This is a genomic window from Pseudomonas sp. CFII64, assembly GCF_000416235.1.
Classification (GTDB): domain Bacteria; phylum Pseudomonadota; class Gammaproteobacteria; order Pseudomonadales; family Pseudomonadaceae; genus Aquipseudomonas.
The window spans coordinates 1-57,671 of sequence record NZ_ATLO01000054.1 but is presented as its reverse complement, the minus strand read 5'-3'; the positions used below and the strand labels follow the sequence as shown (position 1 = coordinate 57,671).

Genomic DNA, 57,671 nt, shown 5'->3' with positions numbered 1-57,671 from the left:
CGTCTGGACGGCCTGACCTATAGCGAAATCGCCACGGTGTTAGGTGTCTCCAGCAGCATGGTCAAGCAGTACATGGCCAGCGTGCTGGTGCATTGCTACAAAGCACTGCACGGTTCGGGCCACCTGGCATGAGCACCGAGTACGAACCGACCGAAGCAATGATCGGCCAGGCCGCGAGCTGGTTGGCGTTGCTGCACGACGACGGGGTCACGGCGGCTGATCGTCAGGCCTTCAATAGCTGGCGACAGGAAGATCCACGTCACTTCTTGGCCGTGGCGCGCATGCAATCCTTGTGGGGCAGTTTCGAGCAGTTGCCGACTGCTCCGGCGCGGATGGCGCTGGACCAGGCTTTCGCGCGGTCGCCGGGCAAGTCGTCACGGCGTTATCTCCAGACCATCGCTTTATGCGGCAGCCTGGCGCTGGCCTGGTTCAGTCTCGATCAAGCGCCCGTCTGGATGGCCGATCAGCGGACCCATGTCGGCGAACGACGCGAAGTCGTCCTCGCCGACGGCAGCCATTTGCAGCTCAACAGTGACTCGGCGGTCGACATTGAATTCGACGAGCGGCGGCGGGTAATCGATTTGCATCGCGGTGAGGTGTGGGTCGAGGTCGCCAAGGACCCGCAACGACCGTTCGTGGTGCGCACTGAGCAAGGCACCATTACGGCGCTGGGCACACGGTTTCTGGTGCGTAGTGGGGCGGACGGCGCGGTTCAGGTCAGCGTGCTGGAATCGGCCATCGCCGCCAACGCCAACAGTTCCGTGGCGGTCCGGGTAAGCGCCGGCCAACAGGCGACGCTCAAGGATGGTCTGGTGCAGACACCGCAATCGATCGGCAATGAAGATCCTGCGGCCTGGACGCGCGGTTTGCTCAAGGTCGATGACCGACCGCTTGCCGAGGTGCTGGAGGCGCTGGGGAGCTATCGACATGGGCTGTTGCAATTCGACGCGGCGGCACTGGAAGGGATGCGGGTTTCCGGCGTATTTCAGCTCAATGATACCGACGCTGCACTGGCGACTTTGGCTGACAACCTGCCGATCAAGGTCGAGCACTTCACCGATCTGCTGGTCTGGGTCAAGCCGGCCGAGTAAGCGGGGCTTGAGGAGAGAAGGCATAACGAAAGAGGGCGGGGTCGTTTTGGCGACCCCGCCCTTCTTCATAGTGTTGCTGAATGCTCAGCTAACGGTTGGGATCATCCCAGCAGGGCGGTGTCTTTGGCCTGCTCTTTTTCCAGAAATTCTTCTTGCAGCAGGGCGTCCGGGTTCACCGACTCCTGTTCTGCGTCATTGATCACGGGAGCGCCCGGACGTTTGGTACGCAGTTTGCCAAAAAGATGTTCAAGGGCGTGGTCGAGTTTTACAGCTGCGCCATCTACGGCCTGATCCAGCGTATCGGCCTTGTGGGTAACGGAAATAGGTTGATGACCTTTTGGTCGGGCTTCCATCTGGCAGCGCATGTCGTGCGGGCCGGGCTTGTCACCGTTTTCATCGCGGATGTGAACTTCGATCCGGGTTAGATCTTCGTCATAGCGTTCGAGCGTGCTTTCAACGGTGGTACGTACCCACTCCTCCAGTCGAATACTGCTTTCGATGTGGTTATCGCAATTGACCTGGATTTGCATAGTTCTTCCCTTATAAGGCTTGCTCGTATGAGATCGGACGACACGACCGGTTAACAGGTTCATTTCGTCTGCGCTCATTCACAGTGTTGGCGCCTATGCAGGAACAATTCAACCCCATTGAGAAAGAAATATTTCGCGGCAAAAAAATAATCCTCAGGTTTTGAATGTAAATCGCTCTCATTCACTGTCTGTTTTTCCCGCACGTCCGTCATGGCTATGGAAAACCTAATTTCACAGTGAAGGATCGTTCATGTCACGCCCTGTTAATTCGTTGCATCCTCTGGCGCTTGCCGTGTTGATGGCGTGTGCCATAGCGCCTTTGCACGCGGCTGATTCCGCCGCTGGCCAGCCCGCCAGTGCGGCGCGCAGCTTCGCTATCCCGGCCGGCGATTTAAGCCAGGCGCTCAATGCCTTGGCCGAGCAGGCCAATCTGGTCCTGGCATTCGATCCGGCCCTGACTCGCGGCAAGCGCAGCAATGGGTTGCAAGGTGCGTTCGGCACTGACGAGGCAATCGCGAAACTGCTCGCCGGCAGCGGTTTGCGCGCAACGACGCTTTCGGCCAATCGCTATCGAATCGAAGCGGCACCCGCTGCCGCCGACGGCACCCTGGAGTTGCAGGCTACTGCCATCAGCGGCGCCTATCAGAACGAAAGCCCGACCGGACCGGTTGCCGGTTACGTCGCCACGCGCAGCCGGGTCGGGACCAAGACCGATTCGGCGTTGATCGAAACGCCGCAGTCGATTTCCGTGGTCACCAAGGACCAGATGCGCGCCCAGGGTGCCCAGAGTCTCAATCAGATCCTGCGCTATACCGCTGCAGTGGTTCCGGAAACCCGTGGTTCCACCGCGTCGCGACTCGATCAGCTGACCATTCGCGGCTTTTCCCCGGCGACTTACCTCGATGGCCTGCGCATGCCGGGCAGCCGTGATGCGTCGCCGCAGAAGGATTCCTTCGATCTGGAGCGCGTTGAAGTGCTGCGCGGCCCCTCGTCGGTGCTGTATGGCCAGGCCAGCCCCAGCGGCGTGGTGAACATGGTCAGCAAGCTGCCGACGGAAACGCCTTTCCATGAAATCGGCATGACCTACGGCACGTTCGACAAGAAGCGTACGACCTTTGACTTTGGCGGGCCGATTGACGACCAAGGCGTGTACTCCTATCGCCTTTCGGGTTTGTACGACGATGCCGATGGACAACTCGAACACACCGAAACCCGTCGCCAGTCCATCGCCTCGGCCTTCACCTGGCGTCCGAGCGAAGATACGTCGCTGACGTTACTGGCCAATTATCAGGCCGATCCAAAGGGCGCGTCATACGGTTCGATCCCGGCTTATGGTTCTGTGTTGCACAGCCCGACCGGCCGTGACATCGACGTGGATTTTTATGATGGTGAAAAAGATTTCGAGAAGAGCGACCGCAAGTATTACGCGGTCGGTTACTTGTTCGAACATCATCTGAACGACGTCTGGACCTTGCGCCAGAATGCCCGTTATCTGCGCAGCGAAGGCATCTATCAAAGTATCTACAACGGCAGCGACGCGTTGCAGCCGGACTACCGCACCATGGGTCGCTACACCATCGGCAGCGATGTGAATCTGGATTCCTACACGCTCGATAACCAGGCCCAGGCCAAGTTCGACACCGGTCCGTTGCAGCACACTGTGTTGTTCGGCGCCGATTACCAGAACACCAGCACCGACACCAAATCCGGCAACGGCAGTGGTCCGTCGCTGGACCTGTTCGATCCGGTTTATGGCCGTCCGGTCGCACCCATCACTTACAGCACCGACGCTACGGCGCGCAGTCAGCAGAAAGGCCTGTATTTGCAGGAGCAGTTGAAGTGGGACAAATGGGTGTTGCTGGCGGGCGGTCGTTATGATTGGGCCGACAGCACCAACAGTTCGCAGCGCCTGACCACGGGCGTGAAAAGCAAAAGCTCGACGGACAGCGAGGCGTTCACCGGCCGCCTGGGCCTGGTCTATCTGTTCGATAACGGTCTGGCGCCATACATCAGCTATTCCGAATCCTTCGAGCCGCAATCGGGCACGGGCTTTGGCAATACGCCGTTTGATCCAACTGAAGGCAAGCAATACGAACTGGGGATCAAATACCAACCGCCGGGCAGCAATAGTTTCATCACGGCGGCGATCTTCGATTTACGACGCAGCAACGTGCTGACCCAAGACCCGATCCCGACCAATCTGTGCAATGGCGCCCGTTGCCAGGTGCAGACTGGCGAAGTGCAATCTCGTGGTTTTGAACTCGAAGGCAAGGCGAGCCTGAGCGATAACCTGGATATCACGGCGGCTTATGCGTATCTGGACAATCAGGTGAGCAAATCCAACAGCACGGTTCGCGTTTCACCCGGCATTGTCGGTGTGGCCAATGGCCCGGCGCTGACCGCCGAAGGCACTACGCCGCCAGGCATTCCGAAACACACGGCTTCGGCCTGGGTCGACTACACCTTCCGTGACGGCCAACTCAAAGGCATTGGGGTGGGCGGCGGTGCGCGTTATGTGGGTTCGAGCTGGGGCGATGAGGCCAATTCGTTGAAAGTGCCGGGCTACACGCTGTTCGATGCAGCGGCGCATTACGACATCCCGAATATCAACAGCCCGATGGATAACCTGCGCCTGGCACTGAACGTCACCAACCTGGCAAACAAGGAATACGTCGCGTCCTGCTATTACTATTCCTGGTGCTGGTATGGCTCGCAACGCACTGTGCAGGCGAGTGCTACGTATCGGTGGTGATCAAGCAGGAAGAAGGACCCATTGCAGGAGGGGACTTGTCCCCGATGGCGGCGGATTGGTCAGCATCTTCAGCCTGATCCAGTCCGGTGTCTGCGCCTACGCTTCCCGGATAAGTCCGGTCCTACCTTGGATTTGGTTGGACCGGGCTTCCCCCAATGGCCACCGCTGCCCCGGGAGGAGGGGATTTATCCCCGATGACGGCGGGACATTCGATGCACATCTGGCGCATCGAATACCGCCTTCCCGATTGATTCGGGTCAGAACGCCACAGACGTTTGCACATACACCGTGCGCGGTTCGCCGACGTATTTGCCTTTGTTGTTATCGTCGAACGAGCGGGTGAAGTATTCGTGGTTGAGCAGGTTCTTCACCCCGACGGCGACGTTCAGGTCATTGAGTTGTGGACCGAAATCGTAGCCGGCGCGGGTGCTGAACAGCATGTAGCCGGGAATCTTGCCGGTACTGCCATCGGCGCTTTCCGCTGAAGTGTTGGCGTTGTCGGCGAACTGATCGCTCTGATACGAACTGTCGAGATTCAGCTTCCACGGCCCTTCGGTATACGCCACGCCCAAGGTGCCTTTGTGTTTGGACGAGAAGGGCACGCGGTTGCCCTTGTTAGGGCCATCTTCGCGAATGCTGGCGTCGACATACGCATACGTGGCGTACACATCGAAACCGGCCAGCGCCGGGCTCAAACCATTCAATGCATAGTTGATGCTGGTCTCGATGCCCTGATGCCGGGTTTCACCGCGGGCAATCACCGTGTCGTTGGTCTGGTTACTTTCATACTGATTGTCGAAGTTGATCAGGAACGCCCCGATTTCGGCGCGCAAGTTGCCGTTGTCATAACGTGTGCCGAGTTCCCAGGTGCGGGCTTTTTCCGGTTTTACTTCGCCGCCAGCCACCCGATTTGGCATCTGGCTGTACTGCACGCTGCCGAACGAACCTTCGGTATTGGCGTATAGATTCCACGTGTCAGTGAGGTGATACAGCACGTTCAGTGCAGGCAGCGCCGTGTTGTAATCGCCCTGGTATTTGACGTTGGTCAGGTTGTTGGTCTGCGCCGAATCGATCATCTCGTAGCGAATGCCAGGGGTGAATGTCCATTTTCCGATGTCGATACGGTCATCGATGTAGATCGCGTGGGCTTCGGTCGCGCCGCGAGTGTCCCGGTCGTTGCGGCTGGCGGTGCTGGGCAGCTCGTTGGAAGTGGTCGGCGTGCGATAGCGCAGTTCGTGACCGGCCTCGTTGATGTAGCGATAGCCAACGCCGATTTCGTTCCAGCTTTCGCCCAGCGCGAAGCCTTGGGAGAAACGCGTTTCCAGACCGCGCACCCAGTATTCGCGGGGCGACAGGGAAACGAAGCTGCCTTGATCCAGATAACCGCTGCGCAAGGTCTTGGTGAAGAACGTATTGGCGGTGAATACCCGCGCGTCCTGCTCGTAGCGGTAGCCGAAATTGACCAGCGTGCGGCGTCCCCAGAACTTGTCTTTGGGGCGCGTCGATTGATACGGATCAGCCTTGTAATCAGCGACGTTCAGACCGCCGGGCATGTCCGCTTCACCTTCGTAATACTGCGCCATGGCATTAAGGCTGTTGGCCTCGTCGATCTGGTATTTGCCCTTGAGAATCAGGTCGTCGATTTGCGTGTCGCTGTGTTCACGCCAGTCGCCGCCGCGCACCCCGGAATACAGGATCGCGCCGCCCAGGCCGTTGTCGGCGGTGCCGCCGGCCAGCAGGTTGCCGGTGGTCTTGAAGCCGTCATGGCTGGACGACGGGCTGGTTTCGGTCTGGAAACCGCCTTTGACGGTCGGCGCATCGGGGATGGCGCGGGTCACGAAGTTGACGATCCCGCCGACGTTTTGCGGGCCATACCTGACGGCGCCGCCGCCACGCACCACGTCCACAGCGTCCATGTTGCCCATGCTGATCGGCGCGAACGACAACTGCGGCTGGCCATAAGGTGCGAAGGGCACCGGAATGCCATCCATCAATACCGTGGAGCGCGACGCCAGGCGCGGATTGAGGCCGCGAATGCCGAAGTTCAGCGCCATGTCATGGCTGCCGGTGCCATTGTTTTCCGGGGCGTTGACGCCGGGAATCCGATTGAGCACCTCACGCGCAGTGCTGGCCCCGGAGCGTTCGATTTCTTCGCGACGGATCACATCCCGCGCGCCGGGGTGCTCGAAAACGTTGATCTGCTGCGCTTCGCCGAGCCAGTCGCCGACCACGGTCGACGCTTCCAGCTCAACCGGACCGTCACCTTGCGCAGCGCTGACCGGTTGTAAGGTGTAGCCATCCTGCCCATCAGCCCGCGCCTGCAAGCCGGTGCCTTTAAGCAATGCGGCCAGGCCTTGTTCCGGCGTGTATTGGCCTTCCAGGCCGCGACTCTGCAAGCCGTTGGTGATCTGCGATCCAAAGGAAATCAGCACGCCTGCTTCACGCCCAAACTGGTTCAGTGCGGTTTCCAGCGCGCTCGGCGCGATGTGGTAAGGCTTGCTGGCGACTTCCGCCGCCTGCACCAGCGGCAGGGCGCTCAACGACAAACCGGCGCCAAACAGGATATGGCGCAACGAGCGGGCGAGGGGAGAAACAAGGCTGGGGCGGGCTGACATGCAGGAGTCCTTTGGCGAGACGATTAAGGTGCTTTTCCTGTCTGTCACGCGAGATGAGCAAAACGGCTCACTGGGTTTGCAAATATTTTCGCCGGGCGCGACTCAACCTTATAGAACCGGATTTATCCGGGAAGAGGCCGGTACATCCTATGAGTTTCTTTGATTCGAATGGCGCTTTCCCGGCTGAAGCCGGTCCTACGGGTCTGATTCGCGGATTAAATTCAAACGTCACGTTGTGGGACCGGATTTATCCGGGAAGAGGCCGGTACATCCTATGAGTTTCTTTGATTCGAATGGCGCTTTCCCGGCTGAAGCCGGTCCCACGTGGCCGTGATTGTCAATGGTCAGATTCAAACCCGCGCCTCCACGGTTACCCAATACCGGGTGAAGCGTTTGACCCGAACCGGCAGCGCGACTTCCAGCAGATCCAGAATGCGTTCGCTGTCGGCCAGCGGATAACTGCCGGAAATCAGCAGGTCGGCGACCTTCGCGTCGCACTCCAGATGGCCGCGTCGATAGCGGCTGAGTTCGGCGAGAAAATCCTGCAAACGCATGTGCGCGGCCACCAGCATGCCGTCGGCCCAGGCGCCGCTGCTGGCGTCCAGCGGGCGGATTGCGTCCCACGAGTTGTGCCCGAAGCTGACTTGCTGTGACGCCTGCAACTGCAAGCCCGGTCCCGGAAAATTGTCGGGCCGAAGCTGCACGGCACCACTGAATACCGCGATCTGGCTGCGGCCATTCAGTTGCCGCACATCGAAACGGCTGCCTGCCATGCTCGGGCGAATGCTGCCCTCGGCGGTGGTCAGCAGCAGCGGGCGCGGGTCGTCGGCGGCGGTCAGCAGGATCTCGCCTTGCAGCAGTTTGATCAGGCGTTGCTGGCCATCGAAACGCACATCCACGGCGCTGGCGCTGTTCAGGTGCAACTGGCTGCCGTCGCTGAGGGCGATCTTGCGGCGCTGGCCAACGCCATTGTGGAAATCCGCCAGCAATGGTTGCAGCACCGCCTGTTCGCGCAAACCCCAGCCAGCGGCTGATCCGGCACCCAGCAACAGCAATAGCTTCAAGGCCTGACGTCGGCCGCTGGATTTCGGCGCGTTGATCGCGGCGTGAGCCAGGGGCGAAGACAAACCGCTCAGGCGCTGATTGACCCGCTGGATATGCGCCCACGCGCGCTGATGTTCTGGATTGCTGTTGAGCCACGCTTGCCAGGCTTGCTGACGGCGCGGTTCAAGGCTGCCGCTCTGCATTTCAATCAGCCAGCTCACCGCCTGCTCGGCAATTGCTGGAGGAATATCGGATTTATTCAGGGATTCAGTGTTCGGGTTCATAGCGCGAAATAGCAGCGCAGGGCGGCCTTGTGCAGATGGCGTTTGACCGTGGCGATGGAAATTCCCAGTTGCCCGGCGATTTCCCCGTGGCTCAGGCCGTCGATCTGCGCCAACAGAAATGCACGTTTGACCAATGTCGGCAAACCATCGAGCAGCTGGTCCAGCTCCAGCAGGGTTTCCAGAATGATCGCCCGATCTTCTTCGGAAGGCGCGACACAGTCCGGCATTTCCAGCAGCGTCTGGTAATAGGCGCGTTCCAGATCCTGGCGTCGGTAGTGATTGCACAGCACGCGTTTGGCAATCGTGGTCAGGAAGGCGCGTGGCTCGATGATCTGCGCTGTATCCCGGGCCGTCAGCACCTTGACGAAGGTGTCCTGAGCCAGATCCGCCGCGCTGTGCGGGCAGCCGAGGCGGCGTCGCAGCCAGGTCGTCAGCCAGTTGTGATGGGCGTGATACAGGCCTTCGACGGTGTGATTGGGCGCGTAATGGGCGATGGGCATGAGCGACGGCAGTCCGCGATGGATCAATAATTGCGCAGATTCTGTCAGACTCTTTTGCATATGAGAATATTTATCATTAATATTGCGATCTTCTCGTACACCTGTAGTTCTCTATTCCTACACTTGGCTGCGAACAGTCGCACTCGATGATCCCGAATCAGGAACCCGCCATGCCGCTCCATGACCGCAGAAACCTTGTGTCGTGCCTGTCCCGGGCTGAGTTTTGTTAATGGACGGCGCAGCCATGGGTGATCAGCAGACCCGCCCGCAAAGCACTGCGCGAGCCAAGAGCAAAGCCCGCCCCGGCAAAGGCGCGGCGTTGTCGCTGGCGTATCGTCTGGCGGTGACTTCGCGGATCCTGGCGGCGCTGTTCGGCGGCTATCTGGTCGCGGCCCTGACCAGCGTATGCGTCAGCCAGTGGATGCCCATGGCCCGGGCTGACGCGGTGATCACCGGCATGTTGCTGTCGTTTCTGGCTTATCTGGTCGTCGTGCTCTGGTGTTTTGCCTGCCGTACCGCGTGGCAGGCCTGGATCGGCGTGCTGTTGCCCGGTGCGCTTTTGGGCGCCGCGTTTGCCTGTGGACGGTGGCTGATATGAGGGAAGGTTTTCGGCAGACCATGGCCTGGCTGCACACCTGGATTGGTCTGGTATTCGGCTGGTTGCTGTTCGCGATTTTCCTGACTGGGACCATGTCCTATTTCAAAACGGAAATCACCCGCTGGACCCAGCCGGAAATCCCCGTGCGCGCGCTCAATTCCCAGGCCAGTGCCGAGCTTGCCCAGGCGTATCTGCAGCAAAATGCCATGGGCGCATCGCGTTGGTTCATCAACTTGCCGGACGAGCGCGATCCCAAGCTTGGGGTAATGTGGCAGGTGCCGAGCCAGCCGGGACAGCGCGGGACGTTCGTACAGAAAAACCTCGATGCGCAAACCGGTACCGAAGTGCAGGCGCGGGACAGTCGCGGCGGCGAGTTTTTCTACCGTTTCCATTTCCAGTTGCAGATGCCGCACCCGTGGGGCCGCTGGCTGGCGACTGCTGCGGCGATGTTGATGTTCATCACGCTGATCAGCGGGATCATCACCCACAAGAAAATCTTCAAGGAATTCTTCACCTTTCGCCCGCGCAAAGGCCAGCGTTCCTGGCTCGACGGGCATAACGCAATCGGCGTGCTGGCCTTGCCGTTTCACCTGATGATCACTTACAGCAGCCTGGTGATTTTCATGTCGATGGTCATGCCGGCGAGTATCGTCGCCAGTTATGGCAACGATACCCAAGCGTTTTTTGCCGATCTGTTCCCAGCCAATGCCAACGTCAAGCCTGCGGGCACTCCCGCGCCGCTGGCGTCGTTACCAGACATACTCAAGCTGGCTGACCAGCAAGCGCCGGGCGGGCATATCGGTCGGTTGACGGTGAACAATCCCGGCGATGCCAATGCCACGGTGGTGTTGTTTCCCAGTGGCGTGGACAGCATCGTTCACGATCCAGGCGCTGGCCTGACGTTCAACGGCGTCACGGGTGCGTTGCAATCGGCTGCGGTCGAGCGTTCTGTGCCGTTGCTGATTTCCGGTGGTTTCTACGGCTTGCACCTGGGCCATTTCGCCGGACCGCTGTTGCGCTGGATGTACTTTATTTTCGGCATCGCCAGTACCGCCATGATCGGGACCGGGCTGGTGATGTGGCTGAAGAAACGTCGGGTCAAACACGAGAAAACCGGCGTATTGCCGTTCGAACTGCGGCTGGTGGAAGTGCTGAATATCGCCGGCATGGGCGGCTTGATGATCGCTGTGGCGAGCTTCTTCTGGACCAATCGGCTGTTGCCGGTGAGTTTCCCCGGACGTGGCGGTTGGGAGATCAACATGTTCTTCATCGCCTGGGGTCTGACGCTGCTGCACGCTGCGCTGCGCAGCGGGCGCAACGCCTGGCGCGAGCAACTGGCGCTGGGAGCGTTGCTGTATGCCGGTTTGCCGCTGCTGGACATCGTGACCAGCGGCCGATATCTGCTGGACTCTCTGGCGCACGGCGATTGGGTGCTGCTCGGCTTCGATCTGACGGCGTTGGCGACGGGTCTGTTCCTGGCCTGGGCCGCGCGCAAGTTTCGCCCGGTTGCGCCGCTGCTCGTCGCCGATGAAACTGCGCCACCGCTCAAACACCGCGAGCGGCAAAGCGTTGATGCAACGCAACTTGAAGGCGAGGCGCGCTGATGCTACTGGCAAGCCTGTTGTGTTTCCTGGGGTTTACCGGCTTGTGCCTGTCGATGACCAAGCATTACGGCGAGTTGCTGCACAGCAAACTCAGCATCACGCGTGGACGCTGGTTGCGTGTGGCGGGTTGGTTGGCTTTGGTGCTCTCGTTATGGCCGGCAATCAGCACGGCGGGTTGGGGCTTTGGCCTGGTGCAGTGGTGCACGGCGTTGATGACCAGCGCCCTGATTCTGTTATTCCTTATTCCGTATCGACCGAAACTGGTGTTGCTGCTGGCAGCGGTGGGGCTGTTGCTCACGCCGTTTGTGGCGTTCAGTCAATTGGGGAATTGAGTCAGTCGCGTTTCAAAACGCGCCGCGATATTCGCCCGGCGTAGCACCGACAACTTGCCGGAAACGGTTGTTGAAATGACTGGCGCTGGCAAATCCGCAATCCAGGGCGATGTCGCCGAATGCCATGCGCGTGGAGCGCAGCAGGTGGCGGGCATGGGCGATGCGGCGGGCCAGCAGGTATTGATGGGGTGGCAAGCCGAAGCTTTCGCGGAACATCCGGGCGAAGTGGTATTCGGACAATGCACAGATCCCGGCCAGTTGCCCCAGGCTCAGCGGATCAGCAAGGTGCGCGTCAATGAACGCCACCAGTTGCCGGCGCAGATGCGGCGCCAATCCACCCTTGAGGCGCAAGCCTTCGCGTAGCCCGACCTGACCGAGAATCGCGTGGCTGAGCATGTCGTGGGCCAGACTGCTGGTGCGCAAGCGCTCGCCGGGTTCGCTCCAGTCCAGCTGGATCAACTGGCGAAAGCGCCGGGCCTGTTCGGCGTCCTCGATAAAAGTGCTTTCCCGCAGCTGCAACTCGCGGGGTTCACGGTCCAGCAGGGTAATGCAGCTCAACGCGAACTGCTCCGGGCTTATATAAAGGTGCGCCAGACGAATCTCGCCATTGATCACCCAGGCCGATTCGTGCCCGGCAGGCAGCGTGCAGAGTTTGTCCGGGCTGCCTTTCTGATCCGGTCGGTCGCGACGAAACGTGCCGGTGCCGCCGTCGATATAGCACGACAGCGTGTGATGACTGGGCGCGTGATATTCCTGGGCGTCGTGCCGGTTGTTCCACAGCGCCGCGACCAAACCGTCGCCCAGCGCGGCGCTCTGCTCAAGTCGGGCATTGGGTGAGCTGTTCAGGGCCTGGAAGACCTGGATGGATTCAATGGCTGGCATGACGCGTCCTCTACGCCTCGCATCCTACTCCGTGGTTCGCCTGCTGCCAGCCACCCACATCGCAAATCGGCATCAAATGCGCAAGTTTATGCAAGTGGCGACACAGGCCGCGCCGCAGACTGACGGCTCAAACAGGAGTCGCGTCATGAACATTTCGCTGTATCTGCTTACCGTGCTGATCTGGGGCACCACCTGGATCGCCTTGAAACTGCAACTGGGCGACGTGGCGATTCCGGTGTCGATCGTCTATCGCTTCGGTCTGGCGGCCTTGGTGTTGTTTGCGATGTTGCTGCTCAGCGGCCGCCTGCAACCGGTCAATCGGCGCGGCCAGTTGATTTGCCTGGCCCAAGGGCTGTGCCTGTTCTGCATCAACTTCATGTGTTTCTACACTGCCAGCCAATGGATCCCCAGTGGTTTGATCGCCGTGGTGTTTTCCACTTCGACGCTGTGGAACGCGCTCAATGCGCGGATCTTCTTCAAGCAGAAAGTCGCGCGTAACGTGCTGGCCGGTGGCGCGCTGGGCTTGATCGGTCTGGCGTGCCTGTTCTGGCCGGAATTGTCCGGGCACAGCGCCAGCCGCGAAACCCTGATCGGTCTCGGTCTGGCTCTACTCGGTACGCTGTGTTTTTCCGCCGGGAACATGCTCTCCAGCCTGCAACAGAAAGCTGGCCTGCGCCCGCTGACCACCAATGCCTGGGGCATGTTGTACGGCGCGGCAATGCTCAGCCTGTATTGCCTGCTCAGCGGCACGCCGTTCAGCTTCGAGTGGAATACGCGCTATATCGGCTCGTTGCTGTACCTGGTGATTCCCGGTTCAGTCGTCGGCTTTACCGCTTATCTGACCCTGGTCGGCCGCATGGGCCCGGAACGCGCGGCGTATTGCACGGTGCTGTTCCCGATTGTGGCACTGAACATCTCGGCCTTCGCCGAAGGCTACCAATGGACCACCTCCGCGCTGATGGGGCTGGTGTTGGTGATGCTGGGGAATGTGTTGGTGTTCAGGAAGCCGAAGGTAGTTGCTGAAGATGAAGCCTCCCGGCTGAAGCCGGTCCTACGGTGAGTATTAGACGCACGCTGCAGGACCGGCTTCAGCCGGGAGGACAATGTTCGAAACGCTGAAGATCAACCCTTCCAGACCTGCGGATTGACCAGGTTTTGCGGCTTCTCGCCGAGCAGGGCGCTGCGCAGGTTGGTGTAGGCCAGATCGGCCATGGCCTGGCGGGTTTCGGTGGTGGCCGAGCCGATGTGCGGCAGGGTCACGGCGTTGCTCAGTTTGAACAGCGGCGAATCGCTCAGCGGCTCTTTTTCGTAGACGTCCAGGCCAGCGCCGCGAATCGTGCCGCTTTGCAAGGCCTCGATCAGCGCCGCTTCGTCGACGATGGGACCGCGCGCGATGTTGATCAGGATCGCGCTGGATTTCATCAGGCCCAGTTCGCGGGTGCTGATCAGGTGTCTGGTTTTTTCGCTCAACGGCACGACGAGGCAGACGAAGTCCGCTTCGGCCAGCAGCTGATCAAGGCTGCGAAATTGTGCGCCCAGTTGCTGTTCCAGTTCGGTCTTGCGGCTGTTGCCGCTGTACAGGATCGGCATGTTGAAGCCCAGACGACCACGCCGCGCTACGGCCGCGCCGATATTACCCATGCCGACGATGCCCAGCGTCTTGCCGTACACATCAGTGCCAAACTGCGCGGCTTCGACGCTGCGCTTCCACTGGCCGGCCTTGGTCCAGGCGTCCAGTTCGGCGACGCGGCGGGCGCTGCTCATGATCAACGAGAAACCCAGGTCGGCGGTACTTTCGGTCAGCACGTCCGGGGTGTTGGTCAGCATGATGCCGCGTTCGTTGAAGTAGCTGACGTCGTAGTTGTCGTAACCCACGGAAATACTCGACACCACTTCCAGCTGGGTCGCCGTGGCGAGTTGCTCGCGGCCCAGGGCGCGACCGGCGCCGATCATGCCGTGGCATTTGGGCAGCGCTTCGTTGAACTGGGCATTCATGTCGCCCAGTTTCGGGTCGGGCACGATCACGTTGAAGTCTTGTTCGAGCCTTTCGGCCATTTCAGGAGATACGCGGCTGAAGGCAAGTACGGTCTTTTTCATCGGGGCAGTCACTCTCGCACGGTTCGAATGGATAGCACGCTAACATTCCTTTCGACCGCTGCCCATCCTTCAGGTCAGCGGTTTACCGACGATCATCGCGCGCTCCCGGCTCAAGCCGCTCCTACGAGGGGCTGCGGTGTCAGCCATTCAAGCGATGGTCTTCAGCGCGTGCTTCTGCAGGTCGGCTTCGTGGGCGGCGAGGATTTCCGGCAATGAGCCGCGCAGGTATTCGACCCAGGTTTTGATCTTCGCATCCAGGTACTGCCGCGAAGGATAGATCGCGTACAGGTTCAGCTCTTGGGAGCGGTAGTCGGACAGGACGCGCACCAGCGTGCCGTTGCGCAGGCCTTCGATGGCGGAATAGATCGGCAGGATGCCCACGCCCATGCCGCTGGATATCGCGGCTTTCATGGCGTCGGCCGAATTGACCAGGAACGGCGAGGAATTGATCGTGACCATTTCCTGGCCTTCGGGGCCGTCGAACAGCCATTTCTCCAGTGGGAACACCGGGCTGACCAGACGCAGACACGCGTGATTGAGCAAATCGGTGGGCTTGACCGGCACGCCAAAGCTTTTGACGTAGGCCGGGGAGGCGCAAACGATGCTGTAAGTGATCCCCAGGCGCTGGGACACGAAGCCCGAATCCGGCAGTTCGCTGGCGAGCACGATGGACACGTCGTAGCCTTCTTCGAGCAGGTCCGGCACGCGGTTGCTCATGGTCAGGTCGAACGCGACGTCCGGATGGTTGCGCCGGTAACGGGCAATGGCATCGATCACGTAATGCTGGCCGACACCCGACATCGAGTGCACCTTGAGTTGACCCGAGGGCCGCGCATGGGCGTCGCTGGCTTCGGCTTCGGCTTCCTCGACATAACCCAGGATCTGCTCGCAGCGCAACAGGTAACGTTTGCCGGCCTCGGTCAGCGCGATGCGTCGAGTTGTGCGGTTAAGCAGCCGGGTTTGCAAATGAGCTTCAAGATTTGAAACGGCGCGCGACACATTGGCGGTGGTGGTGTCCAGCTGCACGGCGGCGGCGGTGAAGCTTCCCGCTTGCGCGACGCAACTGAAAGCGCGCATGTTTTGCAGGGTATCCATGGGCAGTTCTCTGATGAGATAGCAAATTGTGACAGAAAGTTACTGACCCATGTCACCTATACCAAAGGATTATGCCCCGTTCGGTAATAAAGAATCGCAGTAATCCCGACTTATCGAGTGGCAGCGCGCCGCCTAGAATCACGGTCTTAGCGCTATTTCATTAAAGTCGGGATTTGCAGCAGTGCCGCGTCGCATCATCAGAGGGCTCAAGCCCCTCAGTGTCTGGGTTTTATCGTTGGTCATCAGCGGCTGCATTGGAACCGGTGGAATCGCGCCTCAAGGCAGCTCGCTGCCGCCTGACAGTCTGGCCACCGACGCGGCGATTCAGAGCGCCGCGCAAGACGCCCATTGGCCCGTGGCCCAATGGTGGCGGGCTTATGGCGATGGGCAACTCAATCGCTGGATCGAACTCGCGGGCCAGGGCAATCCAAGCCTGGCCCTGGCCGCCGCACGGGTTCGTGAAGCGCGGGCCATGGCCGGGATCGCCGAGTCGGCCGAGTCCCTGCACATCACCGGCGATTCTTCCCTGAAACGGCATAATTGGGGCGACGATCAGTTCTACGGACCTGGCGCGCTGGGCGGTACGACGACCTGGGACAACAGCGCCGCGCTGGGCCTGAGTTATTCCCTTGATCTGTGGGGTCGCGAAAGCAACGCCAGCGAACGTGCGCTGGACATGGCGCACATGAGCGCCGCCCAGGAACGTCAGGCGCAGCTGGAGTTGCAGGACAACATCGTGCGCGCCTACATCCAGCTGTCGCTGAATTACGCAAAACGCGACATCGTCGAAGCGACGCTCGCCCAGCAAAAACAGCTTCTGGACCTTGCCCAGCGTCGCTTGCAGGGCGGCATCGGCACGCACTTCGAAGTCAGCCAGGCCGAAACGCCGCTGCCGGAAACCCATCGCCAGATCGACTCCCTCGACGAGGCCATCGCCCTGAGCCGCAATCAACTGGCGGCGCTGGCCGGGAAAGGCCCCGGCGCCGGCGCACAATTGCAGCGCCCGACCTTGTCCTTGCAAACCGTCTTGAAACTGCCGTCGGCGCTGCCTGCGCAATTGCTCGGCCAGCGGCCCGATGTGGTCGCCAGTCGCTGGCGGGTCGCGGCCCAGGCGCGGGGCATTGATATCGCCCACGCCGGTTTCTATCCCAATGTGGATCTGGTCGGCAGCCTCGGCTATGTGGCCACCGGTGGCGGCATGCTGGAATTCCTCGCTGGCAAGAAATTCAATTACAACGTCGGGCCGGCGGTGAGTCTGCCGATCTTCGATGGCGGGCGTTTGCGCTCGGAACTGGGGGAAGCCGCCGCAGGCTACGACGCCGCCGTGGCGCAGTACAACCAGACGCTGGTGATGGCCCTCAAGAGTATTTCCGACCAGCTGATTCGTCGGGAGTCCATGGACAAGCAGCAAGTGTTCGCCAGCGAGTCGGTGGCCTCGGCGCAGAAGACTTACGACATCGCGATGATCGCCTACCAGCGTGGCCTCACCGATTACCTCAACGTACTCAACGCCCAGACCTTGTTGTTCCATCAGCAACAGATCCAGCAACAAGTCCAGGCCGCCCGCCTGAGCGCCCATGCCGAACTGGTGGTGGCGCTGGGCGGCGGCTTGTCGGCTGGCAACGATTCCCCCACTGAAGAAAAAACCCGCGCGCCGAAGACGCCAGCGGTGTTGGCGGTGTTTGGACGATGAATATGACTGACAGAGTTCTCCGGACACTGGACTGTCTGCCGGAAAACGGAGGTCTCTGTGGGAGCGGACTTGTCCGCGAAAGCAATGGGTCGGACACCGCATCTGCTCCGCTGGTCATGGGACGTCCTGACTGGCCCCTTCGCGGACAAGTCCGCTCCCACCGAGCTTCACCTTACCCAGTTCAGGTGTTCACATGAACGCCTGTCTAAACCGCATCACTTCCCTCCCATGGCGTCGTGAATTTTTCAGCTGGGCGCGCAGCGATGGGGTGACCTGGATCTACATCTTCAAGGTGCTGATTGGTGCCTTCCTGACCTATTGGCTGGCCCTGCGCCTGGAACTGCCGCAACCGCGCACGGCGATGATCACGGTGTTCATTGTCATGCAGCCGCAAAGCGGGCATGTGTTCGCCAAGAGTTTTTATCGCCTGCTCGGCACCCTGGCCGGGTCCACCATGATGGTGGTGCTGATGGCCTTGTTCGCGCAGAACTCCGAGCTGTTCCTCGGCAGCCTGGCGATCTGGGTCGGCATCTGTTCGGCGGGCGCGGCGCGTTATCGCAACTTTCGCGCTTATGGTTTCGTACTCGCCGGGTATACCGCTGCGATGGTCGGCCTGCCCGCGCTGGCGCACCCGGAAAGCTCGTTCATGGCCGCCGTGTGGCGGGTGCTGGAAATTTCCCTGGGCATCGTCTGCTCGACAGCGGTCACTGCTGCAATCCTGCCGCAGAGTTCTGCCGCCGCGATGCGCAACGCGCTGTATCAGCGTTTTGGGGTCTTCGCCCGTTTTGTCGCCGACGGCCTGCGCGGCAGTCAGCAGCGAGAGGCTTTCGAGACCGGTAACGTGCGCTTCATTGCCGAAGCCATCGGGCTGGAAGGCCTGCGCAGCGTCACGGTATTCGAAGACCCGCACATGCGCCGACGCAACGGTCGGCTCAATCGCCTGAACAGCGAATTCATGACCATCACCACGCGCTTCAACGCCTTGCATCAGTTACTGGAGCGCTTGCGTGCGGAGGGCGTGACGCAAGTGGCGATTGCCACCGAGCCGGGACTGAACGCGTTGGCCGAACTGCTGGAACGTTTCGCCGACCGCGCCCTGACCACCGACGATGCGGCGCAGTTGGTCGGCCAGCTTGAGCAATTCAAGGCCGATCTGCCTGCTCAGGTACGCAGCCAGCGCGCGGCTCTGGAACAGACCGAACCCAGCGAAGCCGACCTGCTGGATTTTCATACCGCTTACGAGTTGCTGTATCGGCTGGTCAACGACATGCATGACTACGCCCAGACCCATGCGTCGCTGGCTGATCACAACCATGCGCGGGAACAGTGGCAGGAGTCGTTCCTGCCCAAGACCAATTGGATGACAGCCTTGGCGGCGGGGCTGCGGGCGACATTCATTCTGTCGATCATGAGCGCGTATTGGGTGGCGACCGCCTGGCCCAGCGGCGCGACCATGACCCTGGTTTCAGCCGCAACCGTCGCGCTGTCGGCGACCACCAACAATCCCCGGCGCATGTCGTTCCAGATGGCCTGCGGCACCTTGCTCGGCGCGCTGCTGGGTTTCACTGAAACCTTCTTTATCTTCCCGTTTATCGACGGTTTCCCGCTGCTGTGCGTGTTCCTGGCGCCGGTGTTCATGCTTGGTGCGTTTCTCGGTTCGCGCCCGCAATGGTCCGGTTACGGTTTGGGTTTGCTGATTTTCTTCAGCATCGGTTCGGTGCCGGACAACCTGACGCTCTACAACCCGTATGCATACGTCAATGATTACATCGCCATGGTCATCGGCATGCTGCTGTGCGCGGCGGCGGGGGCGATCATTCTGCCGCCCAACAGCCGCTGGATGTGGCGCCGCCTGGAAGACGATTTGCGTCAGCAAGTGGTGTTCGCCATCAGCGCGCCATTGATTCGTTTGGGTTCGAGCTTTGAAAGCCAGACCCGCGACCTGATGCATCAGGCCTACGGCCTCGCTGCGGGCAAGCCGCAGGTGCAGCGCGAACTGCTGCGCTGGATGTTCGTGGTCCTCGAAGTCGGTCACGCGATCATCGAGCTGCGCCGCGAGCAGGAGATTCTGCCGATTCATCCGGCCTATGCGCCGTGGCAATCGTGGCGGGTGGCGATTCGCGTGATGGGACGGGCGTTGATTCGCCTGTTCATCCAGCCGGACCAGAGCAATCTGCAGCGAGCATTGGCGGCTGTCGATCATGCGATTGGTCGCGTCCAGGCCAGTGATGAGCCCTTCGCGCCACACTTCGATACTTCAGCGCTGCGCCGGGTGAAAAGCTACCTGCATTTCATCCGTTCCTCGTTGCTCGATCCGCAATCACCGCTGGCCGCTTATGCCGATGGCGGCCGGCCGCAAGGACTCCTCAATGCCGCGTGAAATCGCCTTTCATGGCTTGTACATGCCCATCGTCACCGTGATGTTCCTGATCGCCGTGGTGTTGGCCTGGGCGCTGGATCGGGTGTTGTCCGGGTTCGATCTGTACCGTTTTTTCTGGCATCCGGCGTTGCTGCGCATGAGCCTGTTCGTTTGCATTTTCGGCGCGCTGGCGCTGACTGTTTATCGTTGAGAACCCTTGATGAAAAAGCTCTTCAGTCTGATTGCCACGTTACTGGTCCTGGCCCTGGCCATCTGGATCGGCCGCACCTTGTGGGTCAATTACATGGACACGCCGTGGACCCGCGATGGCCGGGTTCGCGCCGACATCATCAACGTCGCGGCAGATGTCAGCGGCACCGTGGTCGATGTGCCGGTGCGCGATAACCAGCAGGTCAAGAAGGGTGATGTGCTGATGCAGATCGATCCCGAGCATTATCAGGTTGCGGTCAAAGAAGCGCAGGCGCTGGTGGCTTCACGCAAGGCCACCTGGGAGATGCGCAAGGTCAACGCCAAGCGCCGCGCCGACATGGATAACCTGGTGATCTCCACCGAAAGCCGTGACGACGCCAGCAACATCGCCACTTCAGCCCAGGCCGACTACCAACTGGCCCAGGCGCAACTGGAAGCGGCCGAGCTGAACCTGCGGCGCACCCGTGTGCTGGCGGCGGTGGATGGCTATGTCACCAACCTCAACGTGCATCGCGGCGATTACGCACGCATGGGCGAGGCGAAGATGGCCGTGGTGGATATGAACTCGTTCTGGGTCTACGGTTTTTTCGAGGAAACCAAGCTGCCGCACATACGCGTCAGTGATCCGGCAGACATGCAATTGATGAGCGGCCAGTTGCTCAAGGGCCACGTCGAAAGCATCGCGCGGGGCATCTACGACCGCGACAACCCGCAAAGCCGCGAGCTGATCGCTGACGTCAACCCGACCTTCAACTGGGTGCGCCTGGCCCAGCGCGTACCGGTGCGCATCCATCTGGATCAGGTGCCGGAAGGCGTGATTCTGTCGGCGGGGACAACCTGTACGGTGATCGTGAATCCTGAGGTGCATTAATCCGCGGTATCCAACGACCGGTACAGTCTGGGTAGGAGGGGACTTGTCCCCGAATGCGCTGGCCCTGACAACGAAAACCGGAAGGTTAACGCTGCCTGAGCTACCGCCTTTCGGGGACAAGTCCCCTCCTACAATGTTCTCTGTTTGCTGCACATAAGTGTGCTCACAACTTGCGATTCAACCCAAACCGCTGCTTGAGCTCGTTATCCAGAAATCCTTTGGGCAGCAGCCAGGCCATCAGCGGCATGGCCCGCGAGCCGTTGCCCAGGCGCAGCAAGCGAGGTGGGTTGGGTTGTTGCGCGGCGCGCAGCAGGTCTCGGGCGAAGTCGGTGGCTGGGGTCGGGTTGCCTTGTGACGCCTTGGCCCGGGCGCGGATCGCATCGCGCAGCGGCCACCATGGCGATTGCTCGCTGATCAGCTGTTCGGCTTCATGACTGGCATTTTTCGCGAAGCTCGACGCAATGGCGCCGGGCTGGACTTCCATCAGCTGAATGTCGAAAGGCGCCAATTCCAGTCGCAACGCCTCGCTCAAGGCATGCACCGCCGCTTTGGATGCGCAATAAGCCCCGGCGAACGGCGTGACGAGAACCCCGGAAACGCTGCCGATATTCACCACCAGCCCTTTATTGCGACGCAGCGCCGGGAACAAGGCGCGGGTGACGCCGACGACGGCAAACACATTGGTCTCGAACTGGCGCTGCATGGCCTCGACGCCGCCATCGAGCAACGGCCCCATGGCGCCATAACCGGCGTTGTTGATCAGCACATCCAGGCCGCCTTGCTGGTCGATTTCACCCGCCAGACGCTCAAGCGCGGCGCTATCGTTGACGTCCAGTTGCACGCCGGTGAAGCCCGCAGCATTCAGCGTTGCTACATCCTCAGATTTGCGTGCAGTAGCCCAGACTTGATACCCGGCAGTTTTGAAAGCATCGGCCAGCGCGCGGCCGATGCCGCTGGAGCAACCGGTAATGAGAACGGAGGGCATGCTGTTTTCCTTTAGTTCGAGAAACTGCCTTGTAGATGTTCCGCGCGAAATTCCAGGGTTTGCGGGCGATAACCAGCGCGCAATGGCGGCAGCGGCAAGCAATCCTGCCATTGGCTGTCGGCAAGCAGTTCGCCCGGGCCACGGTAGCGCGGCGAGCTGTAGTTTTCTTCGGCGAGGTTGATGTTTTCGCCGGGCGCGTAGGCCGCTATACGCCAGCGCAGCTCGGTCAGCGGGACTTTATTGCCGTTGTTGATCAACACCAGCAGCGGCTTGCCGACCGGGCATTGCTCCGGGGCGTAATTAAGGCGTACTTCCAGACGCTCCAGCCTGCGGGTATCGCGACTGTCCTCCCAGACCACCCACGCGGCAACCAATCCCAGGCCAACTGCCGCCGCCAGGGAAACCGGCAACGCTTTGGCGGGGTAGCGCAGCAACAGGATGAGCCAGGTCAGGATAAGCACCGCGCCGATCAGCATGGGAACGCCTCGTCATGAATGATGAGGGCATCGTACAGAAAGCGGGGTGGGGTTTGCCAATTCCAGAAAGTCGGCAGTTCACCGGTTTGAATTGAAATGCATTCCCTAGGACCGGCTTTAGCCGGGAAGAGGCCAGTTCATTCGCAGCAATTGTGTCGTCAAAATTTTCGCCCTCCCGGCTGAAGCCGGTCCTACGGGCCGCGCGCCATAAAAAAAACCCAACAACCCTCTGCGGATGGGGATACGCAGAAAGGCATCGGGCGCTACCGCTCCCTAAACCGTGAAGCTTTAGCGTGCCAAAATTTGGGTTTTCAGACGGAAACAACTGCACTGCATTTGCCTGGGCCGTATTCGGCACCTAGGCTTTGAATTACCACTCAGGGATGACTGGGGACATGAACGTACAATCCGCCGCCTTGCACCACGATACGCCGCTGCTGACGACCATTGATCCGCGCGGGTTGACGGTGCGTTCTGTTGCCTGGTGTCGCACGTTGCCTGCAGATTCTGCCGAAGCTCGTATTACACGCTCGGCCTTCAATGCCGCGGGACGCCTGGTCAGCAGTTGGGATCCCAGGTTGTGTGCCGATCAGGCACCGGCCAATCTCAGCAACATCTATTCCCTGGGTGGCGCGGTGTTGTGCAGCGACAGTGTCGATGCCGGCTGGCGTGTTTCGTTGCCGGGTGAGGCTGGGGAGCTGTCGGCGGGCTGGGATGGGCGCGATACCGCGCAGCGTCTGGAATACGACGTGCTGCTCAGGCCGACCGCCATTTTCGAGAATGATCGCTGCGTCGAACGATTGCACTACGGCGACGCCGACGCGGCAGTTCATAACCAGTGCGGCCAGCTGATTCGGCATGACGACCCGGCGGGCACGCGACTCAATAGCGCGTTTGGTTTGACCGGTGCCGTGCTGGCACAGGCGCAGCACTTTCTCGCGGAGCTTGTTGATCCCGACTGGCCTGAACCCGAGGCCGAACGCGATGCCCTGCTGGAAGCGGGTGCAGGTGCAATCACACGCTGGACCTACAATCCGCTGGGCGAGGCGCTGAAACAAACCGATGCCTTGGGCAATGCCCAGGCGTTTGCGCATACCGTCGCCGGCCAGCTCAAAGCCGTTTCAATGCAGCTCAAGGATCAGCCCGAGGAGGTTCTGGTCAGTGACATCCGCTACAACGCACAAGATCGGGTGGAGTCTGAAGCCGCTGGCAATGGCGTGACTACTACGGCGCGATATCGTGAGGAAGATGGTCGCCTGATCGAGTTAAACGCCACCCGGAGCAATGGCGCGCCTTTGCAGGATTTGCTTTACGACTACGACCCGGTGGGCAATGTGCTACGCATCGAAGACCGCGCCCAACCGACGCGCTACTTCGCCAATCAGCGCATCGAGTCCGTGTCGAATTATCAATACGACACGCTCTATCAGCTGATTGAAGCGACGGGAAGAGAAGCCGCGACGGTCAATCATGGCCCGGTTTTTCCGGAATTTCAGAGCCCGGCCGATCCGAGCCAACTGGCCAATTACACGCAGACCTATCGCTACGATGCGGGCGGCAATCTGCAACAGCTGACCCATGTGGGCGCGCAGACTCATTCGCGGACCCTGGTGACGGCGCGCACCAGCAATCGCAGCCTGCCGGTGATCAATGATCAACCGCCGGATGAAGCAACCATCGGCGCCGGGTTCGATGCCAACGGCAATCTACTGCAACTGCAGGCCGGACAAACCCTGAGCTGGGATCGGCGCAATCAACTGCAACAGGTGCACCCCGTACTGCGCGAAACGGCTGACGACGACAGTGAACGCTACATCTATGACGCCAGCGGCCAACGCCTGCGCAAGGTCCGCATGACTCAGGCCAAGGCCGTCAGCCACCGCGCCGAAGTCCGTTATTTGCCGGGTCTGGAAATCCGCACGGATACCGCCACGGGCGAAATTTTGCAAGTAATCTGCGTGCAGGTCGGGCGCAATAGTGTTCGGGTGCTGCATTGGCAAGCCGGAAAACCGGACGACCTTGCCAATGATCAATACCGCTACACGCTCAATGACCATCTGGGCTCAGGCACAATCGAACTGGATAACGTCGCGCAAATCATCAGCCAGGAAAGTTACTACCCGTTCGGCGGAACATCGTGGTGGGCCGGGCGCAATGCCATCGAAGCCAGCTATAAAACCGTGCGTTATTCCGGAAAGGAACGCGATGCAACCGGGTTGTATTACTACGGTTTGCGATATTACGCGCCGTGGTTGCAGCGCTGGATTAATCCGGATCCGGCGGGGGTTGTGGATGGGTTGAATGTGTATCGGATGGTCAGGAATTCACCTTTGCGGTTTGGCGACTGGGAGGGCGCTGCGCCATATGATGTATTGGGCGAACAGGAGATGTCGGTCCGGCAAAATTATGGCCTGAAGAACGTCGCGCGAGGATTTTCCAGTTTTAGTTCTGAGCAGAAAACCATATTTAAACAAAGCGTCAAGGCGGCACTAAAATTACTGGCGGGAACTAATAAGGAACTGTCAAAAGAAAAGTTCGGTCAAGGCGTTTCTGAATCATTTAGTGCAACTTTTGGTCAGGTGAGTCAAGAGCTTGAACTGCAGATAGTTGATGATCTTAAAGGATCATTTGATCGGCAGCGAGAGTATCTTAAATCATTGGTCAGCGGGGGAGGCTTCAAAATAAGTCTTTTCGAAACTCACTCTGATGTTGAGGGTATAGCGTTTAAGAGAAGTGCGTATGCGCCTGAACGAGTAGTGGGTATTTCTGTTAATGCTTTGGAAAATTATCATGTGCTGGACTTGGCAAGGGTACTTATACATGAGAGTAGTCATGCGGTCGAAGACACCGTTGATGTTTACTATAATGTCTCCGGGACACTTTCAAAGCTTGCTCGCGGAGACGAAATCGGTGATTGGTCAAGGGATTTCAGGCGAAGCCTTCATGCGATCTCTATGCAGGGCCTCAATTCGGTCGCAGTAAATGAAGGGCATCTATCAAATATTTTTGCTGAAGTCAGTGAGCGCTCAATAGCTCCTGGCCAACTCCGCAGTGAGTTTCTAACTAATGAGTTTTTTAGGGCGAAGGTGTTGTTACGCAATGCGGATACCTATGCTGCATTTGTCAGTAGTACTAGGTTGCCTGCGAGATTCATATCAAAACTGAACAAGAAGACTGCAAGCGCTCCAGGCTTTCACGCTGGAAAGGAGACTTTTTAAGGGGGTTGAGAACTAAGTGTTCGCGACACATCAACGTAAAAGGCATCGTTGGTGCAAGCGGGTGATGATTCAAGAATAACCCCCCCCAACAACCTTCTGCGGATGGGGATACGCAGAAAGTCGTTGGGGGCGACTGCTCGTTAAGGCTTCAGGCTTCAAACGTGAAGCCTGAAGCTTTTTTTAACGTGCCAGGGTCTGGGTTTTTACGCCCGCGTCGAGGTTGTTGGAGCGGCCATAAACGTCTTCGAAACGTTCGATGTCGTCCTCACCCAGGTAGCTGCCCGATTGCACTTCGATGATTTCCAACGGGATCTTGCCTGGGTTTTTCAGGCGATGGACCGACGCGATCGGGATGTAGGTGGACTGGTTTTCGGTGAGCAGGAACACGTTCTCATCGCAGGTAACCTGAGCCGTGCCTGATACCACGATCCAGTGTTCCGCGCGGTGGTGGTGCATCTGCAGCGAGAGGCTGGCGCCCGGCTTGACCGAGATACGCTTGACCTGGAAGCGACCGCCCATGTCGACCGAGTCGTAGGAACCCCACGGACGATAGACTTCAAGGTGGTTTTGGGTTTCGCTGCGGCCTTGCTCATTGAGCGTGTTGACCATCTGCTTGACGCCTTGAACCTTGTCCTTATGGACAATCATCATCGCGTCTTTGGTTTCCACGACCACGATGTTGTCCAGGCCGATCACCGAAACCAGCTTGCCGTTGCCGTGGATCATGCAGTTGCGGCTGTCTTGCAGGACGACGTCGCCTTTGGTGACGTTGCCGTTGCTGTCTTTTTCATGCACTTCCCACAGCGATGCCCAGCAACCGACGTCATTCCAGCCAGCGGTCAACGGCACAACGCAGGCGCGTTGGGTTTTTTCCATCACGGCGTAGTCGATGGAGTTGTCCGGGCAGCAGGCGAAGGTGGCTTCGTCGATATCGATGCTGTCGCCGTCACGCTTGCTGCGCTCCAGGGTCAGCATGCAGGTGTCGTAGATGTCCGGATCGTGCTTTTTCAGCTCTTCCAGATAACGGCTGGCGCGGAACAGGAACATGCCGCTGTTCCAGAAATAGCCACCGGCCTGGACGAATTCCGCCGCGCGTTTTTCGTCTGGTTTTTCAACGAATTGCGACACGCGGCTCACGCCTTCCGGCAGCAGCGCATCGGCAGTGGATTTGATGTAGCCATAACCGGTTTCCGGTTTGGTGGCCGGCACGCCGAACAACACCATTTCACCGCGTTCTGCCGCGACAGTGGCCAGGGCGAGGGCGCGTTGCAGGGCTTTCTGGTCGTCGATCACGTGGTCGGCGGGCAGAATCAGCATCAGTTCGTCATTGCCTTCGGCCAGCAGCAGCATCGCGGTGATGGCAACCGCCGGGGCCGTGTTGCGGCCGAACGGTTCCATGATGACAGTCTGGGTTTCCAGCTTCAGGGCCGCCAATTGCTCGGTGACGATGAAGCGGTGGTCCTTGTTGCAGACCACGATGGGGTCCTGCATGCCGTCGAACACCAGGCGTTCGAGGGTTTGCTGGAACAAAGTATGTTCGCCGGTCAATGCCAGGAACTGCTTAGGGAATTGTTTACGCGAAAGCGGCCAGAGTCGTGAACCGCTACCGCCTGACAAGATCACTGGAATCATTTTGTATCTCCAATAGCATTCGTAATAGGGCTGAACGTCGTTCTGTCTGTCGTTTCTGTCTTGTTCTTATTCCGCGTCGGTCGGTCCGCTCATGCCGCTTTACCTATGAAGGAAGGGCTCGGACCGACTGACTAAATCCGCTTAGCGAGTGGCTACTGGAGGCTTGACCCAGACTGGCGACAGGCTGCTGCCGCTGCCGGTGATGTACAGCACGGCGGCTTCGCCACGCTCAAGGGCAATTGGCTTGAGGTCGCTGACTTTCTTGTCGCCGTCATACAGCGCCAGGGTGACTTTCACTGGATTGATTTCACGCTCGCCGGTGCCTTTGGCCGCTACGGTCTTGACCACGTCGGTCTTGCCGTCGGCGGTTTTCAGGGTCAGCGCTTTGTCGCTGAGGTTCTGCACGCGCACCAGGGATTTTTGCTTGTTCTTGAACGGCGGCTCTTCAACCAGCTGTGGCTTGCCGCTGGCGTTGTTGACCAGGGTGTAATAGTGATCGCTGGCCAGTTTCACCGGAACCGTCTGGCTGCCGAGCTTGGCGCTGTAGTCACCTTGCGGCATGAAGCTGAACGCGGTGCTGCCCAGCGGTGCTACTTCGTTCAAGTTGGTGTTGCCGACAGTGGCGCTGATTTCGGCGCTGCTGGCGTTGTAAACACGTACGAAGGTCGAGCCTTTCGGAGCGGTCGGGCCGTAAAGCGCGGCGTCGCCAGCGAAAGCCTGCAGGGACATGAAGCCCAGGCCTGCGGCCAGTGCGCAGGTTTTGAAGAAACGGTTTTTGCCAGCAGTGTTTTTAGTTGCAGTGGTCATAGTGTTCTCAGCCAAAGTGTGTGGAGTGGTCTGTAAGGTCATTTGATGTTCCTCTCAGTTTTGCGCCCTGTTGGGCGACTCGGATGTTTTGGCGTTAATGGCCAGATTTTGTTTATCGTCACGAGGCTTTTTGAGTTCTGCGATCCACTTCGGATCAAACTCGCCAAGGTCGTTATGAGCAGGCAGATATCGTTCCGGGAATTCCCAGATCAGCACTTGCGGCGGGCTGTTCTTGAACGCATCGGTCTGCAGGTACTTGAGCATTGGCAGAACCGGGCCGTGCCCGTCTTCCGCGTAATTCACGACATCGCTGTGAAGTGCCTGTTTAAGTGCGCCGAGAAAGTTCCAGTTAGGGTTGGCGCTGTAACTTGTGCCGACCAATCCAACTGCAACGTCACTGTCGGCAAATAACGCGTCATCACCGGATGCCTGTGCTTCGACAAGATCCGTGCTCCTTTGTTGCAATTGATCTGGCTGCGGAAGCAAATTACTGAACAAGGGATCCAAGGGCAGGAAGTTGGTCAGGTCGCCTTTATAAGCTGAAGTTTCTTTTGCCTGAGTCGTGAACTTTGTCGGTTCACCGTTCAGCGGATTTTTTTGCGCAATGGCCGCGCCAAGTTGCTGGGCAACTACTTCGGCACCCATTGGCGTCCAGTGCGTGTCGGTGCGCAGGAAGACCTGGCCGTTCTGCTTGGCGCCTTGCAGCGGTGTCAGCAGATCAGGCGCGAATACACCGGCCTGAGCCACTTGGGCATGGAACTGTTGATACAGATCGGTGTGCAGCGAGGCGGGCTTGTTGGCGCCGATGTGCTCCGGATACAGACGGGTCTTGGCCGGAATGATCGCCAATACCAGTTCGGTGCCCTGGGCTTTCAGTGCGTCACGTACGCCCTGAATGATTGCCAGGTTGTCCGCTTCGTTCTGCTCGCCGTTGACGACGGCATTGAACTCTTCGTCGGTGTACAGCCATTGGTCCTTGCCCAGCTCGACGCCGGGACGACCTTCGTTGAACAGCTTGTAATCCAGTGCCGCCCAGAGGTTGGTGCCGATGCGCTTGATCGGGAACTCTTCGTCGTAGTGAGTCTCCGCCGCCTTGGCCCAGCGACCATTGAGAATCGTGGTTTCCGCTGAGGTCGAGAAGCTGCTGAAACTGCGCAGCGACCAGATCCCCAGCGCCAGCAGGATCCCCATGAACAGGGCGATGTAGAGGATTCGTAATGAACGGGTCATGTCAGGCTCCTCAGAACTGGAAGTAAAGGAACGGCGAGAAGCTTTGCGCCGAGAGTTTGAGAATCGAGGCAACGAACAGCAGCAGGATCAAGGCGCGCATGGCGTAACGCGGCCAATCGGCAACCCAGTAGGCAGGTTGCACCTGAGCTTCGACGCCGACGGTGTAGCCAGGCTGATGAATGCTGCCCGGGTTATCGCCGGGAACAGCCTTGATGGTGCCGGCTACGGCGTTGGCCGGGCCGTCAGCCTGAACGCCCAGATCCGGCGTGGCTTTGCTGGCGGCTTTGTCGGCAGGGCGATTCATGTAGAAATCGCGCAGGCCGAAGAACGCCAGAGTCACGTAAGCCACGACGAGGGTTGCCACTTGCAGGCCGGTGATGCTGGCCTGATTGAGTTCCGACAGCTGCCAGTCACCGAAGCTGAACATGGCGCCGTACATGCGACCGGCGACGTGCAGGTTTTCCGAACGGAAGATCACCCAGCCCATGACGACCAGCAGGAACGTCAGTGCCCAGCGAATCGGGTTGAAGGTGCGCGAGTTGGTGTTCAGACCCAACGCTTTTTCAATCGCCAGCCACATGCCGTGCCAGGCGCCCCAGACGATGTAGGTGATGTTCGCGCCGTGCCACAGACCGCCCAGCAGCATGGTCAGGAACAGGTTGCGATAAGTGGTCAGCGTGCCGCCACGGTTGCCGCCCAACGTGATGTACAGATAGTCACGCAGCCAGGTGGACAGGCTGATGTGCCAGCGACGCCAGAACTCGGTGATCGACTGACTGATGTACGGCTGTTTGAAGTTTTCCATGAAGCGGAAACCCATCATCAAGCCCAGGCCGATGGCCATGTCGCTGTAACCGGAGAAGTCGAAATACAGCTGCGCGGTGTAGGCCAGTGCGCCGAGCCAGGCATCGCCCGTGGTCGGGTTCTGCAAGGCGAAGCAATGGTCGGCAACCACCGCCAGGGTGTCGGCGATGAAGACCTTCTTGATGAAACCCTGCATGAACCGCGTGCAACCCTCGGAGAATTTATCCAGGGTGTGCGTGCGGTTGTTGAACTGATCGGCGAGGTCGCGAAAGCGCAAAACCGGGCCGGCGATCAGGTGCGGGAAAATCGCCACGAACGCTGCAAAGTCGATGAGGTTGCGGGTGGCCGGGGTATCACCGCGATACACGTCGATGATGTAGCTGATGGACTCGAAGATGTAGAACGAGATCCCGATCGGCAACAGCACGTGAGTCAGGATGAACGGCTCAAGCCCGACCGAAGTCATCATGGCGTTGATGCTGTCCACACCGAAGTTGGCGTACTTGAAGTAGCCCAGGATGCACAGGTCGACACCGACGCCGAGCAACAGCCAGCGTTGGGCCGGCTTGGTACGAACGCCTGCGGCGCCCACCTTGAGGCCGATCCAGTAGTTCCACAACGTGACGGCGGCAAACAGCGCCAGGAAGTCCACTCGCCACCAGGCGTAGAAGACGTAGCTGGCAACCAGCAGCAGCAGGTTGCGGTAGCGTTGCCCGCTCAAGTAGTACAAGCCGAGGAAGATCGGCAAGAACAGGAACAGGAACACGTTGGATGAAAAAACCATCCTTATCTCTCCGTTTGTCCAACAGTCAAAGGCCGAAGCCCCCCCAAACCCCCCATAGCAAAATGGGGGTTTACGCAGTGCTCGTAGGAGCGGCTTCATCCGCGAGGTCGGTATTGCAGATCATGGATATGATTCTGAATGCCCGTCCCCTCGCGGCTAAAGCCGCTCCTACGGTTGAGCTATGTATCAGCTGCCTTTGTCACCCTTCTCATGGCTCGGGTCGAAGACCTTGGTCAGGTCACCACCGAGGCGGAAGGTTTTGAACGGTTGCATCTTGTGTTTGTTATCCAGCACTTCAGGCTTGCAGGTGTAGAGCGAGCAGTACGGTTCAAGCCAGGCGAACTTGCTGTCGATCTTCAGATCGGTCATGTCCTGCTTGTCGCCGTTTTTCTGTTTGAAGGTGTCCGGATCCTTGACGCCGCTGAGTACGCGCTCGCCCAGACGCTGCAACGCGCCGTTGTTTTCCGGACGCACATCGACGCCGTTCACCTGGGCGAAACTGGCGATCATGGCCAGCGGCGGCAGGGCGTAGTTGTGATACGCCAAGGCACGTTGATTGCGCTTGAGTTCATTAGGCAGGAAGCCGTCTTTGTCGACCTGATTGGCGCCGACCTTGAATTCCTTCACTGCCCAGTCGAACAAGTCCTTGCGGTTGGTGGCGACCGAAGTTGCCATCACCGACCAGGCAGCCCAGTACGAATGGTTGTTGGTTTTTTCCAGCGGCAGGTTGTCCCAGTCGCTGACCACTTGATCGGCCAGCTTGCTGAACCAGGCTTCGATGACTTGCGCCTGTTGCTGATGCGCCGCCAATGGATGCGAATCGGAGAACTTCAGGCGCAGGTAAGCGGAGGACATGCTGCCCAACGCCCATTTGCGCATCGATTTGCCGGTGTGGTTGAAGTCCTTGGACTCCAGCGCATCGGCCTTGGCCCAGGTGGTGAGCATGTTCAGCGCGCAGTCGAGCTGTTCCGGACGGCCGTCTCGCATGTACTGCATGACGACTTTGCTGATGCCGCGTTCCAGCGTGGTGATCGACTTGGTCGCATCACGGAACGCTTGTTCCGATTCCTCGTTGAGGGTCGAACGCGCCTTGTCGGAACCTTCGTATTTGCTGCGGAACACCAGCTTGTCGGTGTACGGCTGCGGGATCGCGTCACAGGTGAAGTTGTTTTCGCCGGTCTTGAGTTTCTCGATCGGCGCGTAATACCCTTGCGGCGGCACGAGACCCGTGGCGGCGCTGGCTGCCCCGGCAAACATCGCCAGAGACAGCAGGGTGGGGAGCATCAGTTTCGGAGTGTGCATAGGTAGCCTCATAACCCGGCTTGCGCGGTGTTCTGCGCAGTTCTCGGGAACACGTTACGTTTGCAAACCTTCGCCTCGATCTTCTGCGGTGCAGCACCCGCTTCCGGGCCCTGTACTTCCAGTGCGAGCAATTGCTGGTCAGCCCAGTCCTTGTCTTCGCGCAGTTCGAAGGAGAAGCGTCCGTCGGTATCGGATGTTTCCGGTTTTTCGATTTTCAGATCTTCGTGGCGACCGTTCATGTACCAGAGTTTGGCCTGAAGGACTTTCACCGACGGGTCGGCATAACGAATGTCGATCTGATTGCTGCCGTTGCGAATGTCTTTGATTCCGTTCTTGCCATTGACCAACACTTCGTTGGTGCCTGGCTTGAGGGTGGTGCTGGCGCTCATGATGGCTGGCTTGCCTTCGCAGCCGTTATCCAGCAGCGACATCATCTGGCGATAGATGGTCTCCTGGTCCAGACGGTACAGCGGCGAGAATTCCCAGATCAGGACCTTGGGTGGACGCTTCTGGAAGTCTTCGCTGCCCAGGTACTGCAGCATCGAACCTTCCAGACCACCGCCAGGGAACGCGACGTTCAATACGTCAGCGCCAATGTATTCCTGCAAGAAGCCGGCAAAGTTGTAGTTCTTGCCGCTGTGGCTGGTACCGACCAGGGTGATTTCCGGGTTGCCGGAATCGCCGAACAGATCGCCATCCGCCGCTTCGCCTTTAGGCTCGGTGGTGAATTGATCCATGTACTGCACGGCATAAGTATTGCCGCACAACTGCGCGGCCATGTTGTGCAGGGTGCCGGTCTTGCCCATGCGGCCGGAGACGTGGCTCTCGAATTCGCGCTTGGGAATGCCTGCGTAACCCGGAACTTTCTTCACGGTTTCAGCAACGATTTTCGCGGTGCGCTGGGCGCCGTATGGCGTCCAGTGTTGGTCACCGCGGAAGTAGAAATCATGCGCCTGTTGCTCGTTGGTCAACGGCGACAGATCCGGCACCCAATAGCCCATCTTGCTGAAGCGACCGAGCATGGCCTTGTAATTGGTCAGCGCTTTTTCGTAGTCGAACTTGTCGCGTTCGGCCGGGAACAGTTTGTTGCGATCCACCAGGCCGCGAGTCGGCTGGTAAACCACCACCAGTTCCACACCCTTGCTCTTGAACGCATCGTGCAGTTCTTTCATGCGACGGTAGCCTTCCGGCGTGGTGTCGAATTCGGTGCGCAAATCTTCTTGGGTCCGGAACAGCCAGTCGCCCTGAGCCTGCACCAGCGTGGTGAAGTTCTGCTGATAGCGGGTCACGTAATTCTTGGCATCGTGAGCTTCAGGACACAGGTTGCAGCAAGGCTCGGCGGTGAACGTCGGCGCTGTTGTGTCGTCGGCACGAGCACCGCCACTGATAGCGATCAGGGCTGCGGTCAGGCCGGACAGACTGAGTAACTTGATCAAATGTGCGTGCATAAAAATATCTTCCTCAGTCCTGAAGTTCTGTCTGGCGCTCGACCGGGTCGATCAGCACGGCTTTCTTCTGGCGGACCAGCAAGTCGAGAATCTCGTCCTGGCGTTCGCCCAAGATGCCGTTGAAGCTGATGCCGTTGCTCTTGGTCGGTGCCAGCATCGCCACGCGATACAGCTCGATACTCAAGGGCGAGTCGATGGACAGCGGGCCGGAGTTGTTGCCGGTCAGTTCACCGCCGACGACGATCAGCGACACTTTGGTATCGAACGGGTCGAGGTCGATGTCACGGTCGGTATCGCTCAGGTCCTTGATGTGGCCGTAGACGCCCATCAGGCCGTTGGCCATGGCGACGTTTTCGTACAGCTTGATGTTCACGCTGTTACGTACGCGGATGCCGTGACGACGGTTGGCGATGACACGATTGCCCCACAGCAGGTTGTCGCCGCTCTCGTACAAGGTGATGCCGTCAGAATGGTTCTGATAGACCTCGTTGTACGCGACCAGGTTGTTGCTGCTGTTACGGTCAAGGACCACGCCGGACAATTTGTTGTCGTGGCTCTTGTTGCGGAAAATGAAGCTGTCGTTCACCTCACGGGACACGATGATCCCGTGCTTTTTCTTGGTGCCGTAGACGTCATTCTCGGCAATGATCAGCCCGTGGGAACGGTCATGGGGGTCAATGCCGTAGACGATGTTGTCGCGATAGGTATTGCCCTTGACCACGAAGTCACGGGTTTCATAGCAGTAGAAGCCGTACCACATGTCGGCGAACTCGGAGCCGATGATCCAGCCAGTCGGTTCCGGACGCTTCATGACCTTGGCCATGTTCGGCGTGTATTGGGAAATACTCACGCCGTAGGATTTACTCTTGGAGTAGCCCAGGCTCGCCATCTTGCTGTTGACCACGTAAGTCTGCGAACCGCCCCAGGACAGCAGGAACGGACGAAACTCGGTCGGCGAGCGGAACGAGGCCAGGCCTTTGTCCGCTTCGCGCCAGCCGTTGAGCTGGGAGTCAGACATGAACAGCTTGCCCTCGATCACCAGGAACGAACCGCCTTCCTGAGACAGACGCAGTTCGTTCTTGGCGATTTCCAGAGTTGCATGCTCGGTCACCAGGATTGGCACGCGGGCCAGGAACACACCTGGGGAAACTTCGTTCAGGTACTGCTTGGGTACTTTTTTCGCCAGGTCTTTCAGGGTGGCATAACCGTCTTCAACAACGATGGCCTGGGGGATGCCGCGTTGGCGGGCAACCCATTCGGCCATCTTGTTATCGCCACCGATGAATTCCTTCAGGCCGTTTTCCGCCATCATCCGGCCCATGCGGACTTTCGCCGGCTTGCCGCGCACGATTTTTTTCGCAGCGGCTTCGGCGGTGTAGCCGGTCAGGTCCGGCAGCTTGGGCTTGTCCATCATCAGCGGCTCGACGGGCGGGCTGCTGATGGTGTAGGTCTTGGCCTGTTGCAACTCTTTAACGACTCCGACCTTGGCGGGAGCGGTCGCAGCCGGCGCACTGTTAGCCAGTGCCATCGTGCTGCCGAGCAACAGCGCGCTGCTCAGCACTGCGCTTTCCAGCAGGGCTTGTGGCCAGGCCCGGGTTCGCAAGTTGCTTGCTTGACTGTTCATCTCTCGCACTCCTTTCGCGGCTCGCATCAGAAGCGCCAGATAACGTCGACGATGGCGCGGTGCATGTATTCATCCACGCCACTGTGATAAGCGTCGCCCGGCTTGAAGACACCGGCGCGCAGGCGCACCAGCGCCGAAGGCTCGTCCATCGACTGGCTCAACGCCGCCGGCAACAGGCCTTGCTTGAAGTACTTGGTCACGACCAGGTCCATTTCCTGACCCAGATCCTTGCGACCGTCTTCCAGTGGCAACGAATCGAAGGTGTTGGTCGAGATGCCGTTTTCGTCGAAGTTCTCGCGATTGGGGTTCACGCCAGCGCCGCCGATACGGGCATTGCCATCGACACGACGAAACTTGTGGTAAATCAGCGACGCGTCGTAGTCGTCACGCAGCTGCCAGGAAGCGAACAGCGAGCCGGTTTCCACGTTGGCCATTTCGCCCTGGAACGCTTCGCCGAAGCGATGCACACGCGAGCGGGTGCCGGTCCAGTTCGATCGGTTACTTTCCAGGCCGTTCTGTTCGTAATTCTTGCTGGCCCGCGAGTACGCGGCGCCGACTTGCCATTGCGGGTCCAGACGGAAACGCAGGCCCAGATCGGTCGCCCAGCCGTTGACGTTGCTGCTGGTCTTGTCGCCCGCCAGGTATTGATCGGTGGCCGAGCTGAAGGTGGTCGGGGTTTCGTCACGATCGCCGGTCAGGTAAGTCAGGCTGCCCCAATAGTTGATCGGGTTGGTGTTGCGATAGTTGTAAGCGTCGCTGTTGGCCTGCAGACCCAGCCAGGTCAGATCGCCCCGGGAAGTCTTGTCCAGATCGTCCACCACCTCACCGCGGTCCTTGAGGCTGCCGCCGTCGTGGCTGTGATGGGCGCGCACGCCGGCCCAATGGCCAGGGGACCACTGGTAGGCGACGTCGCCGAACAGGTGCTGACGGTCTTTGTCTTTCGGGTCCAGCTCGGTCAGGTCAGTGCGGTATTCGCTGAAGCGCTGGGCAGCGCCGACATCGGCACGCAACAGCGTGGTGTCGAACGCCCAATTTACCGCTTCGATGTTCACGTCATGCCATTGGCCGTCGTCGTTGCGCAGGCGCTGACGACCGACCTTCAGCATTTCGCCAGGGTACGGGGTGAAACCGCTGTAACCGATCCAGAATTCGCGCAAGGCCAGATAGCTCTTGTCGACTTCCCGCTCGCTGGCATTGCCGCGCGCGGTCTGGGTGCCGCTGCCATCGCTGGTGGCTTGTTCCAGCGGGTCAGTCTGGATGGTGTCGGTGGCGGTCACCACCTGGCCCATGGCATAGCCGCTGAAGTTACCGCGCTCGCCGTAAATCCATGGACGCACGTCCAGACCGATACCGTTGACGTCGCCGCCGGAGCGGGTGCCCAGGTCGCGGTCGTCTTCGGCCTGGCCGGTGATTTTCACTTCCAGACCAAAGTTCTTGTCTTCAGTCATCGCGGCCAATGTCGGCGTCGCCCACATCAGCGTAAAGCCCAGGCCCATGCCGGCAGCCATCAGGGAATTCAGTTTCATAGGGGTGCGTCCTCGCCGTCTTCTTTTTGCAGGGCTTGCATGGCCAGCGCGTTCTGGCTGCTGGCGCCCCGGACTTTTTGCTCTTGTTCCAGCAACCGTTGGGCTGCGGCGAGCTTTTCAGGCGGTAGTGCGGCGCTCAGTTGCTGCGCCAGATCGGTGGCTTGCGGCGTGCCTTGCTTCAGCGCCAATTGGCTGAAGACCCAGGCATTGACCGGGTTGGGAATCGTGCCCTTGCCTTGGGAGTAGAGCTGGGCAATGGCGTAGTCGGCACTGTTCTGACCGCCACGAGCGGCGATCAGCAGTTCGTCCACTGCCTTCTGTGGATAGACCTGGCCGAGGTAGCCCCGACGATAGATCTGCCCCAGGTAGTAATGCGCGGCGATTTCCGTGCCTGCGGCTTTCTTCAGATGCTCTTCGGCTTTTTTCGAATCGGCCGGCACCCATTTGCCTTCGTAGTACAGCTTGCCCAGCAGCAGTTCGGCGCGGGGTTGATCCGCGGCGCGACCGTTGTCCAGGTATTCCATCATCTTGTCGACGTCGCCCAGATCGGGGAAGTCGTAGAGCAGTTTGGCCAGGGTGACCCAGGAAATCGGATAGCCCGGCGCGACTTGTTCCAGCAATTGCTGGGCAGTCTTTGCGTCCGGCGTGCCGATCTCGGCGTCACCCAGCACGCGGGCCACGCTGTCCACGCGCTGGGCGCCGACAGTGCCGATCGCGTAAGCGCTTTGCAGCTGCTTGATCAGCGCTGCCTGCTGTTCGGTCTGGCCGCGTTTCTGATACACGGTGGCCAGTTCGACATAGCAGATGTCAGTGGTGGTCAGCGCGGTCTTGCAGATGGTTTCGACTTCATCCAGATGCTGATCGTAAGTGCCTTGGGTGCGATACAGCAGCACCTGGGCCAGACCTGCTTCCGGGTAGCCGGCAGCGCGCCATTCGCTGATCTTCTGCTGCGCGTTCACGTTGGGGAACGTGTGCGGGTATTGCAGATAGAGCATCGCCAGCGGCGTCAGAGAAGACGTGTCGCCATTGGCGAACGCCTTCTTCAGCAACTGTTCGGCTTCTTTGTGTTCGGCTTCGGTCGCGTACGGTTTGGCAGCCAGCAGACGACCCAGGCGCGATTGCGCCCGAGGCGAGGTTTCTGCGGCGGCGCGGTAGGTGGCCTCGGCCTGCTTGAGCAGGGCTGGATCGCGGCTTTCTACCTGAATATCGGCCAGACCGACCTGTGCATCGCTGTAGCCCAGGTCCGCCAGTTGCCGATAGTTCTGCTCTGCCAGGGCGGTGTCGCCGTTTTTCAGGGCTTCATTGGCCAGGCGTTGATCGGGCAGGCCGGCACAACCGGTCAGCGCGAAGGCAATCGCCAGGCTCAATAGCGTTGGGGTCGACAAGGTTCGTAGTGGGCTACCCATGTTAGAGACCCGCGGCCATGGCTTTGTCGATCAGCCAGTTCATCGAAGGGCCACGATCACTGGTGACTTCCACAGGGCGACCGGACAACGAGCTGTCCAGCGCTTCGTCAGGCTTGATCTGCACGCGGATGTCGGTGGACAGGTCGGCGTCGCTCAAGTTGGTGCTGCTGACGATCTGGCCGGTACGGACCTTGTCTTCGCCGGCAACCTGGAAGTTCACGTGAGTGCCGGGTTTGACATCGTTGAACTGGCGATAAGTGAAGCGCGCTTCAACGTTGGCAGCCGTGTTACGCGGCACCAGCTGGAAGATCACCTGACCTTTGGAGGCGAACTGACCGTCCGCCACCAGTTGCTTGGCAACGACGCAGTCGCAAGGGCTGGTCAAGGTGCCGGCCATTTGCTTGCCGTACAGTTCTTCGATTTTGGCCGGTTGCAGATCGTCGCCGTTCAGGCTGCCCTTGAGCATTTCCAGCATGCTGGTGCTGAACGAAGCGAGCGGGGCGCCTTTGGCAATCGGGCCATTGACCTGAGCCAGGCTCTGCACGGTGCCTTCACGCGGCATGGTGACATCCATCGACGGCAAGGTAACCAGGCCGGCCGATGCATGGCTGACGAAGTACAGGCCGTAGACGGTCTTGAAGATGAAACCGAATGCCGCCAGGCCAACGATGAAAATGCCCAGGCTGAAGGTCACCGCGCGCAATCGCGCGAGGGCGCTCATGCCGCTGCCTTCGCCTTTGTTCTTGCGCGCCTTGGTGAAATTGTCGCGCTGCAAGGTGGCCAGTACTTCGCCCATGCTGACGATGTCGCCGCTCAGGTGCGAGGTAATCAGGTGGCGCAGGGTGGCGATGTCTTGCTGTTCCAGGTTCTGGAACTGGCAACCAACGCGGCCAGTGGAGGCATCCACCGAGCGGACCTGCATTTCGATGTCCATGGCCAGGCCAAGGTTGTCGATGAGGAACTGCAGACGACCCTTGATCACTGAACCTGTAGCCAGGCGCAGATTGTTCGGGGCAACGAAGCTCAGGCCACCGGCAGACAAGTCTTCGACCTGTACCAGAGGGGCGTTGGGCTGGCCATTGAGCAGGCGCAGCTTGGCGGGAATCCGGATCCGGGCGTGTTGACGCTGGGCTTCGGATTCATGGACGACGTTCGCATTCACGGCTGTATTCATGGTTAATTTTCCTACTTAAGCGATTAATCCGTGGGTCTGGTCAAACCATCGTCAACAGCGCGGCGACGAAGATGGTGCCAGCCGAGAAAGTCATGGTTCGGGAGGACCATGTGTTGAACCAGCCCTGGAAACTGGCCATGTCACGGCTGAGTTTTGTGTCCTGACGAGTCCAGGACTGTCGGTCGAGGCGGAAGAAGACGTAGATCTTCATCAGCGCACCGACGATCTGGTTGTAATAAAGAATGATCGGATAGGCCGGCCCGATCGTGTGCCCTGACAAGGACAACATCAGTGTGAGAATCAGGCGGGTGATGCCGATCCATAGCAGGTACATCAGGATGAACGTCACGCCATACTTCATGCTGGCGATGATCGCGACGGTCAGGCCGAGGATCGATGTCCACATGGACACGCGCTGATCGAACAGCACGACGCTGGTGAACAGACCCAGACGGCCCATGCCCAGGCCAAGTGCCCGGGAGTTCTGCCGCAGGTTGTTGCCGTACCAGCGATACATCAGTTTGCGGCTGGCCTTGATGAAGCTTTTTTCCGGCGGGTGCTCCACGGTATTGATCGCGGCATCCGGGACGTAGAACGTGTCGTAGCCCAGGCGCATCAGGCTGAACCAGCTGGACTTGTCGTCACCGGTCAGAAACTTGAACTTGCCCAGACGCCAGTGCGTCAGCGAATCGCTCTCGACGTCGGCAATGAATGCCGGGTCGGTCACGACCGACGCACGAAACACCGACATACGGCCGGTCATGGTCAGTACGCGCTTGGACAGCGCCATCGAGCACATGTTGATGTGCCGCTGGGCGAAACGCAGCTTGTGCCATTCGCTCATGATGTAACCGCCGCGCACTTCGCAGAACTCGTTGGTGGTCAGGCCGCCGACATTGCCGAACAGCTGGAACCAGGGCACGGTCTTGCGCACCACGCCTTCACTGAGCACGGTATCGCCATCGATCACGGCAACCACAGCGCGGTCATCCGGCAAGTGCCGGGAAATGGCGCGGAAGCCGAACGCCAGGCCGTCACGCTTGCCGGTGCCGGCAATGCGCACGAAGTCCAGCTTCACATGGGCAGGCGGATTGGCTTTTTCCCACATCGCCTTGACCAGCAACTCATCGGACATTTCCACCAGCGAACAGACGATCGTGGTCGGGAAACCGCAGTCAATGGCTTCGCGAATCACCGAGCTGTACACCTGGGCCGTGGTCAGCGCATCGATTCGAAAGCTGGTGACCATCAGGAACACATGGGACGGGTCCGCGGATTTGCCGAGCTTGCGAACCTTGCGGCGCAAGTGCGGGTAAACCACATACAGAAACAGCATGCCGCGTAGGAAGTGCGTGGCACCCATCGAGTAGCGCCAGATACCAACAGCGCCAATCAGGAAAATAAAGTTCTTCGACTCGGCGTCGAAGATACTTGTAGGCAGCGCCAAGGCGAGGCCCATCAATAAACTCAGGTAGAACAGCCAACCGGCGGCCTGTAAAAGGCCGGTCTTTAGCCTGTGCATAATCGGTATCCCTAAGTAAGTTGCAAGCCGCAAGCTGCAAGCCTCAAGTTGGCTTGCAGCTTGTGCTTGTGGCTTGCCGCTTGAAGCTTGCAGCTGCTCTATGCGTTACCAGCAGATACCTTCGGTACGGTCGCTTTCGCTGGTCGCGTTGGTCATGAAGCCGACCAGATCGACAACGTGCTTGCCGGCTGGCGCGTTATTGGCCAGTGCACGGAAGCGCTCGTCGCGGTTACCCAGGATGATCACGTCAGCGTCGCCAATCACGGTGTCGAAGTCCGAGTTGAGCAAGGACGAAACGTGCGGGATTTTCGACTCGATGTACTCTTTGTTGGCACCATGAACGCGAGCGTATTCAACGTTGGCGTCGTAGATGCTCAGGTCAAAACCTTTACCGATCAGCATTTCGGCCAGCTCTACCAGCGGGCTTTCACGCAGATCGTCAGTGCCGGCCTTGAAGCTCAGACCCAGCAGCGCGACTTTGCGAGTGTCGTGGCTGGAGATGATGTCGAAAGCGTTCTGCACCTGGGACACGTTGCTGCGCATCAAGGAGTTGAGCAGCGGCGCTTCCACGTCCAGGGTGCTGGCGCGGTAGGTCAGGGCGCGAACGTCCTTTGGCAGGCAAGAGCCGCCGAAGGCGAAGCCAGGGCGCATGTAGTACTGGGACAGGTTGAGAGTCTTGTCCTGGCAAACCACTTCCATCACTTCACGACCATCAACGCCGACTGCTTTGGCGATGTTGCCGATTTCGTTGGCGAAGGTCACCTTGGTGGCGTGCCACACGTTGCAGGTGTACTTGATCATCTCGGCCACTGCGATGTCCTTGCGGATGATCGGAGCGTCAAGTTCTTCGTACAGGGACTGCAGGACATCGCCGGAAGCTTTGTCGAACTCGCCGATGACAGTCATCGGTGGCAGGTCGTAGTCCTTGATCGCGGTGCTTTCACGCAGGAACTCAGGGTTCACTGCAACGCCGAAATCGATGCCGGCTTTCTTGCCGGAGCAATCTTCCAGGATCGGGATAACCACGTTGGCAACCGTGCCAGGCAAAACAGTACTGCGCACCACGATGGTGTGGCGGGAAGTCTTGTCGCGCAGAACAAAGCCGATTTCGCGGCAAACGGATTCGATGTAATCGAGTTCCAGATCGCCGTTCTTCTTGCTCGGCGTGCCGACGCAGATCATCGACAGGTCGGTGGCCCGAATGGCTTCAGAGAAGTCTGTGGTGCCGCGCAGTTTGCCGGTACGAATACCCTGGGCCAGGAGGTCTTCCAGGCCAGGTTCTACGATTGGCGATTTGCCGTTATTGATAAGGTCGATCTTGGCTGCAGAGATATCCACACCAACAACATCATGACCCCGCGCAGAAAGGCAACCGGCACATACTGCACCGACATAACCCAAACCAAAGATGCTGATACGCATCGTATTCTCCTCGATGTTCACGCCATAAGTTGGCTGGATATTAAAATTTGACCAGCAGTTATCGCGCGCTCGAAAAACGTGACTCGTTGAAGTCACATATCGAACGCAGGCATAGTTGAAAGGTGAGCGCCAAATAGTTAAGGCAGACTCAAGTACTGCTGAGTATTCGTGGCAAGTAACCTGTATGTAACGTTACAGGATCTCGCTCTGGGACGCGGCAAGCCACTCCGGTCGGTGTCCCCAGTGGTCTCTAGGTCAGAGGCGCGGGCTAAAGCCTTTGCGGTCGTTCCTGAGTCTCGCTGTGTGCACCGCGATAGTGCTTTGCTCAATAACCAATCGTTGCCAAATGGTGCATTTATCTCCAGATACCTACCGCCTTGACCGCTTAGGTCAAACATCGTGGCCGGCAACTTCCAGTTTTCCCACCTTCTCTGTAAGTGATCTCTCACAAGGTCAGCGAGAATTGTTACGGGATGTAGGAGCCCCTGATTTCGAGATAAGTTCCTGGCCACTCGTCCTCTTTTTGAGATTCGCCGATTTTAAATCGCCGGAAAAGGTAATTGCATAATGGTGGCATATTCCGTTTCGGCCTTAGTTATCAGGGGGTCTAGCATCTTAATATAAAAAAGCCACTACCGTGAAAAAGCAAAACGCTAGCACGCAAAAATTTTGTTAATTTTTTGAGAATGCGAAGTTGGAAAACCTGGAGACTTAATATTGACGCCATAAACTCGTCAAAAACGCGTCGCGATAAAGGGGGGTATCAGCGCAACCCGACTTGCTGTTGCGCTTTACAAGTGACTTAGTGTTCGGGAGTTTCGCGCAGGAACACTAACTTGGCAGGCGTGGACTGTTCACTGCTGTAGCGATAGCCCTGAGCGTCGAACTGCTTTAGTGCATCGGGTGTATTGATCTGCTCGGAAATCACGAAGCGACTCATCATGCCTCGGGCCTTTTTCGCATAGAAGCTGATGATCTTGTATTGCCCGTTCTTGAAGTCCTTGAACTCGGTATCGATGATCCGGGCCTTCAAGGCGGGGCGTTTGACTGCGGAAAAATACTCGGTGGACGCCAGGTTCAGCAGCAGATCGTCCCCTTGCTCGGCCAGCGCCTCATTGAGCCATTCGCTGATGCGCGTCCCCCAGAATGCGTAAAGGTCCTTGCCGCGCGCGTTGGCCAGCCGGGTGCCCATTTCCAGTCGATACGGCTGCATCAAATCCAGTGGTCGAAGCAGGCCATACAGGCCGGACAGCATGCGCAAGTGGCCCTGGGCATACGTCAGCTCGGCATCGCTCAGGGTTTCGGCTTGCAGCCCGGTGTACACATCGCCCTTGAACGCCAGCAACGCCTGTTTTGCGTTATCTGGCGTGAAGGCCGGCGTCCAGCTGCCGAAACGCGCGGCATTGAGCCCCGAGAGCTTGTCGGACAGGTGCATCAACTCGCTGATTTGCGCCGGGCTGAGCTCGCGCAACTGGGTGATCAACTCCTGAGAGTGGTCCAGGTATTGCGGCTGAGTGAAGCGGGCAGTGCTCGGCGGCGTTTCGAAATCGAGGGTTTTCGCTGGGGAAATCACCATCAGCATAAAGTCGTCTCCTTTAATCGTGGCGCGATTCTAGGTACTTCGGGCGCATGACTCCAGCTATGGTGCTCATAGGCGCTCCAACAAGCGTTGTTTGGTTGGGCTATAGTGCCGCGCTGATCTGGCGATTAAGGGAGCGATTGGTTTTGCGTAAGTTTTTAGCAGTTTGCGCGTGTCTGTTCGGGCTTGAGGCTCATGGGGCATTGCCCGAGGTGGCAACCATCGATCGCAGCGCGTGGCCTGAGGCATTAGTCACGCCAGATCTGTTCGACGTAGCATCGCGTGCCGAGATTCTCGGTTTCGCCCACGTGCTGTATCTCAGCGAAGGCCTGGATGAAGAAGGCCTGAAAAAGCGCCTGGGCCTGCGCTACATCAATCTTCAATCGCTGAGCCTGATCCGTAACCGGCTCTGGAACCGCTTGCTGGAGAACTACCAGAGCGCGCAAAAAAGCTGCCCACAGGACGCGTCGTTCTGTGTCTTGGTCGAAGACATGGACATGCTGCGCGCGCGGGCCGCGGAGTTCAAAATCGCCGATGACTCGTTCTACGCCAAGTGGGCGGTGCCCAGTGCCGCCTTTCATGAGCGCTATCTCAATGAACTGTTGTTTCAGGCGGCGCTGTTCCCCCAGACCAGCAGCGAAATCGCCCGCTACAACTCCGACGAGTTGAGCGGCGATGCAATGGCGGATCGAACCTTCCAGCTGAATTTCGACGGCGGGCCTACGATTGCCGAGGGCGGCACGGACTGGCTCGCTGATTTCATGCGTCAGCAGAAGATGAACGCGACGTTTTTTGTGCTGGGCAAAAGTCTGCAGGAGCGCCTGGAAGCCGGTTCTGCCACCACCTTGCAGTCTCTGTACCGTTTGCAATGCGTGGGCATTCAGGGCTGGGAATACCGTTCCCATAGCCAGTGGCTGGAATGGCAAAGCTCCGTGCTGCGCAGCGCCGGCCTGACCCAGCAACTGCTGCCGGACAACTACGTGCCGTTGTTTCGCCCGCCGTATGGCCATCGCCGCGCGGACAGCGGGCAGTTTTTCCGCGATCAGAATCTGCGTGTTTCGTTGTGGACGATTGATGCCCAGGATGCCAACGGTCGACTGTCCGCCGAGCAGATCAGCGACCGGATCATCAGTCTGATGCTGTTGTGGCGACGGGGGACGGTGGTGTTTCACGACGCCAGTGCCAAGGTGCAATCGGCGGTGCCACTGCTGCTGGCCAACACGGCGCAAAGCGAGCTCGTCTGGGACGATTGCCGCAACATCCCTGAGAACCGCGCAGAATAAGGGTTTGCACTCGTTTGGATAGGGTGTGTGCCGGAATTTCTGGCATATTTCGAGCGGGGCTGACTTCCAACTGTAAGCGCACTGACGCAGGTCGCCAAGGGCTATTCGTCATACTGTGAAATAAACTTCAAAAAAGTGTCAAAGAGCTTTTTTCTGTCATGGGTTTTGCGGTATTACCACTACAGACCGCCGAAACCTGCAACACAGGTGGCGTCCCCCCAGACCCACCTTGAGCATTTTTCTCCTGCTTGAAGGAGAAAACCGGCGGCCTTTTCGTGGCGCAGTATTGTTGTGGTTCTGCGTCGCTTGGCTTTTATAAAGGTGAGCGAGTATGGATGATCACGGACGCACCCCTTCCTCAAACCAGCCAATCCTTTACGTGCTCGATACCAACGTATTGATTCACGATCCCAATGCCCTGCTGAATTTCGAAGAACACCGCGTCGCCATTCCCATGACCGTCCTCGAAGAGCTGGACAAGCTCAAGGCCGGTAAACACTCGGTTGCCGCCGAATGCCGCCAGGCGATTCGCCTGATCGACAAAACCCTGGGCGATGCCACACCCGAGGAGGTTGAGCTCGGCGTACCGATTGATCGCGGTACCGGGGTACGCAAAGGTTTCCTGTCCATCCTGATGAGCAAGCGCGAGGAGCCCAACAGCCTTCTGCCCGAACACCTGAACGACAACATCATCATCAATCAATTGATTGACCTGCACGCGCGCGACAAGGATTTGCGCCTGGTGCTGGTTACCAAAGACATCAACATGCGCCTCAAGGCGCGGGCGTGTGGGATCGCCGCAGAAGACTACAGCACCGATCAACTGGTCGACGACGTGTCGATGTTGTCCCGTGGCTATCACACCATGACCGGTTCGTTCTGGGATCGCGTCAGCAAGGTCGAAACCCGCCAGGATCATGGCCGCACCTGGCACCGCGTGCAGCTCACCGATAACCTGCCGGCGGTTCACATCAACGAGTTCATCATTGACGAACAGGGGTTCGTCGGCTGGATCAAAGGCATCAAGTCTGACGAGTTGCTGATTCTGGACATGCACCAGGAACCGTTGATGCACCAGGAAGCCTGGGGCCTCAAGCCACGTGACATCTATCAGGGCCTGGCGCTGTTTGCCTTGCTCGATCCCGATATCCACCTGGTCAACCTGTCCGGCGCCGCAGGCTCGGGCAAAACGATTCTGGCGCTGGCCGCTGCCATCGAGCAGACCATGGTCAGCAAACGCTATCGCCGCATCATCGCCACTCGAAGCGTGCAGGGCCTGGATCAGGAGATCGGCTTCCTGCCCGGCACCGAAGCGGAAAAAATGGAACCGTGGCTCGGTGCGATCACCGACAACCTCGAAGCCTTGCACATGGATGACGAAAACACCCATGGCAGCGTCGACTACATCCTCAGCAAAGTGCCGTTGCAGTTCAAATCCCTCAACTACATTCGGGGTCGCAGCTTCCAGCAGAGCCTGATTTTGATCGACGAATGCCAGAACCTGACGCCGCACCAGATGAAAACCATCATTACCCGTGCCGGCGCCGGTTCCAAAGTGGTCTGCCTGGGTAACCTGGCGCAGATCGACACCCCTTACCTGTCGGCCACCAGTTCCGGGCTGACGTACCTGACGGAGCGTTTCAAAGACTTCCCCAACGGCGTGCACATCTCGCTGCAAGGCGTGCCACGTTCCATCCTGGCCGAGTATGCGGAGTCGCATTTGTAATCGATGAATTCACCCGTAGGAGCGGATTTATCCGCGAGGGCGCCGGTATGAACAGATCTTCTATCTGAGCCGACCTTCTCGCGGCTGAAGCCGCTCCTACGGATGCTTTGCAGATTCACCTCGTTGTTTAGGTTTACAATCGCCACTCCTGTTCAGGAGTAAGGCAAGTGCTGACTCACCTCGATTCCCAAGGTCGCGCCAATATGGTCGATGTCACCGATAAATCCGTGACGTTCCGTGAAGCCGTGGCCCAGGCGCGCATTCGCATGCGGCCTGAAACCCTGCAAATGATTGTCAGCGGTGGTCATCCCAAAGGGGATGTGTTCGCCGTGGCGCGGATCGCCGGCATTCAGGCGGCAAAGAAAACCAGCGATCTCATCCCGCTCTGTCATCCGCTGATGCTCACCAGCATCAAGGTCGAACTCAGTGCCGAGGGTGAAGATACGGTACAGATTCTCGCCCGCTGCAAATTGTCCGGGCAGACCGGCGTTGAAATGGAAGCCCTGACCGCCGCCAGCGTCGCCGCATTGACCATCTATGACATGTGCAAGGCCGTTGATCGCGGCATGGTCATCGAATCGGTGCGCCTGCTGGAGAAACTCGGCGGCAAGAGCGGCCATTTCATAGCCGATGAATCGCAAGCGGAGGCGTAATGACCCTGCAAGTCCAGTATTTTGCCCGTTATCGTGAAGCCCTCGGCCTGGATGGCGAGCAAGTCACAGGCGAGTTCGCCACCATCGATGACTTGCGCCAGCATCTGTTACAGCGCGCCGGGGCCTGGCAGGTGTTGGCCGAACAAAGCGTGATGTGCGCGCGAAATCAGGAGCTGTGTGCCCTCGACGCGCCACTGCAGGCCGGCGACGAAGTGGCGTTTTTCCCAACTGTGACGGGAGGCTGACCATGGCGATTCGGGTCCAGTCGGCTCCGTTCGATCCGGGAGCGGAGGTCAACGCGCTGCATGCCGCCAATGTTGGCATCGGCGCGGTGGTGGGTTTCGTCGGTTACGTGCGGGACTTCAACGAGGGCCGGGAAGTGGCGGGGATGTTTCTCGAACACTATCCTGGCATGACCGAAAAAGCTCTGGCCAAAATTGTTGAAGAAGCCGAACAGCGCTGGCCGTTACTCAGGCTGGAGGTGCTGCATCGAGTGGGCGCGCTGGAGCCGGGTGAACCGATCGTGTTTGTCGGCGTGGCCAGCGCCCATCGTCAGGCCGCGTTCGAAGCCTGCGATTTCGTCATGGACTACCTGAAAACCCGCGCGCCATTCTGGAAGAAGGAAACCACTGCAGACGGGCCGCGTTGGGTCGAAGGGCGGGACAGTGATCATGCGGCGGCAGAGCGGTGGAAGTGAGCCCGACATGCTGTGTGCAGCCTGTGTGGGAGCGAGCTTGCTCGCGAAATCGGTGTATCAGGCACATGGGTTGAGCCTGACACACAGCCTTCGCAGGCAAGCTTGCTCCTACACGACAGCGAAGTCCCGTTACACCGGCTGCGCTGGCTTGCGCACTACCGGCTTCAACAACTCAGCTGGCGGGGTTTCGCAGCTGATCTTGCGTCCGAGTTTCTCTTCAATCGACGGCAACTGATAAGAATCGTCTTCGCCGGCAAAGCTGATCGAGACGCCGCTGGCGCCCGCGCGACCGGTGCGGCCGATGCGGTGCACGTAATCGTCCGGCACTTCCGGCAAAGTGAAGTTGATCACGTGGCTGATGCCATCGATGTGAATCCCGCGACCGGCAACGTCAGTCGCCACCAGCACGCGAATCTTGCCTTCGCGAAAACCTTCCAGCGTCTTGATACGCTTGTGCTGCGGCACATCGCCCGAGAGCTGCGCGGCATTCACGCCATCGCGCACCAGACGTTCTTCGATACGACGCACTTCGTCCTTGCGGTTGGCAAAGACCATCACCCGTTCCCAGTTGTTCTCGGTCACCAGGTTGTAGAGCAGCTTGTACTTGTCGGCGGCGGCCACGGCATAGATATGCTGTTCGACCATCTCGCTGGCGACGTTCAGGGCTTCGATTTCGACAATGGCCGGCTCGGTGGTCCACTGCTTGGCGAGGTTCATCACGTCTTCGGTGAAGGTCGCGGAGAACAACAGGGTCTGACGTTCACCCTTGTGCGGTGTTTGACGAATAATCTGACGCACTTGCGGGATGAAACCCATGTCCAGCATGCGGTCGGCTTCGTCGAGCACCATCACTTCGACCATGTCCAGATGCACTTCGCCGCGCTGGTTGAAGTCCAGCAGACGGCCCGGCGTTGCCACCAGAATGTCGCAATGGCGCGCTTCAAGCTGCTTGAGCTGTTTATCGAAGTCCATGCCGCCGACAAACGTCATGACGTTCAGGTCGGTGTACTTGGTCAGGTCGGCGGCGTCCTTGGCGATCTGGACGACCAGTTCGCGGGTCGGCGCGATGATCAGCGCACGAGGCTCGCCCATGTAGCGTTCTTTGGGCGGCGGTGTCTGGGTCAGTTGCGAGATGATCGAAATCAGGAACGCTGCGGTTTTGCCCGTACCGGTCTGGGCGCGGCCGATGGCGTCCTGCCCCTTAAGGGTGAAACCCAGCACCTCTGCCTGAATCGGTGTGCAATACGGAAAGCCCAGATCCTGAATCGCGTGCATCAATTCCGGTGCCAGATCGAAATCATGGAAGCGGGTCTTGCCTTCCTGCGGCTCGACGACGAAATCTGCAAGGTTCCAGACCACCATCGGCGGCTTGGGCGCACGCTCGCGACGTGGGCGCTCGGACTTTGGTTTGGAGGAGCTGACCGGTTCGGCCTTGGCGGGCTCCTCGCGCGATTCCTGAACAGCGACGGATGCGACGGGCGCAGCCGAAACCTGGGCATGACGATCCTGAGAATCGTCAGCAACAGGGCTGATAGGGGCGGGGGAGGATGTAACAGGGCTAGGCGCGAGCTGCTCAGCCTCGCTTTTACCGAACATCTTTTTAAGTGCTTTGAGCACGGTCATCTCGTCGATTGATTAGGGAATGTACGCCGAGCAGTGTAAAGCAAGAATCGGGCTCGGCGTAGTCTGATCCGGAATGGGCTACACGATGTACTCAAGAGGCGCATTCCAGAGGCGTCTATAAACGGTGTTACCGAAGTTTGTTGCTTAGCCAGCTACCAATGTCGGAAATCTCCTGCGGTAACACTTCGTGGCCCATTGGGTATTCCTGCCATGCGACGGTGACGCCCAGGGTCTGGAGCCGCGCATAAACGTCACGTCCCATGTCGTACTGAACCACATCGTCGTGTTGGCCATGCAGGCAATACGCCGGGATGCGTTGCTGACTGGCAGAAAGTGTCATCTGGTCGTTGAAGGTCGGTGCGTAAGTGGACAGTGCAAGTACCCCGCCCAACGGACCCTGCCAACGACGAAAGGCGGCATGCAGGACCACGGCGCCACCCTGGGAAAAACCGGCCAGAAAAATCCGCGCCGGGTCGATGCCGCTGTCCCGTTGCGCTTCAATAAGGTTCAAAACCGCCAGTGCCGATGCTTCCAATTGGTCGTGATCGATAGCGCGGGCGGGGTTCATCGCCAATATGTCGTACCAACTGGGCATGGCGTAGCCACCATTGATCGTCACGGCGCGGGTCGGTGCCTGGGGCAGGACGAAGCGGGTGGTGAGCAGTGTTTCCTGAAGCATTTCCGCGACGGGCATGAAGTCGTAGCGATCCGCGCCCAGACCATGCAGCCAGATAACGCAAGCATCGGCAGCCTTGATCGGCTCTAGAACAAGGGTCTCACTCATGTGCGCTCCATTAGCGTGCAATCGCTCTTTTGCGGTGCGTTAAGGCGGTGCACGACCTGTTAAAAATGAAAGAAGATGTCGCAAGGTTACAAGTTTTCCTATTGACCTGTCGCTAATTCGACTCTGCCACCATGCTGGTACGGGCTTTGCTATAAAAACGGTGGAGTGAAAGCGCTCACCTCGGTCGGTAACACTATCAGCGTATTACTGGTAGCCGCCGGGGCTGGCACGAAATCCATGCATCAGGATTTTCGGCACGGTTCGTCCTGTACCGGGTTGGTCCAGGAACATCATGGGGCTTGAATCTGCCAGACCGTTTTGGGGTCGTGATTACGAGTGACGAGAAGATCTTGCACTCGATTCAGGATCCGGGTCTTACGCCGCATGACCCAAAAATAAGCCAGCACGGGTCATCAGTGCCTCACAAGGGTGCGGCGGGGCTCAAGCTCCGACACAACAAAGAGCAAACTGGAGGTTTGAATGAAGATGTTGAAATCCACCCTGGCCGTAGTGGCCGCCGCAGCAGTTCTCGGCGTGAGCAGTTTTGCTCAGGCAGGCGCAACACTGGACGCTATTCAGAAGAAAGGCTTCGTACAGTGCGGCGTCAGCGACGGTCTGCCAGGTTTCTCCGTTCCTGATGCCAAGGGCAAAATCACCGGTATCGACGCCGACGTCTGCCGCGCTGTTGCCGCTGCCGTTTTCGGTGACGCGACCAAAGTGAAATTCAGCCAGTTGAACGCCAAAGAGCGCTTCACCGCGCTGCAGTCCGGCGAAATCGACATCCTCTCGCGTAACACCACCTGGACCAGCTCCCGTGACGCTGGCATGGGTCTGGTATTCGCCGGTGTGACTTACTACGACGGTATCGGCTTCCTGGTAAACAACAAGCTGGGCGTGAAAAGTGCCAAGGAACTGGACGGTGCAACCATCTGTATCCAGGCCGGTACTACCACCGAGCTTAACGTTTCCGACTACTTCCGTTCGAACGGTCTGAAATACACCCCGATCACTTTCGACACCTCCGACGAAAGCGCCAAGTCCCTGGAAGGCGGTCGTTGCGACGTTCTGACCTCCGACCAATCCCAGCTTTACGCACAGCGCAGCAAGCTGGCCAAGTCGGACGACTACGTCGTTCTGCCGGAAGTGATCTCCAAAGAACCTCTGGGCCCGGTCGTGCGTAAAGGCGACGAAGAGTGGTTCAGCATCGTCAAGTGGACTCTGTTCGCAATGCTGAACGCTGAAGAAGCTGGCGTGACCTCGAAAAACGTTGAAGCCGAAGCCAAGTCGACCAAGAACCCGGACGTCGCTCGTATGCTCGGCGCTGACGGCGAATACGGCAAAGACCTGAAACTGCCGAAAGACTGGGTAGTGCAGATCGTCAAGCAAGTCGGTAACTACGGTGAAGTTTTCGAACGTAACCTGGGTGAAGGCACTGCGCTGAAAATCAAGCGTGGCCAAAATGCTCTGTGGAACAAAGGCGGCATTCAGTACGCTCCTCCAATTCGCTGATTGACCCGGCGCCCGACAGTCTGAACACCAGGCTGTCGGGCGTTGTTCTGTTCCATTTTTCCTGGGGCATTCAATGGAAAAGCAAATCGTCGCACCCAAGCAAAAGCTCTCTTTGAGCGACCCGAAAGTGCGCGCGTGGGCATTTCAGATCATCACCATAGTGGCGGTGATCTCGATGGGCTGGTTCTTGTTCGATAACACCCAGACCAACCTGGAACATCGTGGCATCACCTCGGGTTTCAGCTTTCTTGAGCGCAGTGCCGGATTTGGCATTGCCCAGCATCTGATCGATTACACGGAGTCGGACACCTACGCTCGCGTATTTGTCATCGGTCTGCTTAACACCCTTCTGGTTTCGTTCATCGGTATCGTCCTGGCGACCCTGCTGGGCTTCATCATCGGCGTTGCACGCTTGTCACCCAACTGGATGATCAACAAGCTGGCGACTGTCTACGTTGAGGTGTTCCGCAACATTCCGCCGCTGCTGCAGATCCTGTTCTGGTACTTCGCCGTGTTCCTGACCTTGCCGGGTCCGCGACAGGCGCATGGCTACCTGGAGATGTTCTTCGTCAGCAGCCGTGGCCTGAACATGCCAAGAGCGCTCGCCGCCGATGGCGCGTGGCCGTTCATCATCAGCATCGTGCTGGCCATTGTGGCTGTGGTCATGATGACCCGCTGGGCCAACAAGCGTTTTGAAGCCACCGGGCAACCGTTCCACAAGTTCTGGGTCGGCCTGGCGCTGATCATCGTCATTCCCGCGTTGTGCGCCGCGATCTTCGGTTCGCCTGTGCATTGGGAAATGCCGGAACTCAAAGGCTTCAACTTCGTGGGCGGCTGGGTGCTGATCCCTGAACTGCTGGCCTTGACCCTGGCGCTTACGGTGTACACCGCAGCGTTCATCGCCGAAATCGTGCGGTCGGGTATCAAGTCGGTCAGCCACGGTCAAACGGAAGCCGCGCGTTCCCTGGGCCTGCGCCCCGGGCCGACGTTGCGCAAGGTCATCATCCCGCAGGCTCTGCGCGTGATCATCCCGCCGCTGACCAGCCAATACCTGAACCTGGCGAAGAACTCCTCGCTGGCGGCCGGTATCGGTTATCCGGAAATGGTTTCCCTGTTTGCCGGTACGGTGTTGAACCAGACCGGGCAGGCGATTGAAGTCGTTGCCATCACCATGAGCGTGTACCTGGCGATCAGTATCAGCATTTCCTTGCTGATGAACTGGTACAACAAGCGCATTGCGCTGATTGAGCGGTGAGGAAGCGCACATGACAACTCATACTTTCAAACCTGATATGCCACCACCGGGCAAAGTGTTCGGCCCCGTGGCATGGATGCGGCAAAACCTGTTCTCCAGCTGGATCAACACGCTGCTGACCTTGTTTTCGATCTACCTGGTGTTTCTGGTCGTGCCGCCGATTCTCAGCTGGGCGTTCATCGACGCCAACTGGGTCGGTACCACACGCGCCGATTGCACCAAGGCCGGCGCCTGCTGGGTATTCATCGAGCAACGTTTTGGCCAGTTCATGTACGGCTACTACCCTGGCGACCTGCGCTGGCGTGTAGACCTGACCGTGATCCTGGCAATTGTCGGCGTTGCGCCGCTGTTCATCTCGCGCTTTCCGCGCAAAGCCGTCTACGGCCTGAGCTTCCTGTTCATCTACCCGGTGATTGCGTTCTTCCTGCTGCATGGCGGCGCGTTTGGCCTGACCAACGTCGCAACCAGCCAGTGGGGCGGCCTGATGCTGACGCTGGTGATTGCCACGGTCGGTATTGCCGGTGCATTGCCGCTGGGTATCGTGCTGGCGCTGGGCCGTCGCTCGAACATGCCGGCGGTGCGCGTGGTCTGCGTGACGTTCATCGAGTTCTGGCGCGGCGTGCCGTTGATCACCGTGCTGTTCATGTCCTCGGTAATGCTGCCGTTGTTCCTGCCGGAAGGGATGAACTTCGACAAACTGCTGCGCGCCCTGATCGGCGTCATCCTGTTTCAGTCGGCTTATGTTGCTGAAGTGGTTCGTGGCGGCATGCAGGCCATTCCCAAGGGTCAGTACGAAGCGGCCTCGGCCATGGGCCTGGGTTACTGGCGCGCCATGGGGCTGGTCATTCTGCCCCAGGCGTTGAAGATGGTTATCCCCGGCATTGTCAACACCTTTATTGCCCTGTTCAAAGACACCAGCCTGGTGATCATCATCGGCCTGTTCGACCTGCTCAACAGCGTCAAACAAGCGGCTGCCGACCCGGCCTGGCTGGGTATGGCCACTGAAGGCTATGTCTTCGCGGCATTGGTGTTCTGGATCTTCTGTTTCGGCATGTCCCGCTATTCCATGCATTTGGAACGTAAGCTGGACACAGGCCACAAGCGTTAGGAGTTATGTGATGAGTGAAGTTATCAGTAAGCCTCTGGGCGCCGAAGGCATGATCCGCATGGAGGGCGTACACAAGTGGTACGGCCAGTTCCACGTGCTCAAGGACATCAACCTGAACGTGCGTCAGGGTGAGCGAATCGTGTTGTGCGGCCCGTCCGGCTCCGGCAAGTCAACGACCATTCGTTGCCTGAATCGCCTGGAAGAGCACCAGCAAGGCAAGATCGTCGTCGACGGCACCGAGCTGACATCGGACCTGAAACAGATCGAAACCATCCGCCGCGAAGTCGGCATGGTGTTCCAGCACTTCAACCTGTTCCCGCATCTGACCATCCTGCAGAACTGCACGCTGGCACCGATGTGGGTGCGCAAGCTGCCCAAGCGCAAGGCCGAAGAAATCGCCATGCACTACCTTGAGCGCGTGCGTATCCCGGAACAGGCCCACAAGTTTCCCGGCCAGCTTTCCGGCGGTCAGCAACAACGTGTGGCGATTGCCCGCGCGCTGTGCATGAAGCCGAAAATCATGCTGTTCGATGAGCCGACCTCGGCACTCGATCCGGAAATGGTAAAAGAAGTGCTCGACACCATGGTCGGCCTGGCGGAAGAAGGCATGACCATGCTCTGCGTAACCCACGAAATGGGCTTCGCCCGCACCGTGGCCAACCGCGTGATCTTCATGGACAAAGGCGAAATCGTCGAACAGGCGCCACCCAACGAGTTCTTCGACAATCCACAAAGTGATCGCACCAAACTGTTCCTGAGCCAGATCCTGCATTGATCGGGTGAAGTGACAGAGAAAAACCCGGGCCTTGTGTTCGGGTTTTTTTATGAGGGCGGTAATTGGAGGCATCTTCACGCAATCCCGTTGGAGCGAGGCTTGCCCGCGCAGGGGCGCCGCCTTCGCGAACAAGTTCGTTCCTACAACATTTTCGCACTCGCAGTGTTCGTCCTTAGCGCCAGCAGGACGCATATCTTTTTGAAGTATTGATGGGGATGGCTTAGAAAAACCGACCGTACCTTTTCCCCTCATAGAGCGTTCCAATAATGACTGCTGGAACGACGATGGCGTAAACGCCGCCTTCGCGAACAAGTTCGTTCCTACAACATTTTCGCACTCGCAGTGTTCGTCCTTAGCGCCAGCAGGACGCATATCTTTTTGAAGTATTGATGGGGATGGCTTAGAAAAACCGACCGTACTTTTTCCCCTCATAGAGCATTCCAATAATGACTGCTAGAACGACGATGGCGTAAAGAATCAGGCCTATTGCTCTTACCGCGTGCGGTTCAAGGGTGATGAATTGCAATGGGCCTAACAGGATTACGCCCGTCACCGGCACGCAAAATAAGGGTACGAAAATACCTATTCTCAGATAGTAGAAGAAGTTCTCCCTGCGGCTGTAGATTTCAATGTCGGGCTCTCCCCGATTTAACATCGCGCGTTTTTCTTCGACGGTATATCTAATTGGGCGAGGGATAGCGTAGACGTAAGCCAGTACCATATAACCGGTCACGGTAACTACAACAGGGCTACGCATTTCTCCTACGAACTGGAGGTGGCCCGTGTCTGCGAAAATCATATGCCCTATGACGATGGCTACGTTATACAGAAAAACAACGAACTGCTTTTTTCCCGAGAAATTTTCACCCCCGGGTGCGAATTTGGCCCAAAGCGAGGGTGCGAATAATGGTGTCGTTATAGCGAGATATTGGATGTGAAACCAGGTTATGTCCATTATGCTTCCTGTTAGTGCGACTACGAAATATTTATGCTGAGTTTATTTGTATTCAAACGATGAAGGGGGGCTCACTGCTATCATGGTGGTGCATGTGGTTATGCTATTTACTAAAGCCCCATGGCTTGATATTGCGCTCCGTTGGGATTGCATACATGTATAAAAGCAGCATTGCGAACGAAACCCATCCAATCGTGTCCGGTTCTGTTTCACCTATGAACGGTAGTTCGCTATTTTTAATAAAGTTTAAGTGGATAAAAAAGAACACTCCGTTATATATCGTTGCTGTTATTGATTTTTTGTACGAGTATTTGGCGCCTGAAAAAAACGAATTTGGCCCATAGTGATGGTAAGAAAAATAATAAGCTTGTTGCGCAAAATACACTGTAGAAAATGGCATTATTCATTCGGAGTCTTCATTTTCTGCATTCCCTTCATAATTCTGATGAGGATAAATAAGGTTTAGTTTAAGTTTTTCATTTTCGATTTCTTCTTTGCTTGATGGTGCAGGATTGTCCCAAACGTCCAAATAGCCAAATAGAAAACGTATATAACCGCTTTTGTAAGGTTTCGCCAAGGTGGTTGTAGTGCTTCGAAATTCGTGAGCTCGTCTAATAGTACCATGGTCATGGTGGCGCACCAGATAGAAAAGACAAGTAGTATCCAGTTGGCTCTAAAGCTGTGAAGTCTATTCTGAAGTGTTTTTTTAGTGCCGAATGACGGCGCTTTTATTTCAAATGAGGGGTTGTAGTGTTTTGTTTTATAGCGCTTGCGTATGAGGTGTGTTCCTAGCGTTGCTAAGGCTAAGAATAAAATTACTCCGGCAGCTCTTCGTGTCGGTAAGTCCAGTGTCTCCATCGGAGCTACCTGAATTAGCAGATAGCTAATAATGACCGTGTAAAATGCTGATGTCGCTAGAATTATCAGCGTCCATTTAGCTAAAAAAATAGCTCGGTCGAGACCTATATCTAATAACCTCAAAAACCCGTTATCAAATGCTAGTGAAGTGTCTTTATTTGCGTAAGCGTTTACTTCCAAGGCGCCAATACTGCGTGCGTGAAGAATCGCAAAGGCGAGGCCTAGATAAACGATATAGGAGTTTTCGAAGGTGTCCAGAAAAAGAAAACGTCCTTTAAGGAGGAAAGTTGTCTGGATTATTATCAGTGCGGTGTTGTAAATAAAGCCTGCTTTAAAAATAATTCTGCGGTGTCTTGCACTGGATGTGAATCTTACTAGTGAAAGTGAGATTATCGTAAAAAGTGTGCTAAGGCCTACGTAAGTGATATGTTGCAGTATTGGATTCATTTCTCATTTTTCCATTCGTTTGAAATGCCGCTCGCTGTTATTTCGCCACTCATGGCATCAATTTTTAGAATTGTTGAGGATGTCTCTTTATACGCTCTTACGTAGTCTGCATCTACGTAACGGAATAGGCGCCAGGCATTCCTTTTTAACGTGAGTCTAAACGCTCCGAATAGGGATAACCCAATATCTGCAGTTCCATAGGCGATATTTCCTCCGCTTTTGCCGCCGCCAAAGTATTCGGAAACAGCTTGATAACGAACTCTTAACCACCCTTCGGTGTTGGATTGGCCCGTCAGCAAATTGTTGCCATTTTCATATATGTTGTTTAAGCCGTGTCCTATCATCATACTGGCAGGGACACATGCCCATCCAACTGATCCTACGCATATGCCAATACCTCCTGTCACTTGGAGTCCGCCGGCGACTAGACCGAGACTCTGAGACGTTACTCGCATAGACTGATCCAACAAGCTCTTCTGCTCATCCTTTAACGCCTGCAACC

At 58.3% G+C, this 57,671-nt stretch carries 48 protein-coding genes (1 of these 48 running past the window's edge); 21 read left to right on the top strand and 27 right to left on the bottom strand.

The features are described 5' to 3' along the window. Window positions 1–132, top strand: the final stretch of a protein-coding gene (locus CFII64_RS28750; protein WP_020294413.1) for a sigma-70 family RNA polymerase sigma factor. The gene continues 414 nt to the left of window position 1, outside the view; the window shows 132 of its 546 coding nt (coding positions 415–546); its start codon lies off the left edge, out of view; it ends in the stop codon at window positions 130–132. Continuing rightward, the gene (locus tag CFII64_RS28745) at window positions 129–1,091 is read left to right on the top strand and encodes a FecR family protein (RefSeq protein WP_020294412.1); all 963 of its coding nucleotides are present in this window, start codon (window positions 129–131) and stop codon (window positions 1,089–1,091) included. Before CFII64_RS28750 ends, CFII64_RS28745 begins: the two co-directional genes overlap by 4 nt. Window positions 1,092–1,192: 101 nt before the next feature. Here the strand turns inward: CFII64_RS28745 and CFII64_RS28740 are convergent, their stop codons facing one another. Beyond that, window positions 1,193–1,621: an HPF/RaiA family ribosome-associated protein gene (locus tag CFII64_RS28740; protein WP_020294411.1), complete on the bottom strand. Its 429-nt coding sequence runs from the start codon at window positions 1,619–1,621 to the stop codon at window positions 1,193–1,195. 250 nt (window positions 1,622–1,871) lie between these two features. Between CFII64_RS28740 and CFII64_RS28735 the strand changes: the two genes are divergently transcribed. Next, entirely contained in the window at window positions 1,872–4,373 is a 2,502-nt protein-coding gene (locus CFII64_RS28735; protein WP_020294410.1) for a TonB-dependent siderophore receptor, read from the top strand. Between the two features lie 257 nt (window positions 4,374–4,630). On the opposite strand, the gene fecA is transcribed toward CFII64_RS28735, so the two are convergent. The 3 genes from fecA to CFII64_RS28720 form a co-directional block, all read right to left on the bottom strand. Next, window positions 4,631–6,988 (bottom strand): TonB-dependent Fe(3+) dicitrate receptor FecA, encoded by a 2,358-nt coding sequence (gene fecA, locus CFII64_RS28730; protein WP_020294409.1) that lies wholly within the window; start codon window positions 6,986–6,988, stop codon window positions 4,631–4,633. Between the two features lie 350 nt (window positions 6,989–7,338). Beyond that, complete coding sequence (locus tag CFII64_RS28725) at window positions 7,339–8,316, bottom strand: FecR domain-containing protein (RefSeq protein WP_020294407.1); 978 nt, start codon at window positions 8,314–8,316, stop codon at window positions 7,339–7,341. Then, window positions 8,313–8,816, bottom strand: coding sequence for a sigma-70 family RNA polymerase sigma factor (locus CFII64_RS28720; RefSeq protein WP_044901816.1), 504 nt, complete (start codon window positions 8,814–8,816; stop codon window positions 8,313–8,315). The genes CFII64_RS28725 and CFII64_RS28720 overlap by 4 nt, the downstream gene beginning before the upstream one ends. Window positions 8,817–9,060: 244 nt before the next feature. Between CFII64_RS28720 and CFII64_RS28715 the strand changes: the two genes are divergently transcribed. The 3 genes from CFII64_RS28715 to CFII64_RS28705 are packed head-to-tail and all read left to right on the top strand — an operon-like array spanning window position 9,061 to window position 11,350. Continuing rightward, the gene (locus CFII64_RS28715) at window positions 9,061–9,414 is read left to right on the top strand and encodes a DUF3649 domain-containing protein (RefSeq protein WP_052026692.1); all 354 of its coding nucleotides are present in this window, start codon (window positions 9,061–9,063) and stop codon (window positions 9,412–9,414) included. Further along, window positions 9,411–11,018 (top strand): PepSY domain-containing protein, encoded by a 1,608-nt coding sequence (locus tag CFII64_RS28710; protein ID WP_020294404.1) that lies wholly within the window; start codon window positions 9,411–9,413, stop codon window positions 11,016–11,018. Before CFII64_RS28715 ends, CFII64_RS28710 begins: the two co-directional genes overlap by 4 nt. Beyond that, window positions 11,018–11,350, top strand: coding sequence for a DUF3325 domain-containing protein (locus CFII64_RS28705; RefSeq protein WP_020294403.1), 333 nt, complete (start codon window positions 11,018–11,020; stop codon window positions 11,348–11,350). The genes CFII64_RS28710 and CFII64_RS28705 overlap by 1 nt, the downstream gene beginning before the upstream one ends. A 12-nt stretch (window positions 11,351–11,362) precedes the next feature. Here the strand turns inward: CFII64_RS28705 and CFII64_RS28700 are convergent, their stop codons facing one another. Then, window positions 11,363–12,232 carry an AraC family transcriptional regulator gene (locus CFII64_RS28700; RefSeq protein ID WP_020294402.1) on the bottom strand — a complete coding sequence of 290 codons (870 nt, stop codon included), beginning with the start codon at window positions 12,230–12,232 and terminating at the stop codon, window positions 11,363–11,365. 145 nt (window positions 12,233–12,377) lie between these two features. Here CFII64_RS28700 and CFII64_RS28695 point away from each other — a divergent pair, with 145 nt between their 5' ends. Further along, entirely contained in the window at window positions 12,378–13,292 is a 915-nt protein-coding gene (locus CFII64_RS28695; protein ID WP_020294401.1) for a DMT family transporter, read from the top strand. Between the two features lie 62 nt (window positions 13,293–13,354). Here the strand turns inward: CFII64_RS28695 and CFII64_RS28690 are convergent, their stop codons facing one another. Further along, window positions 13,355–14,329, bottom strand: a complete 975-nt coding sequence (locus CFII64_RS28690; RefSeq protein WP_020294400.1) for a D-glycerate dehydrogenase — start codon at window positions 14,327–14,329, stop codon at window positions 13,355–13,357. 147 nt (window positions 14,330–14,476) lie between these two features. Beyond that, window positions 14,477–15,424, bottom strand: coding sequence for a LysR family transcriptional regulator (locus CFII64_RS28685; RefSeq protein ID WP_020294399.1), 948 nt, complete (start codon window positions 15,422–15,424; stop codon window positions 14,477–14,479). 181 nt (window positions 15,425–15,605) lie between these two features. Between CFII64_RS28685 and CFII64_RS28680 the strand changes: the two genes are divergently transcribed. From CFII64_RS28680 to CFII64_RS28665, 4 genes are all read left to right on the top strand, one after another. Further along, window positions 15,606–17,117 (top strand): efflux transporter outer membrane subunit, encoded by a 1,512-nt coding sequence (locus CFII64_RS28680; protein WP_020294398.1) that lies wholly within the window; start codon window positions 15,606–15,608, stop codon window positions 17,115–17,117. A gap of 193 nt (window positions 17,118–17,310) precedes the next feature. Then, the gene (locus tag CFII64_RS28675; RefSeq protein WP_020294397.1) at window positions 17,311–19,497 is read left to right on the top strand and encodes an FUSC family protein; all 2,187 of its coding nucleotides are present in this window, start codon (window positions 17,311–17,313) and stop codon (window positions 19,495–19,497) included. Continuing rightward, complete coding sequence (locus tag CFII64_RS28670; RefSeq protein ID WP_020294396.1) at window positions 19,487–19,687, top strand: DUF1656 domain-containing protein; 201 nt, start codon at window positions 19,487–19,489, stop codon at window positions 19,685–19,687. The genes CFII64_RS28675 and CFII64_RS28670 overlap by 11 nt, the downstream gene beginning before the upstream one ends. Window positions 19,688–19,696: 9 nt before the next feature. Beyond that, window positions 19,697–20,557, top strand: coding sequence for an HlyD family secretion protein (locus CFII64_RS28665; protein WP_020294395.1), 861 nt, complete (start codon window positions 19,697–19,699; stop codon window positions 20,555–20,557). A 163-nt stretch (window positions 20,558–20,720) separates the two neighbouring features. Here CFII64_RS28665 and CFII64_RS28660 read toward each other — a convergent pair whose 3' ends face one another. Both CFII64_RS28660 and CFII64_RS28655 read right to left on the bottom strand, forming a co-directional pair. Continuing rightward, the gene (locus CFII64_RS28660) at window positions 20,721–21,542 is read right to left on the bottom strand and encodes an SDR family oxidoreductase (protein ID WP_020294394.1); all 822 of its coding nucleotides are present in this window, start codon (window positions 21,540–21,542) and stop codon (window positions 20,721–20,723) included. Window positions 21,543–21,553: 11 nt separating this feature from the next. Next, window positions 21,554–22,018, bottom strand: a complete 465-nt coding sequence (locus CFII64_RS28655) for a hypothetical protein (protein ID WP_020294393.1) — start codon at window positions 22,016–22,018, stop codon at window positions 21,554–21,556. A 395-nt stretch (window positions 22,019–22,413) separates the two neighbouring features. Here CFII64_RS28655 and CFII64_RS28650 point away from each other — a divergent pair, with 395 nt between their 5' ends. Next, window positions 22,414–25,236: an RHS repeat domain-containing protein gene (locus CFII64_RS28650; RefSeq protein WP_020294392.1), complete on the top strand. Its 2,823-nt coding sequence runs from the start codon at window positions 22,414–22,416 to the stop codon at window positions 25,234–25,236. A gap of 180 nt (window positions 25,237–25,416) precedes the next feature. On the opposite strand, the gene CFII64_RS28645 is transcribed toward CFII64_RS28650, so the two are convergent. From CFII64_RS28645 to yaaA, 13 genes are all read right to left on the bottom strand, one after another. After that, window positions 25,417–26,868 carry a mannose-1-phosphate guanylyltransferase/mannose-6-phosphate isomerase gene (locus CFII64_RS28645; RefSeq protein ID WP_020294391.1) on the bottom strand — a complete coding sequence of 484 codons (1,452 nt, stop codon included), beginning with the start codon at window positions 26,866–26,868 and terminating at the stop codon, window positions 25,417–25,419. Between the two features lie 141 nt (window positions 26,869–27,009). Beyond that, a complete protein-coding gene (locus CFII64_RS28640; protein WP_020294390.1) occupies window positions 27,010–27,717 on the bottom strand; it encodes an alginate O-acetyltransferase AlgF in 708 nt (235 codons plus the stop codon). A gap of 12 nt (window positions 27,718–27,729) precedes the next feature. Further along, window positions 27,730–28,905, bottom strand: coding sequence for an alginate O-acetyltransferase (locus CFII64_RS28635; protein WP_020294389.1), 1,176 nt, complete (start codon window positions 28,903–28,905; stop codon window positions 27,730–27,732). A 10-nt stretch (window positions 28,906–28,915) separates the two neighbouring features. Continuing rightward, complete coding sequence (locus CFII64_RS28630; protein ID WP_020294388.1) at window positions 28,916–30,493, bottom strand: MBOAT family protein; 1,578 nt, start codon at window positions 30,491–30,493, stop codon at window positions 28,916–28,918. 186 nt (window positions 30,494–30,679) lie between these two features. Further along, on the bottom strand, window positions 30,680–31,795 hold the full coding sequence (locus tag CFII64_RS28625; protein ID WP_020294387.1) for a mannuronate-specific alginate lyase: 1,116 nt from the start codon (window positions 31,793–31,795) through the stop codon (window positions 30,680–30,682). Between the two features lie 8 nt (window positions 31,796–31,803). Next, complete coding sequence (locus CFII64_RS28620; RefSeq protein ID WP_020294386.1) at window positions 31,804–33,243, bottom strand: alginate biosynthesis protein AlgX; 1,440 nt, start codon at window positions 33,241–33,243, stop codon at window positions 31,804–31,806. Window positions 33,244–33,256: 13 nt separating this feature from the next. Next, complete coding sequence (gene algG / locus CFII64_RS28615; RefSeq protein WP_020294385.1) at window positions 33,257–34,867, bottom strand: mannuronan 5-epimerase AlgG; 1,611 nt, start codon at window positions 34,865–34,867, stop codon at window positions 33,257–33,259. A gap of 26 nt (window positions 34,868–34,893) precedes the next feature. Continuing rightward, window positions 34,894–36,393: an alginate export family protein gene (locus tag CFII64_RS28610; RefSeq protein ID WP_020294384.1), complete on the bottom strand. Its 1,500-nt coding sequence runs from the start codon at window positions 36,391–36,393 to the stop codon at window positions 34,894–34,896. After that, window positions 36,390–37,799, bottom strand: coding sequence for an alginate biosynthesis TPR repeat lipoprotein AlgK (gene algK / locus CFII64_RS28605; RefSeq protein WP_044901808.1), 1,410 nt, complete (start codon window positions 37,797–37,799; stop codon window positions 36,390–36,392). Before algK ends, CFII64_RS28610 begins: the two co-directional genes overlap by 4 nt. Window position 37,800: 1 nt before the next feature. Further along, a complete protein-coding gene (locus CFII64_RS28600) occupies window positions 37,801–38,973 on the bottom strand; it encodes an alginate biosynthesis protein Alg44 (protein ID WP_020294382.1) in 1,173 nt (390 codons plus the stop codon). Window positions 38,974–39,013: 40 nt separating this feature from the next. Further along, window positions 39,014–40,495 (bottom strand): mannuronan synthase, encoded by a 1,482-nt coding sequence (gene alg8, locus CFII64_RS28595; RefSeq protein WP_020294381.1) that lies wholly within the window; start codon window positions 40,493–40,495, stop codon window positions 39,014–39,016. A gap of 105 nt (window positions 40,496–40,600) precedes the next feature. Further along, window positions 40,601–41,917: a nucleotide sugar dehydrogenase gene (locus CFII64_RS28590; protein WP_020294380.1), complete on the bottom strand. Its 1,317-nt coding sequence runs from the start codon at window positions 41,915–41,917 to the stop codon at window positions 40,601–40,603. A gap of 802 nt (window positions 41,918–42,719) precedes the next feature. Next, window positions 42,720–43,499: a peroxide stress protein YaaA gene (gene yaaA, locus CFII64_RS28585; protein WP_020294379.1), complete on the bottom strand. Its 780-nt coding sequence runs from the start codon at window positions 43,497–43,499 to the stop codon at window positions 42,720–42,722. A gap of 143 nt (window positions 43,500–43,642) precedes the next feature. Here yaaA and CFII64_RS28580 point away from each other — a divergent pair, with 143 nt between their 5' ends. The 5 genes from CFII64_RS28580 to moaE all read left to right on the top strand — a co-directional run bounded on the left by CFII64_RS28580 (window position 43,643) and on the right by moaE (window position 47,855). Then, window positions 43,643–44,779: a polysaccharide deacetylase family protein gene (locus CFII64_RS28580; RefSeq protein WP_052026686.1), complete on the top strand. Its 1,137-nt coding sequence runs from the start codon at window positions 43,643–43,645 to the stop codon at window positions 44,777–44,779. A gap of 331 nt (window positions 44,780–45,110) precedes the next feature. Beyond that, on the top strand, window positions 45,111–46,505 hold the full coding sequence (locus tag CFII64_RS28575; protein WP_020294377.1) for a PhoH family protein: 1,395 nt from the start codon (window positions 45,111–45,113) through the stop codon (window positions 46,503–46,505). 167 nt (window positions 46,506–46,672) lie between these two features. Continuing rightward, window positions 46,673–47,158: a cyclic pyranopterin monophosphate synthase MoaC gene (moaC, locus tag CFII64_RS28570; protein ID WP_020294376.1), complete on the top strand. Its 486-nt coding sequence runs from the start codon at window positions 46,673–46,675 to the stop codon at window positions 47,156–47,158. After that, the gene (locus CFII64_RS28565) at window positions 47,158–47,403 is read left to right on the top strand and encodes a MoaD/ThiS family protein (RefSeq protein ID WP_020294375.1); all 246 of its coding nucleotides are present in this window, start codon (window positions 47,158–47,160) and stop codon (window positions 47,401–47,403) included. Before moaC ends, CFII64_RS28565 begins: the two co-directional genes overlap by 1 nt. A 2-nt stretch (window positions 47,404–47,405) precedes the next feature. Next, window positions 47,406–47,855 carry a molybdopterin synthase catalytic subunit MoaE gene (gene moaE, locus CFII64_RS28560; protein ID WP_020294374.1) on the top strand — a complete coding sequence of 150 codons (450 nt, stop codon included), beginning with the start codon at window positions 47,406–47,408 and terminating at the stop codon, window positions 47,853–47,855. Window positions 47,856–47,984: 129 nt separating this feature from the next. On the opposite strand, the gene rhlB is transcribed toward moaE, so the two are convergent. Further along, on the bottom strand, window positions 47,985–49,478 hold the full coding sequence (gene rhlB, locus CFII64_RS28555; RefSeq protein WP_020294373.1) for an ATP-dependent RNA helicase RhlB: 1,494 nt from the start codon (window positions 49,476–49,478) through the stop codon (window positions 47,985–47,987). Window positions 49,479–49,605: 127 nt separating this feature from the next. After that, complete coding sequence (locus tag CFII64_RS28550) at window positions 49,606–50,262, bottom strand: alpha/beta hydrolase (RefSeq protein WP_020294372.1); 657 nt, start codon at window positions 50,260–50,262, stop codon at window positions 49,606–49,608. Window positions 50,263–50,742: 480 nt separating this feature from the next. On the opposite strand from CFII64_RS28550, the gene CFII64_RS28545 reads away from it, so the two are divergent. From CFII64_RS28545 to CFII64_RS28530, 4 genes are all read left to right on the top strand, one after another. Beyond that, the gene (locus tag CFII64_RS28545) at window positions 50,743–51,771 is read left to right on the top strand and encodes an amino acid ABC transporter substrate-binding protein (protein WP_020294371.1); all 1,029 of its coding nucleotides are present in this window, start codon (window positions 50,743–50,745) and stop codon (window positions 51,769–51,771) included. A gap of 73 nt (window positions 51,772–51,844) precedes the next feature. Then, on the top strand, window positions 51,845–53,026 hold the full coding sequence (locus tag CFII64_RS28540; RefSeq protein WP_020294370.1) for an amino acid ABC transporter permease: 1,182 nt from the start codon (window positions 51,845–51,847) through the stop codon (window positions 53,024–53,026). Window positions 53,027–53,036: 10 nt separating this feature from the next. Then, window positions 53,037–54,134, top strand: a complete 1,098-nt coding sequence (locus tag CFII64_RS28535; protein ID WP_020294369.1) for an amino acid ABC transporter permease — start codon at window positions 53,037–53,039, stop codon at window positions 54,132–54,134. Window positions 54,135–54,144: 10 nt separating this feature from the next. Then, window positions 54,145–54,909 carry an amino acid ABC transporter ATP-binding protein gene (locus CFII64_RS28530; protein ID WP_020294368.1) on the top strand — a complete coding sequence of 255 codons (765 nt, stop codon included), beginning with the start codon at window positions 54,145–54,147 and terminating at the stop codon, window positions 54,907–54,909. 400 nt (window positions 54,910–55,309) lie between these two features. Here CFII64_RS28530 and CFII64_RS28525 read toward each other — a convergent pair whose 3' ends face one another. The 3 genes from CFII64_RS28525 to CFII64_RS28515 form a co-directional block, all read right to left on the bottom strand. Beyond that, complete coding sequence (locus CFII64_RS28525; protein WP_020294367.1) at window positions 55,310–55,864, bottom strand: hypothetical protein; 555 nt, start codon at window positions 55,862–55,864, stop codon at window positions 55,310–55,312. Between the two features lie 462 nt (window positions 55,865–56,326). Beyond that, complete coding sequence (locus tag CFII64_RS28520; RefSeq protein ID WP_020294366.1) at window positions 56,327–57,169, bottom strand: hypothetical protein; 843 nt, start codon at window positions 57,167–57,169, stop codon at window positions 56,327–56,329. Then, window positions 57,166–57,671 (bottom strand): DUF4225 domain-containing protein (locus tag CFII64_RS28515; protein ID WP_044901807.1); only part of this gene is annotated, 506 nt, incomplete at its 5' end. The genes CFII64_RS28515 and CFII64_RS28520, both read right to left, overlap by 4 nt.

What these genes read in the sequence shown, in the direction of transcription:
- CFII64_RS28690 (WP_020294400.1), bottom strand. Translation starts at nt 14,329, where the DNA reads ATGAAAAAGACCGTACTTGCCTTCAGCCGCGTATCTCCTGAAATGGCC.
- CFII64_RS28590 (WP_020294380.1), bottom strand. Translation starts at nt 41,917, where the DNA reads ATGCGTATCAGCATCTTTGGTTTGGGTTATGTCGGTGCAGTATGTGCC.
- CFII64_RS28540 (WP_020294370.1), top strand. Translation starts at nt 51,845, where the DNA reads ATGGAAAAGCAAATCGTCGCACCCAAGCAAAAGCTCTCTTTGAGCGAC.
- CFII64_RS28640 (WP_020294390.1), bottom strand. Translation starts at nt 27,717, where the DNA reads ATGACCTTACAGACCACTCCACACACTTTGGCTGAGAACACTATGACC.
- CFII64_RS28700 (WP_020294402.1), bottom strand. Translation starts at nt 12,232, where the DNA reads ATGCCAGCCATTGAATCCATCCAGGTCTTCCAGGCCCTGAACAGCTCA.
- CFII64_RS28705 (WP_020294403.1), top strand. Translation starts at nt 11,018, where the DNA reads ATGCTACTGGCAAGCCTGTTGTGTTTCCTGGGGTTTACCGGCTTGTGC.
- CFII64_RS28635 (WP_020294389.1), bottom strand. Translation starts at nt 28,905, where the DNA reads ATGACCCGTTCATTACGAATCCTCTACATCGCCCTGTTCATGGGGATC.
- CFII64_RS28620 (WP_020294386.1), bottom strand. Translation starts at nt 33,243, where the DNA reads ATGCACGCACATTTGATCAAGTTACTCAGTCTGTCCGGCCTGACCGCA.
- CFII64_RS28625 (WP_020294387.1), bottom strand. Translation starts at nt 31,795, where the DNA reads ATGCACACTCCGAAACTGATGCTCCCCACCCTGCTGTCTCTGGCGATG.
- CFII64_RS28745 (WP_020294412.1), top strand. Translation starts at nt 129, where the DNA reads ATGAGCACCGAGTACGAACCGACCGAAGCAATGATCGGCCAGGCCGCG.
- CFII64_RS28735 (WP_020294410.1), top strand. Translation starts at nt 1,872, where the DNA reads ATGTCACGCCCTGTTAATTCGTTGCATCCTCTGGCGCTTGCCGTGTTG.
- CFII64_RS28630 (WP_020294388.1), bottom strand. Translation starts at nt 30,493, where the DNA reads ATGGTTTTTTCATCCAACGTGTTCCTGTTCCTGTTCTTGCCGATCTTC.
- yaaA (WP_020294379.1), bottom strand. Translation starts at nt 43,499, where the DNA reads ATGCTGATGGTGATTTCCCCAGCGAAAACCCTCGATTTCGAAACGCCG.
- alg8 (WP_020294381.1), bottom strand. Translation starts at nt 40,495, where the DNA reads ATGCACAGGCTAAAGACCGGCCTTTTACAGGCCGCCGGTTGGCTGTTC.
- fecA (WP_020294409.1), bottom strand. Translation starts at nt 6,988, where the DNA reads ATGTCAGCCCGCCCCAGCCTTGTTTCTCCCCTCGCCCGCTCGTTGCGC.
- CFII64_RS28535 (WP_020294369.1), top strand. Translation starts at nt 53,037, where the DNA reads ATGACAACTCATACTTTCAAACCTGATATGCCACCACCGGGCAAAGTG.
- CFII64_RS28725 (WP_020294407.1), bottom strand. Translation starts at nt 8,316, where the DNA reads ATGAACCCGAACACTGAATCCCTGAATAAATCCGATATTCCTCCAGCA.
- CFII64_RS28650 (WP_020294392.1), top strand. Translation starts at nt 22,414, where the DNA reads ATGAACGTACAATCCGCCGCCTTGCACCACGATACGCCGCTGCTGACG.
- CFII64_RS28610 (WP_020294384.1), bottom strand. Translation starts at nt 36,393, where the DNA reads ATGAAACTGAATTCCCTGATGGCTGCCGGCATGGGCCTGGGCTTTACG.
- CFII64_RS28675 (WP_020294397.1), top strand. Translation starts at nt 17,311, where the DNA reads ATGAACGCCTGTCTAAACCGCATCACTTCCCTCCCATGGCGTCGTGAA.
- CFII64_RS28685 (WP_020294399.1), bottom strand. Translation starts at nt 15,424, where the DNA reads ATGGATACCCTGCAAAACATGCGCGCTTTCAGTTGCGTCGCGCAAGCG.
- rhlB (WP_020294373.1), bottom strand. Translation starts at nt 49,478, where the DNA reads ATGACCGTGCTCAAAGCACTTAAAAAGATGTTCGGTAAAAGCGAGGCT.
- CFII64_RS28740 (WP_020294411.1), bottom strand. Translation starts at nt 1,621, where the DNA reads ATGCAAATCCAGGTCAATTGCGATAACCACATCGAAAGCAGTATTCGA.
- CFII64_RS28655 (WP_020294393.1), bottom strand. Translation starts at nt 22,018, where the DNA reads ATGCTGATCGGCGCGGTGCTTATCCTGACCTGGCTCATCCTGTTGCTG.
- CFII64_RS28600 (WP_020294382.1), bottom strand. Translation starts at nt 38,973, where the DNA reads ATGAATACAGCCGTGAATGCGAACGTCGTCCATGAATCCGAAGCCCAG.
- CFII64_RS28670 (WP_020294396.1), top strand. Translation starts at nt 19,487, where the DNA reads ATGCCGCGTGAAATCGCCTTTCATGGCTTGTACATGCCCATCGTCACC.
- algK (WP_044901808.1), bottom strand. Translation starts at nt 37,799, where the DNA reads ATGGGTAGCCCACTACGAACCTTGTCGACCCCAACGCTATTGAGCCTG.
- CFII64_RS28530 (WP_020294368.1), top strand. Translation starts at nt 54,145, where the DNA reads ATGAGTGAAGTTATCAGTAAGCCTCTGGGCGCCGAAGGCATGATCCGC.
- moaE (WP_020294374.1), top strand. Translation starts at nt 47,406, where the DNA reads ATGGCGATTCGGGTCCAGTCGGCTCCGTTCGATCCGGGAGCGGAGGTC.
- CFII64_RS28695 (WP_020294401.1), top strand. Translation starts at nt 12,378, where the DNA reads ATGAACATTTCGCTGTATCTGCTTACCGTGCTGATCTGGGGCACCACC.
- CFII64_RS28720 (WP_044901816.1), bottom strand. Translation starts at nt 8,816, where the DNA reads ATGCCCATCGCCCATTACGCGCCCAATCACACCGTCGAAGGCCTGTAT.
- CFII64_RS28575 (WP_020294377.1), top strand. Translation starts at nt 45,111, where the DNA reads ATGGATGATCACGGACGCACCCCTTCCTCAAACCAGCCAATCCTTTAC.
- CFII64_RS28710 (WP_020294404.1), top strand. Translation starts at nt 9,411, where the DNA reads ATGAGGGAAGGTTTTCGGCAGACCATGGCCTGGCTGCACACCTGGATT.
- CFII64_RS28550 (WP_020294372.1), bottom strand. Translation starts at nt 50,262, where the DNA reads ATGAGTGAGACCCTTGTTCTAGAGCCGATCAAGGCTGCCGATGCTTGC.
- CFII64_RS28665 (WP_020294395.1), top strand. Translation starts at nt 19,697, where the DNA reads ATGAAAAAGCTCTTCAGTCTGATTGCCACGTTACTGGTCCTGGCCCTG.
- CFII64_RS28715 (WP_052026692.1), top strand. Translation starts at nt 9,061, where the DNA reads ATGGGTGATCAGCAGACCCGCCCGCAAAGCACTGCGCGAGCCAAGAGC.
- CFII64_RS28645 (WP_020294391.1), bottom strand. Translation starts at nt 26,868, where the DNA reads ATGATTCCAGTGATCTTGTCAGGCGGTAGCGGTTCACGACTCTGGCCG.
- CFII64_RS28660 (WP_020294394.1), bottom strand. Translation starts at nt 21,542, where the DNA reads ATGCCCTCCGTTCTCATTACCGGTTGCTCCAGCGGCATCGGCCGCGCG.
- CFII64_RS28565 (WP_020294375.1), top strand. Translation starts at nt 47,158, where the DNA reads ATGACCCTGCAAGTCCAGTATTTTGCCCGTTATCGTGAAGCCCTCGGC.
- algG (WP_020294385.1), bottom strand. Translation starts at nt 34,867, where the DNA reads ATGAACAGTCAAGCAAGCAACTTGCGAACCCGGGCCTGGCCACAAGCC.
- CFII64_RS28525 (WP_020294367.1), bottom strand. Translation starts at nt 55,864, where the DNA reads ATGGACATAACCTGGTTTCACATCCAATATCTCGCTATAACGACACCA.
- CFII64_RS28545 (WP_020294371.1), top strand. Translation starts at nt 50,743, where the DNA reads ATGAAGATGTTGAAATCCACCCTGGCCGTAGTGGCCGCCGCAGCAGTT.
- CFII64_RS28520 (WP_020294366.1), bottom strand. Translation starts at nt 57,169, where the DNA reads ATGAATCCAATACTGCAACATATCACTTACGTAGGCCTTAGCACACTT.